Genomic DNA, 55,937 nt, shown 5'->3' with positions numbered 1-55,937 from the left:
CTCACTCGTGCAGGTCCACCGACGAGCAGGCGGTCCGCGGGTCAGACGGTGAGCAGGCCGTTGGGCTGCTCGGTGAGGCGGCCACGGTGCAGGGCCAGCTTCAGCGCCGCCTCGAGGGCCGGCGTGATCGCCGGCGTCCGGCGCTTGTAGCCGAAGATCGCCGCCGTCTGGGTGAGCAGCTCGTCGGCCATCATCCCGGCGCTCGCCCGGCACAGCGCCGCCATCGCGTTGCCGATCTCCTCCGGCGCGACGTGGTCGATCGGCCGGTCGGTGCTCGCCGTCTGCCGGCGGAACCCGGTGAAGGTGTCGGGGGAGACGCCCTCGGGCCACAGGTAGTCGCCCACCACCGCGGACGGCGGCAGCAGCGACAGCAGCGTGTTCTTCCGGCTCTCCGACGCCCGGTTGAGCCCGAACGCGTTCACCGTCAGCTTCGCCAGCCGGTCGACGTGGATCGGGCCTTCCGCCTTGATCCCCGCGGTGAGCACCCGCCGCACCGGACGGGCCGCCTTGGACGCCGGCAGCTCGTCGAGCACCGTCTTCTCCCCGGCCGGCTTGGGCAGCCACGGCACGAACGGCGACTCGCCGTCCATCGCCGTCGGCCCCGACGGCTTGGCCACGGGTGCGGCCTTCGGCGCGGGGCGCGCCGGCGCGGCGGGCACGGCGACCGACGCCGTCACCGACGACCGGAGCGCGGCGACGCCCTTGAAGGACTCCTGCGCCGCGGTCGGCAGCTGGATCGGCTCGGCGACCGGGGTCGAGGGGATCGCGTCGACGGCCTCGACCAGGCGGTCCAGGACGGCGTCGCGGGAGGCCAGCCAGGTCGGCAGCCACACCCGCTCCACGAGCGGCCAGCGCAGCATGTCGCCGAGCACCTCGGTCGGCAGCCCGTCGCGGTCGCCGACGGTGCCCCGCCGCGCCCACGCCTGCCCGTCCAGGAGCACAGCCATCAGGGGCGTCTCCGGGTCGGCGGCCCGGGCGACGGCGAGGTCGACCCGGAACTCCGACAGGCCGACGTCGGTCCGCACCACGAGTCCGCGGTCGCGCAACGCCGTCGCGATCTCCTCGCGGTGCCGGTCGACCACGACCGCGGACCGGGCGTCGCGGGGCAGCACGTCGGTGCCCTGGGCGGCCATGTCGAGGTAGGCCCGCAGGTGCTTGATGCCGACCGACGACGTCTCCTCGGCCCGCAGCTGCTCCGGGTCGAACGAGGAGAACACGACCACCTGGCGCCGGGCGCGGGTCACCGCGACGTTCAGCCGGCGCTCGCCGCCCACCCGGTTCAGCGGCCCGAAGTTCAGCGGCAGGTCGCCGTTGGCGTTGGGCGAGAAGCCGGTGGAGAAGAAGACGACGTCGCGCTCGTCGCCCTGCACGTTCTCCAGGTTCTTCACGAACAGGCCCTCGCCGTCGGTGCGGTCCAGCGCCTGGGCGAGCCGCTCGTCGTCGGCGTCGCGCAGCAGGGCCTCGATGTAGGCGCGCTGCTGGGCGTTGAAGGTGACCACGCCGATGGAGGGCACCGCGTCGAGGCCGTCCCACTTGGGCACCGCGTCGAAGCGCCGGCGGATCTCGGCGACGATCGCCTTGGCCTCGATCGGGTTGGTGCGCAGCAGCCGCCCGGCACCCGAGCGGTGGAAGGTCCCGGGCACCCGCACCAGCGAGACGCCGCGGCCGTCGGGCTCCGAGGAGGGCCGCCCGTGGGTCGGCGCCGGGAACGACGACAGCCGGTTGCCGTAGTACTGGGCGTTGGAGAACGCGATCAGCGACTCGTCCTGGCTGCGGTAGTGCCACGACAGCCACTGCCGGGGCACCCGCGCCTGCACGCACTCGGAGAGGATCGACTCCTCGTCCTCCACGGCGGTCTCGGCCAGGTCGGCGGCGTCGTCGGACACCGACGACGGCTCGGCGAACGACGTCGGCGGCATCTGCTTGGAGTCGCCGACCACCACCGCGGCGCGGGCCCGGCCCAGCGCACCGACGGCGTCGGCCACCCGGATCTGCGACGCCTCGTCGAACACGACCAGATCGAACAGGCCGGAGACGGCGGGGAAGAACCGGGCCACCGAGTCCGGCGACACCAGCACGCACGGCATGACCTGCGTGATCAGCTCGCCGTACTGCGCCAGCAGCTGCCGTACGCCGAGGCCGCGGCGCTGCTTGGCCAGCTCCCGCTGCAGGGCGCCCACCTGGCCGGAGCCCGAGGCCGCGTCGAACGGCCGGGCGGAGAGGACCTTCGACGGCAGCGCGGTCGTGAGGTGCTCGCGCACCGACCGGGAGGCGCGGGTGAACCGGCGGATCGCCTTCTCGTGCGCCCCGGCGTCGAACATGTCGAGCCCGGTCGCGTCCAGCCGCTCGGCGACCGAGGCCGTCGCGAGCCCCCGGTCGAGGGCCCGCACGGCGTCGTCGGCCCGGATCGCGCCGGTGAGCAGCAGGGTGCGGGCATCGAACAGCCCGGCGAACCGCAGCGGCTCGAGGGTGTCGAGGAAGGTGACCCAGCGGCGCAGCGACATCAGGTTGTCGACCCCGCGCTCGGGCCGGGTCATCGACCAGCGGAAGACGAAGCCGTCGTCGCCGGCCCATGCGGCGAGCTGGTCGGAGCTGGTGTGACAGACCGCGACCAGGTGCGTGAGGGCATCGCGCAGGCGGGCCACCGACTCGGCCGCCGCGGTACCGGTGGGCAGGCCGGCGACGATCAGCTTGCGCAGCTGCACGTGGAAGGGCGTCGAGCCGTCGACGGCCGCACCGGCCCGCCGCAGCCACTGCACCTGCCGCGCGAGCAGGTCGCCGTCCAGGAACGGGTTCCAGCCCTCCGGGACCGATAGCCCGGAGATGGAGTCGGCGCGGGTGGCGATCGCCTGCACCGCCGTCTGCACCCGCCAGAGGTTCTCGACGACGGACGGGACGTCCTTCGGCCGCACCGTCGCCTCGGGTCGCAGGTAGGGCGCGAGGTGGTCGCGGACGGCGGTCAGCCGGCGCCGGCGTCCCCACCAGGACGACGCCGCCGCGGTCTGCGCGGCCACGTAGATCTCGGCCAGCGGCAGCCGCAGCACCTCGGGCGTGCAGACGTCGAGGCCCGGGTGGCGGAACGCGGTGAACGCCGCGAGTTCGCCGAGGACGGCCGAGGTGGCCGCCGTCCAGAAGGCCCCGAAGGTCTCGTCGATGACGTCGAGGCCGATCTCCGGGCCGCTGAGGAGATGCGCCAGGTCGTCGAGGTCGGCGGCGGTCCGGGCCCGGCGGAGCACGCCCGCGAGCTCGGGGACCGCCTGCGCCTCGCGGACCGCGGCGTCGACCGCTGCCGCGGCGGCCTGGGTGGCCGGGAGGTCGATGTCGGGGGAGTCGACGAAGGCCCACGGGTGGCGCGGCGACGGCCGGGTGAGGTCGGCGATGTCCGGGAGCAGGGCCAGCTCGACGCGCACCGACCGCAGCACCTCGGCCGGGGCGTTGGCCACGAACGGCATGGGCACCGGCAGCGGCGCGACCTCGGTCCCGGCCGTCAGCTGCGAGGTGCGTGCGGAGTACAGCGAGAGGCCGACGGCGTTGGCCTCGTGAAGCCGGTCGGCGTAGCGGGCCAGCGTCCGGCGGGCCGAGCGCAGGGACTCGCCGTCGGCGGCCATGCCCTGCTCGTCGACGGCGACCGCGTGCTCCAGCGCCAGCCGGATCTGCGCCCGCACCATCGAGGCGCGCGAGCCCTTGTCGTGCAGGTCGAGGGCGAACATGCCCATGCCGACGGAGTCCAGCCGGCGGGCGACGACGTCCAGCGCGGCCCGCTTCTCGGCCACGAAGAGCACCCGCTTGCCCTCGGCGACGGCGCGGGTGAGCAGGTTGGTGATGGTCTGCGACTTGCCGGTCCCGGGTGGGCCCTCGAGGACGAACGTGCGGCCGGCGGTGGCCTCGGCGATGGCGCGCAGCTGCGAGGCGTCGGCCGGCGCGGGGAGCTCGGCGGCCAGCCCGTCGAGGTCGACGTAGGGGGCGGTGTCGCGGGCCGGGTCCTCGAACGCCTCGGTGGGCTGGTGCACCAGGTGGTGGACCAGCGGGTTCTCGGCGAAGTCCGCCCAGTGCTCGTCGAGGTCCTTCCACAGCCGGAACTTCGCAAACTGCAGGATCGCGAGGTCCGCGGTCGGCTCGACCCGGTAGGGCAGCCCGTGCCCGACGAGGGCCGAGCGCATGGACTCGAAGGCCCCGTCGAGGTCGAGGGTGCCGTCGACGGCCTCGGTGAGCGTCGGAACGGTGAGGCCGTGCAGCTGGCGGAGCTTCTCCAGCAGGCAGTAGTTGGGGGTGCTGGAGCCCGACTCGTCGAGGCTCAGCCGGTAAGAACCGGTGCGGCCCATCGGGGCGAGGACGACGGGGATGAGGACGAGCGGGCTGCGCAGCGGCCGGCCGTCGAGCTCCCACACCAGGCTGCCCAGCGCCAGGTAGAGGTTGTTGGCGCCGGTCTCCTCCAGCACCGTCTTCGCCTTGTAGGCGACGTTGCGGAGCCTGGGCAGGTAGTTGCCGCTGGTGACGTCGGCGTGCACCTCGCGCCGCTCCACCAGCTGCTCGGTGAGCTGGTCGGGGGGTAGGCCCTTGGCCGAGGTGATCCCGCGCTCGGTCTGCACGGCGGCGAGCTGGTCGCCCGGCAGCAGGGTGATCGGCGTCCCGTCGTGGACGAAGTTCTCCAGTGCCCCGAGCGCCGGCCCGGGGACGGTGAGCGCCAGCCCGGAGCGCTCGGTGAAGTTGATCAGCCGGTTGCGCAGGCTGAGGTCGAGCAGCGCGTTCTTCCACTGCTGCACCCGCGCCGGCGCCTCCGGCCTGCTGCTGGGCGCAGGCGTCGGCGGCACGGGCTTCGCGGGCGCGCTGTGCTCGGCCGGGCGGTACTCGACGACCTGCAGGACGCCGTCCTCGTCCCGCGCTCGGGCCGGCAGCGGGAAGATGCCGTCCTTGCGGGCCCGGTGGACGTCGGTGACGCCGAGGATCCGGTCGAGCTCGCCGGACAGCCAGCCGGAGTAGGCGGAGGCGTGCAGGTCGGCGCCCGGCTCGCCCATGCTGGTCAGCAGCGTGGTGTCGACGAGGCCGATCAGCCCGAGGTCGACGAGGTTCACCAGCGGAGCGGCGTCGGTGGTCGCGGCGCTCTCGGCGCTGCGCTCCTCGCGCCAGTAGCCGAGGAACGCCCCGCTGCCCCCCGCCCGCGACCCGGTCGCCTCCGAGCCGTCGGCGAGCCACAGCAGCGGGCGGACGCCGGCCTGCTCCAGGGCGGCCGCCATGACGACGGCGGTGTCGAGCGGCGTGCCCACCCGCCAGGTGAGGACGTCGCCCGGCGAGCGCACCTGCTGGCCGAGGTCGGACCAGCTGACCGGCGGCTCGCTGTAGCGGATGCCGCGACGCTGGAGCACGTCGGCGACGGCGGCGACGATCTCGTCGACCCGCTCGGGGCCGTCGGCATAGCCCTGGATCGAGCCGCGCCCGGTCCTCTCCTCCAGGACGCCGGCCGCCTCGGCCACCACAGCGGTGATCGCCGGGTGGTTCGGCAGCACGTGGGCGGCGAGCATCTCCAGCGACAGCGGCAGCGGAGTGGCCAGCCACTGCTGGGCGGCGAGCACCTGGACGACGCGGCTGCTCTCGCCGAGCACCTGCCGCTCACCGTCGGCGCCGTCGACCAGCACCTCGACGTCGATGACGCCGGGCCGCTGCTCCTCGACCTGCAGCATCGCGGCGGCGTCCATCACCAGACCGAGGTCGGTCAGGACCGTCGTCCGGCCCTCGTCGAGGTCGGCCAGCAGTTCGACGGTCTGCGCGATCGGGCCCTCGGCGTCACGGATGCCGAGCCGCACCGTGGCCGCGCGGACCGGGCCGCCGAGGTTGGTCAGCGCCAGCCGCGACACGACCGGCACGCGGTTGTGGGCCAGCGCGTAGCTGAGGACGGGGGTGGACGTGATCTCGATGGAGACCGCCGCCCGCGGGGCGACGGCGTCGCCCACCTGGATGTCGGCAGTGCTCTCCATGTCACCTGTCTACCGGAGCGGACCGATCGGTCACTCCATGCTCCCCGACGGGCGGGACTCGTGTGGCGGGTGGGTCGCTTCGTTGCCCGGGATCACAGGACGCAACCCCGTCGGCGGTGCCGGGTCCGGCGATCGCGCCGATCGTGCGCGACCGCCGACGGCGGCATGGGTGCGGGTCCTGACGGCCGAACCGGGTCCGCGCTGACGAGTGGACGCGGGACACCCGCGACGGCTGTGACGGCTGCGACGTGTCGATGCCCAGCCGTCACCTGTGCGTGCCGACCAGGCCCGATGCTGCCGATGGATTCGGCGAGTCGCGAGGACGGAGGGTGGCATGTTCGGGGTCCCGATCGAGGTGCTGGTCGGTGCGTCGGTGATCGGCGGGCTGGTGCTGCTGGTCGCCCTGTTCCTGATCGAGCGGGCGTCCAGCCGCCGCGCGGCCCGGCGACGCCAGGCCACCGCGCAGGCGAGCCCCGCGCGCGGCCGGACCGCGCCCGCCATCCCGACGCCCCGCCGGCCGGTCGACGTCGTCGAGCCCGAGGGGCCGATCCCGTTCGCCGAGCCCGGCATGCGCGGCCGCCTCTTCCAGTACGGCGGGGACGGTCCCGGCTTCCCGGTCGACGCGCCCTTCGCCGTCGTCGCCGTCGAGACCACCGGTCTCTCGCCCGCGAAGGGCGACCGCATCGTCGAGATCGCGGTCGTCCGCGTCGACGCCTCCGGCCGGGTCGAGAGCGAGTACGACACCGTGCTCCACCCCGGTCGTGACGCCGGGCCGGCGTTCGTGCACGGCATCTCCATGAGCGACGTGCTGGACGCGCCGCGGTTCCAGGACGTCGCCGACGACGTGCTGGCACTCCTGGACGGCGCCGTCGTCGTCGCGCACAACGCCGCCTTCGTCGAGCGCTTCCTGGCCGCCGAGCTGGCGCTGATGGGCGTGACGCTCCCGCTCAACCCGGCGCTCTGCTCGCTGTGGCTCGCCCGTCGCACCGTGCGCGCGCCGAACCAACGGCTGGACACGCTGGCCCGGGTCGTGGGGATGCCGGTCGCCGGCACGGCCACCGCCCTGTCCGACGCCCGCACCCTGGCGGCGCTGCTGCCGCGGCTGCTGGCGCTGCACGGCGAGCCGCCGCGCTACCTGACCGGGATGCGCGCGATGCCCCAGCTCGACGCCGCGGTCGAGCCGAGGACCCGGATCGGTGAGCCGCGTCCGAGCAGCGGGGGCTGGCTCGCGTCGATGGTGGCCTCCCTGCCGCGGGCCGTCGTGGACGCACCGAACGCCGACTCGCAGCGCTACGTCGACGCCCTCACCTCGGCGCTCGCCGACGGCCGGATCCTCGGCGGGGAGGGTCAGCTGCTGGCCCGCCTCGCGGCCACCGCCGGCATCGGTCCGGAGCAGGTCCTCGCGCTGCACCGGCGGGTGCTCGGGCACCTCCGGGCCTGCGCCATGGAGAACCCCATCCTCACGACGGCCGAGCTGCGGCAGCTGCGGACCGTTGCCGGCGGTCTCGGCCTGCCCGACTTCTTCGACGAGCTGCGGCCCACCTCACCCCAGGACCTCATGGTGTCGCGGCTGCGCTAGGACCTCGGCCGAAGCCGTTCCGCAACGCCGGCGGTCGTGCGACCATCGGGCATGACCACGGCACGTCATCTCCGGGTCTCCGACGCCGAGCGGCAGGCAGCCGCGGCGCGGATCGGCTCCGCGTGGGCCGAGGGTCGGCTGGACGACGCGGAGTACGACCGGCGCCTCGAGCAGGCGTTCGCCGCGGTGACCTATGCCGACCTCGACCAGCTGTTCACCGACCTGCCCGGCCCGCGCCCCGTCGCCCCGCCGCCGCGGTACGGGCCGCCGGCGCCCGCCTTCCGGCCCATGCCCGGGACGCCCGTGTGGGCGCGGAACTGGTGCACGCCCGGCCGGGTCGGCCAGGTGCGCGGCACCGGGCTGCAGATGCTGCTCTTCGTCGTCACCTTCGGGATCTGGGGCTACGTCTACTTCTTCCAGACGCACGACGAGATGAAGCGGCACACCGGGAACGGCATCGGTGGGGTGGTCGCGCTGCTGGTGGCCCTCGTCCTCTGGATGGCCTCGCCGTTCCTGCTCAGCCACGAGGTGGGCCAGCTCCACGAGCGCGCCGGCCGGCGGCGGCCGGTGAGCGCGCTGACCGGGCTGTGGTTCTTCCCGGGGATCCTCCTGCTGGTCGGGCCGATCATCTGGTTCGCGCTGACCAACCGGGCGCTCAACGACCACTGGCGGAGCCTCGGCGCCCGCTGACGGCGACTTGCCTCCGCGGCCGTTCCGCGTGAGGTTGCAGGGATGAGCGACCCGCTGCGCCACGAGTCCGGACTGATCGTCGAGACCCGCGGGCACGTCCGCGTGCTCACCCTCGACCGGCCCGAGCGCCGCAACGCGCTCTCCACGCCCCTGCAGGCCGACCTGATCGAGGAGCTGCTGGCCTGCGCGGAGGCACCGGACGTGCGGGCGGTCGTCCTCACCGGCAACGGTCCGGCCTTCTGCGCCGGCTTCGACCTCAAGGAGATCCGCGAGCGCGACCAGCGCGGGGAGCGCTTCCGGCCGCCGATGAGCCGGTCCACCCGCTCGCTGTTCGAGGTGGTCACCGAGACCCCGGTGCCGATCGTCGCGGCGCTGCAGGGCGCGGCGGTCGCCGGCGGCTTCGAGCTGGCGCTGGCCTGCGACCTCCGCGTCGCCGCGCCCGGCATCAAGCTGGGCCTGCCGGAGGCCACCATCGGCATGGGCGCCAACTTCGGCTCGGTCGTCCTGCCCAAGCGCATCCCCATGGGCATCGCCATGGAGGTGCTGCTGACCGGGGAGTACGTGACCAGCGAGGACGCCGAGCGGTGGGGGCTGGTCAACCGGCTCACCGACGACGTCCTGCCGACGGCGCTGCGGCTGGCCGAGCGGATCGCCGCGAACGCCCCGATCAGCGTGCGCCGGATGAAGGAGACGGCCGTGAAGGGCCTGGAGCTGCCGCTGTGGCAGGCGCTGCGGCTCGACGTCGGCCCGAACCCCTACCTCAGCGAGGACCGGAAGGAGGGCATCGCCGCCTACCTGGAGAAGCGCCCGCCGCGCTGGACCGGCCGCTGACTCACGGGCCGAGGAACCACAGGAACTGGGTGTCCTCGCGCGGGGAGTCGCACTCGCCGAAGGCCAGCGCCCCCGACGCCGCCGGCAGGAGCGCCCGGACGTCGAGGCGGTGGTAGCAGCCGAGGCCTTCCGGCAGGAGCGCCTCGCCGGTGGTGAGGTCCACCGCGCGCACCCCCACCGGCGAGGGCAGCAGTGCCCACACCTGGGCCGGCTCCACGAGCAGCGCGTAGCCGTAGACGCGGTCCTCCAGCTGGGCGAGGAGCGGGCCGGCACCCCCGCCGTCGGGCACCGCCAGCAGCCACGAGCCGTCCTCGACCGCCACCAGCAGGAACACCGTGCCGTCGGCGGCCCCGGCGATCGACTGCGTCTCCGCGCCCTCCGACGAGCCGGTCACCCGCGCCGCACCGCCCACCGGCTCCAGGTCGCCGTCGTATCGCAGCAGGGTCGGTATCCGGTCCTGGGGCACCTGCGTGGGGGAGGCGTCGAACACCAGCGTCACGCCCCCGTCCGGCCGGGGGAGGAGGCCGGCGAGCTGGTCAGCCAGGGGATAGGCGGAGCTGGCGGCGACGTCGTCGGCCAGGTCCCGCTCCGCCACCACACGGCCGGTCGCGACGTCCACCGCCAGCAGCGCCTCACGGACACCGGCGTCCGTCGCGACGCTCAGGACGACGTGCAGCCGCCCGGACGCCGGGTGCAGCGCCGAGCGGCCGATCGAGAAGTGCAGGTCGTCCCGGGCGGGGAGCAGCACCGTCGTCCGCACCGCGCCCGTCGCCGGGTCGACGACCCGGAGCCCGTACCCGTCGTCGCCGAGGTTCCCCACGACGAGCACGGAGCCGTCCCCGGACAGGTGCACGTCCCACACGTCCTCGACGCGCGGCAGGGCCACGGATCCCGCGATCGCATCGCCCCGCACCGTCACCAGGGTCTGGGGGAGCGCCCGGTCCGCCGGGGTCAGCAGGGCGAACGCGCCGCCGTCGGGAGTGGCGACGGCGGCGACGACGCGGGCGAAGACGCCCGGGGTCGCCGCCGTCAGGTCGATCGCGGCCCGCACCGTGGTCAGCGGGCCGGTGCTCGGCGGACCACTGGCCGGCGGGCCGGGGTAGGCGGGCAGGTCGGTGGAGGGGTCGATCGGGCGGGCCGGTCCCAGGTCGGCCGCGGACGGCGTCGGCTCAGGGGTCTGCTCGTCCTCGCCGACGGGGCAGCCGCTCAGGGCGAGGACGACGCAGCCCGCGGCCAGTGCGGCGGGCAGCCGACGCCAGCGGGTCATCCCCGAGGTGTAGCACTCCGCGCGCAGGAAGGGGCTCCTGAGCGGCCGACGGCGGAGGAGCATGGCTCACCGCCGCGGGGGACGCCGAGAGGACTGCCGATGACCACGCCTCAGAAACAGCCGCCCTCGCCACCGCCCGCGGACGCCGGGCAGCCCGCCGAGAGCGCGCCGTACGGCTTCGCTCCGCCGCCGCCCGGCTACCCGCCGCCGGGATACGGGCCGCCGCCGGGATACGGGCCGCCCCCGGGGTACGGGAGCTACGCGGAGCCGATGCCGTCGGTGCCCGGCTATGCCCGGTACGGCTCGCCGCAGGGACCCATCGGGCAGCTCCGTCCCACCGGGATGATCATGCTGCTGTTCTTCGTGACGCTCGGGATCTGGGGCTTCGTCTACTACTTCCAGACCCACGAGGAGATGAAGCGGCACACCGGGGAGGGTCTGGGTGGTGTCCTCGCGCTGGTCATCTCGATCTTCTTCGGGCTGGTCTCCCCGTTCCTGCTGAGCCACGAGGTCGGCCAGCTGTACGAGCGGCGCGGCCAGGAGAGGCCGGTCAGCGCCCTCACCGGCCTCTGGTTCTTCCCCGGGATCCTCATCCTCGTCGGCCCGTTCATCTGGTTCGTCCAGACCAACAACGCCCTCAACGCGTACTGGCAGAGCGTGGGGCAGACCCGCACCACCCTCGTCTGATCTGCTGGGCCCGTGCCGAGGACGAGTGCGGGGATCCTGCTGTACCGGCTGCGGCCGGCCGGACCGGAGGTCCTGCTCGGCCACATGGGCGGACCGTTCTGGGCGAACAAGGACGACGGCGGCTGGTCGATCCCCAAGGGTGAGCACGGGACCGACGAGGAGCCGCTCGCCGTCGCCCGGCGCGAGTTCGCCGAGGAGCTCGGCTCACCGGTCCCGGCGCAGGACCTCGTCGCCCTCGGCGAGCTGCGGGTGACCAGCGGCAAGGTGCTCGCCGTGTGGGCGGGGGAGGGCGACCTCGACGCCGCGGCCGCCGTCAGCAACACGTTCGAGCTGGAGTGGCCACCGCGCTCGGGTCGGGTGCAGGAGTTCCCGGAGATCGACCGGGCCGCCTGGTTCGGGCTGCACGAGGCGCGCACGAAGCTGGTGAAGGGGCAGGTGCCGTTCCTCGACCGGCTGCTGGAACGGTGTCTCCCGGCCAGGTGACGGTTCCATGACGTGTCGTCCCACGGCGCAGGAACCGTCCAGAACCGGCGTCCGGACCTGAGAAGGTCCGTCCGAACGCGCCCGTGGGGGACGTCGGACTTCGAGGGGGCAACCTATGACGTGCACGAACTGCAGCGCCGTCGAGCAGCGTGGCCGGTACTGCGTCGGCTGCGGGAAGCTCCTCCCGCCGTCCAGCCTGCCGGCCCGTCGCGTCCGGCTCGCCCCGCGGCACCTGGCCGACGACGACACCCAGCCGGTCCTCCGGTTCCGCGTGAGCCCGCGTCTCTCGGCGGAGAACGGCGCCCCGGCCGTCGTCTGACCCCGCGCGCCGGCGGCTCCCCGAGCGGGGGAGCCGCCGGCGACGCTCAGCGGGTGCCGGTCAGCTCCGGCGTCCGCACCGGCACCGGGTCGCCGTCGCCCTCCCGGATGCCGTACCGGGCGTAAAGCCGGCCCAGCGGGCCCGGCGCCCACCAGTTCGCGCGGCCCAGCAGCCGCATCGTCGCCGGCACCAGCAGGATCCGGACGACGGTCGCGTCGATGACGATCGCGATCAGCATCGCGACGCCGATCATCTTGATGAAGGTGATCCCCGACAGCGAGAACGCGCCGATCACCACGAGCAGCAGCAGCGCCGCGCTGGTGATGATCCCGCCGGTCCGCTGCAGGCCGGTCGCCACCGCCGTCGTGTTGTCGCCGGTGAGGTCGTACTGCTCGCGGATCCGTGACATCAGGAACACCTCGTAGTCCATCGAGAGCCCGAAGACGATGGCCAGCACGAGGATCGGCTGGGTCGCCTCCACGGACCCGGTGGGTGTGAAGCCGAGGAACCCGGACAGGTTGCCGTCCTGGAAGATCCAGACCAGCGCCCCGAACGAGGCGCCGAGCGACAGCACGTTCATCACCACCGCCTTGACCGGCAGCACCAGCGAGCCGAAGGCCAGGAACAGCAGCACGAACGTCGTCGCCACCACGAACAGCGCCATCCACGGCAGCAGCGAGGACAGGCTGTCGAGCAGGTCGGCCAGCACCGCCGTCTGACCACCGACCAGCACCTCGCCGCCGTCGGGGGCCGGCACCGCCCGGATCTCGCCCACCAGGTCGCGGGCCTCGGTCGAGAGGGGGTCGCCGTCGTAGGCGACGTCCACGCGGGCGGTGTCGCCGGCCGCGCCGGCCACCGTCGCCCCACCGACCCCCGGGACCGCTGCCACGTCGTCCACGTAGGCCTGCAGGGCTGCGCCGCCGGCCTGGGAGTCGACCGCGTCGGGGAGCGTGACGATCGCGTCGATCGGCCCCCGCTCGCTCGGCGGGAAGTCCGCCTTCAGCGTCTCCGAGACCACCCGGCTCTCGGTGCCCGCCGGCAGCGCCCGCTCGTCGATGCCGCCGAACTCCACCCGCAGGAACGGCAGGGCGAGCGTCACGAGCACCGCGGTGACGACGACGGTGTAGATCACCGGGCGGCGCATGACGCTGTGCGCTATCCGCGCCCACACGCCGTGCTCGTCGTCGACCGGCCGGGCTGCTGGGCGGCGGAACACGCGCCGCAGCCACGGCCGCACCGACAGCGCGTCGACCTTCGGCCCGAGCATGGCCAGCAGCGCCGGCAGCAGGGTCAGCGCCGCCAGCATGGCGATGAGCACGGCGCTCATGCCGCCGAAGCCCATCGATCGCAGGAACACCTGCGGGAAGATCAGCAGGCCGGCCAGCGAGATGGCGACCGTGACGCCGGAGACGGCGACCGTGCGACCCGCGGTGGCCATCGTGCGGGCCAGCGCCGTCTCGGTGTCGGGCTGCCGGCGGATCTCCTCGCGGAACCGGCTCACCATGAACAGGCCGTAGTCGATGGCCAGCCCGAGGCCGGTGATCGTGACGACGTTGACGGCGAAGATCGAGACGTCGGTGAACTCGGAGAACCCGCGCAGCGCGGCGAAGGAGCCGAGGATCGCGGTGATGCCGATGGCGAGCGGCAGCCCGGCCGCGGCGAAGCTGCCGAAGATGATCACCAGCAGCACCGCCAGGATCGGGAGGGAGATCATCTCGGCGCGCGCGATGTCGCTGCTGACGCGGTCGTTGATGTCGCGGTTGATCGTCGTCCCGCCGCCGATCTGCGTCTCCAGCCCCTGCTCGTCCAGCTGCTGGCCGGCGAGCTCGGCCTCGATCGTCTCCAGGCCCTCGGTCCGCTGGTCCTCGTCGCCGGCCAGGGTGAGCAGGGCGTAGGTGGCGGTGCGGTCGTCGCTGACCAGCTGGGAGGAGCCGGTGCCGAAGAAGGTCGCCGACTCCTCGAGCACGTCGTCCGGCAGTCCGGCCAGGCTGTCCGCCACGGCCGCGGCGTAGTCCGGGTCGTCGACGGTCAGCCGGTCGCTGGAGTAGAGGACGACGACGTCGCCGCCGGCGCGACCGAGTTCGCGCTCGGCGACCTCGCCGGCCAGCGAGCTCTCGCTGTCGGGGTCCTCGAAGCCGCCCCCGGTCATGGCGCCGAACACGCCGGTGCCCCAGACGCCCGCGAAGGCGACGAACGCGAGAGCGAGTGCGACCACCCAGCGACGACGGCGGTACATCACCCGGCCGAGGGCCTCGAACATGGCGTCTCCGGTGCTAGCGTCGGATCACTGGTGAACACTGTTAGCGAACGGCGCTCACTCTGCTAACGGTGTTCACGGCTGTCAAGAGGAATCGCGAGGAACGATGAGCGAACTGCCGGCCGAGCCGCTGAGCCGCCGCGACCGCGCGCGCGCCGACACGGTGTCGGAGATCAAGCGGACGGCGCGGAAGGTGCTGGTCGAGCGCGGGGTCGACGGACTGGCCCTGCGCGCGGTCGCCCGCGAGATGGGCATGACGGCGCCCGGGCTGTACCGCTACTTCGACAGTCGCGAGGACCTCGTCGAGCACGTCGTCGCGGATCTGTACGACGAGCTGAGCGACGTCCTGGAGGCTGTGCGCGACGCGGCCGAGCCCGCGACACCCGGCGTCCAGCTGATGACGGTGGCGCGGGCCTTCCGGCAGTGGGCGACCACGCACCACCCGGAGTTCGGCCTGCTCTTCGGCAGTGCGGCCGAGGGCATCATCCCGGCCGAGGACCTGCACGGCCCCGGTGAGCACCTGCCGCAGGTCGCCAGCCGTCGGTTCGGCGGCGTCTTCGCGGAGCTGGTGGCCCGGATCTACCTCGAGCAGGGCTTCCCGGTGCCCGACGAGGACGAGCTGGAGCCGGCGCTGCGGACCCAGTTGACCGAGTGGTGCGCGAAGCTGCCGGTCGCCCTGCCGCTGGGCGTCATGCACGTCTTCCTGTCCTGCTGGATCAGGCTCTACGGACTGGTCTGCATGGAGGTGTTCGGGCACCTGCGATTCGCCCTGGACGACGCCGGGCCGATGTTCGAGGCCGAGCTGCGCGCGCTGGGGGCCCTCCTCGGCGTCGCGGGGGAGTACCGCCCGCCCGCCGCCTGACACGGGGATGCGGGTCAGCGTTCCGGCAGGCGATATGCGTTCTTGCCCCGGCGAGCGGCGGCCGGTTGGTTGCAGGTGTGACGACGGTAACGGCCTCGCTGGACGAGGCGGCTCGCAGGTTGGCGGTCGCGGCTGAGACAGGGGTGCCCTGCGCTCCCGTGCGCGACCTGCTCGGGGAGGTCGACGTCACCGGCGCCTACGGGGTCCAGGAGCGGCTGATCGCGGAGCGGGTGGCCCGTGGCGCCCGCGCGGTCGGCCGCAAGATCGGGCTCACGTCCGCCGCCGTGCAGGCCCAATTGGGCGTGGACCAGCCGGACTTCGGCACCCTCCTCGACAGCATGCTGGTGCAGCCGGGCACGCCGGTCCCGGCCGGTCGGCTGCTGCAGCCGCGGATCGAGGCGGAGATCGCCTTCGTGCTGAGCGGCGACCTCGACATCGCCCACCCGACCCTGGATGAGGTTGCCGCCGCGATCGGCGGAGCGCACGCGGCGCTCGAGATCGTGGACAGCCGGATCGCCGGGTGGGACATCCGGATCACCGACACCGTCGCGGACAACGCCTCCAGTGGATTGTTCGTCCTGGGGGAATCCGCGGTGGGATTGGACCAGCTGCGGCCGGTCGAGTCGGTGATGGAGATGACCCGCGACGGCGTCGTCGTCTCCACTGGCACGGGAGCGGCCTGCCTCGGCGACCCCCTGCTCGCCGTGCAGTGGCTCGCCCGCACCGCCGCTGCGCTGGGCCGGCCGCTGCGGGCTGGGGAGATCGTGCTGAGCGGTGCCCTGGGGCCGATGGTTCCCGTGACGCCCGGCGAGGCCTACACCGCGCGGATCAGCGGGCTCGGCGAGGTCCACGCGTCGTTCGCGGAGGGCCGACCGTGACCGGCACGGGTGCCGCCGTCGCCATCATCGGTTCCGGAAACATCGGGACCGACCTCCTGATCAAGGTCCAGCAGCTGTCGCAGGTGCTGCGGCCGGCCGTCATGGTGGGCATCGACCCGGACAGCGACGGCCTGGCCCGCGCCCGCGGGTTGGGAGTGGCCACCACGTCCGACGGCGTCGACGGACTGCTGGCGATGCCGGAGTTCGCCGACGTCGCCCTGGTCTACGACGCGACGTCCGCAGCCGCCCACGTCGTCACCGACGAGCGGCTGCGCGGCACCGGCGTGCGGGTCGTGGACCTGACACCCGCGGCCATCGGCCCGTTCGTCGTCCCCGCGGTGAACCTCGCCGAGCTCACCGACGCCCGCAACGTGAACATGGTGACCTGCGGGGGGCAGGCCACCATCCCGGTCGTCGCCGCTGTCTCGCGGGTGACCGCGGTCCGCTACGCGGAGATCGTCGCGTCGATCGCCTCCCGCTCGGCGGGTCCGGGCACCCGCGCGAACATCGACGAGTTCACCGAGACGACCGCACACGCCATCGAACAGGTGGGCGGCGCCGAGCGCGGCAAGGCGATCATCGTGCTCAATCCCGCCGAGCCACCCATGATCATGCGCGACACCGTGGCCTTGCTGGCAGACGCGGCCGACCGGCGGACCGTCGCCGACTCCATCGAGGCGATGGTCGCCGACGTGGCGGAGTACGTGCCGGGCTACCGGCTCAAGCAGGACGTGCAGTTCCAGTCGGTGCCACCGGGGGACAGGCGTCGGCGACTCGTGGGGGGCGACGCCGCGACCGGCGACCTCGTGCACGTGACGGTCTTCCTCGAGGTGGAGGGTGCAGCCCACTACCTGCCCTCGTACGCCGGCAACCTGGACATCATGACCTCGGCGGCCCTGCGGGTCGGCGAGGCACTGGTGCAGCCTGCGGTCGCGGCGGGGGCCCTCGGATGACCGCCGTCTACGTGCAGGACGTGACGCTGCGCGACGGGATGCACGCGGTGTCCCACGGCCTGACCACCGGTCAGGCGCGGACCATAGCCGCCGCCCTCGACGCCGCCGGTGTGGCTGCGATCGAGGTCGCGCACGGCGACGGGCTGGCGGGCGGCAGCCTGACCTACGGTCCCGGGGCGCACACGGACGCGGAGTGGATCGCGGCGGTCGCGGAGGTGGTCACCCGCGCGAAGCTCACCACCCTGCTGCTGCCGGGCATCGGCACGCTCGCCGATCTGCGCGCCGCGGTCGACCTCGGGGTGACGTCGGTCCGCGTGGCCACGCACTGCACCGAGGCCGACATCGTCGTGCAGCACATCGGCACCGCACGCGAACTCGGGCTCGACGTCGCGGGCTTCCTGATGATGAGCCACATGGCCGAACCGGACGTGCTCGCCCGGAACGCCGCCGTCATGGAGGACGCCGGGGCGCAGTGCGTCTACGTCACCGACTCCGGTGGCCGGCTGACGATGACGGATGTCCGCGACCGGGTCCGTGCCTACCGGGACGTCCTCGATCCCTCGACTGCCATCGGCATCCATGCCCACCACAACCTCGGGCTCGGCGTCGCGAACTCCGTCGCCGCCGTGGAGGAGGGCGTCCTCCGGGTGGACGCGTCGCTGGCCGGGCTGGGCGCCGGCGCCGGCAACTGCCCGCTCGAGGCATTCATCGCCGTCGCCGACCTCACCGGGTGGGACCACGGCTGTGACCTCTTCGCGCTCATGGACGCCGCGGACGACGTCGTGCGGCCGCTGATGACCCGACCCGTGCGCGTCGACCGCGAGACCCTCTCCCTGGGCTACGCCGGCGTCTACTCGAGCTTCCTGCTGCACGCCGAGCGCATCGCCGCGGAGCACGCCCTGGAACCGCGGCAGCTCCTGGTCGAGGCCGGTCGCCGCGCCATGGTCGGTGGGCAGGAGGACCTGCTCGTCGACATCGCCCTGGACCTGGTCGCCGCTCGCGGCTGACCGGCCGCCGACCTCCGGCGGCCGCGAGAAAAGAAACGCGTTCCGCATCGCGGACCGTTCGTTGTGCGCGCCGCCACACCCCGAAGACAGTGTCCGCAACCAGGCGAGACAGCCGAAATGGAGCAGTTGTGCAGCCTTCTGGAAACGATCGACCGACCGGGCGCTTCCTGGTCGGTACCGACATCGGTGGCACGTTCACCGACCTGGTCCTGCTCGAGGAGGGCGTGCAGCCGCGGCTGTTCAAGTCGCCGACGACGCCGCACGACCGCTCGGAGGGCATCCTCGACGCGCTGGCGCTCGCCGCTGACGCGGTGGGACTGCCCCTACCCGACTTCTGCGCCGAGATCGGCTACTTCGCCCACGGGACGACGGCCGCGACCAACGCCCTGATCGAGCGCCGGGGTGCCCCCACGGCTCTCCTCACCACCGCCGGGTTCGCCGACACCCTGCTGGTCCAGCGCAGCATGACCTCGTGGGTCGGCATGGGCGCGGCCACGGGTCACTACAGCCGGCGCCGCAACCCCGAGCCGATCGTGCCCCGCGAGCTGGTCGCGGTCGCCGACGAGCGGGTGGACTCCTCCGGCCGGATCGTCGTGCAGTTGGACGAGGCCGAGGTGCGGTCGCTGCTGCGCCGCCTGAAAGCCACCGGGGTGACGGCGCTGGCCGTCTCGTTCCTGTGGTCCTTCCTCCGGCCGGAGCACGAGCGGATGGTCGCCGACCTGGTGGCGGAGGAATGGCCCGAGGTCTACCTGACCCTCTCCCACGAGATCGCGCCGGTCATCGGCGAGTACGAGCGGACCGCCACCACGGTCATCAACTCCTACCTCGGCCCCGTCATCCGCGACTACATCGCCCGGCTGGAATCACGCCTGCAGGAGGGCGGCTTCCGGGGCGACATCTCGATCATGGACTCCGGCGGCGGTGTCATGCGGGCCGCCGACGCGGCCCGCCGCTCGGCCTCGCTCCTCACCTCGGGCCCGGCCGGTGGCGTGCTCGCCTCGGCGGAACTGGCCGGCCGGCTCGGCTTCCCGAACGTCATCACCAGCGACATGGGCGGCACCAGCTTCGACGTCGGCCTGGTGGTCGACGGCGAACCCCTCGTCGAGCACACCGCCGAGCTCGGCAACTACCACCTGTCGCTGCCACGCATCAAGGTCACCGCCATCGGCGCGGGCGGGGGCTCGATCGCCTCCGTCGACGAGGTGGGGGCGCTCGTCGTCGGCCCGCGCAGCGCGGGCTCCCTCCCCGGCCCGGCCTGCTACGGCCGGGGGGGCAACCAGCCCACCGTGACCGATGCCGACGTCGTCCTCGGGATCATCGACCCCGAGTACTTCCTCGACGGGCGGATGCCGCTGGACCGGGCCCTCGCGGAGAAGGCCATCCTCGAGCACGTCGCCGGCCCGCTCGGCATGACGGTGCTCGAGGCGGCCGCCGGGATCCGCCAGGTCGCGGACAACCAGATGGCCGACCTGCTGCGCAAGGTGACGGTCGAGCAGGGCCGCGACCCCCGCGACTTCGTCGTGTTCGCCTACGGCGGTGCCGGGCCGACCCACGCCAGCGCCTACACGGCGGCTGCGGGGATCGGGACGCTGGTGGTCCCGCCGACGTCGACGGTGCACTCGGCCTTCGGTGCGGTGACCTCCGACCGGTTCCGTGCCGTGCAGACCACCGACGTGCAGCGGACGCAACCGGGCCTCAGCGACCCGGCCTCGGGCATCGACACCGAACGCCTGGAGCGGTCCCTGGACGAGCTGGTGGCCCGGTGCCACGCAGACCTCGACCACGACCCGCGCGCACAGTTCGTCCGCTCGGTGCACCTGAAGTTCCGCAAGCAGACCCACGAGCTGCCGGTCGTCCTGCCCGACGGGCCGGTGACCGGTGAGGTGATGCGGGCCGCCGTGGTCGATTTCCTCACCACCTACGAGCGCATCTACGGGACGGGCACCGCGATGCCGGCGGCCGGGCTGGAGATGCACACCCTGCGGGTGGAGGGGCGGGTGCCCGCCCGCGGCTTCTCCGCCCCCGAGCCCGACGAGGGCGACGGCGACTGGTCGGCCGCCCGCACCGGTAGCCGCGACGTGTACTTCCCCGAGTCCGGATCCGTGCCGACGCCCGTCCTGCGCGGGGAGCTGGTGGGTCCCGGCAGCGAGGTCACCGGCCCCGCCGTCCTCGAGTTCGCCGGCACCACGGTCGTCATCGGCCCCGGCCAGCACCTGCGGGTCGACCCGTTCCGCAACCTCCTCATCGACTGCAAGGGGATCTCGTGAGCACCGACGTCCGGGCCGACTCGGCCGCCTCCCAGCCCGTCCCCTCGGCGGCCGGGGGCCGATCGGGCGTGGACCCGGTCACCTTCGAGGTCATCCGACACCGCCTGCTGGCCATCACCGACGAGCAGGGGGCCACGCTCGCCGCGATCTCAGGCTCGCCGCACGTCGTGAACGCGAACGACTTCAACGTGGGGCTCTACCTGCCCGACGGCAGTGTCGCGGCCATGGGGCGAACCATCCTGCTGCACTCGGCGTCGATGGCCCTGATCACCCGGCACGTCATCGCCGACTGCGAGGCCGATCCCGGCATCAATGCCGGCGACATGTTCGTCGTGAACAACCCGTGGAAGGGCTCTATCCACGCGCAGGACGTCGGCGTGGTCGCGCCGATCTTCTTCGAGGGGGAGCTCCTCGCCTGGACCGGCGCCATGTGCCACATGCCCGACGTGGGCGGCTCCCGGCCGGGCAGCTTCTGCAGCGATGCCACCGAGTCCTTCCAGGAGGGGCTGCAGCTCACGCCCACCAAGCTGGTGGACGGCGGCACCGTCCGGAGCGACGTCTGGAACCTGATCCTGGCGCACACCCGGGCGCCGGCGGCCTTCGACCTGGATCTCCGCGGTCTCGTGGGCGCCAACAACACCGCCGTCCGTGCCATGACGCAGCTGGCCGAGCGGTACGGCGCCGACGTCGTCCGCGAGGTCATGGCGGGGCTCATCGACCTCTCCGACCGTCGGCTGCGGCAGCGGCTGCGCACCCTGCCGGACGCCACCGTGCGCAGCACCGCCTACCTGGACAACGACGGCGGGCTGGGCAAGCTCTACGAGGTCGATCTCGTCCTCACCAAGACCGGGGACACCCTGCAGTTCGACTACTCGGGCTCCTCGCCCCAGGCCCCGGGCTACATCAACTGCACGTCGTCCGGGCTCATGGCCGGCATCAACGCGGCGCTCCTGCCGACCCTGGCCTTCGACGCCCCGTGGAACGAAGGGCTGTTCCGGCCGGTCGAGGTCGTCTGCCCCGAGGGCCTGATCTGCAACGCCAAGCGCCCGGCCGCCGTGAGCGGAGGAGCCCTGGAAGCGGGCTGGCTGGTGGAGATGGCGGCCATCGAGGCCTTGTCCAAGCTCATCGCCTGCTCCGACGACCTCATGGGGGAGGCCCAGGCGACCCCCGCCGGCGGGCCCGACCAGTTCGTGCTGTCGGGGGTGAACGCACACGGTGACCCCTTCACCCACGTGATCCTCGACTGCCTCGCCACCGGCGGAGGGGCGTACGCCGCACGTGACGGGCTGTGGACGCAGGGGCAGCACAACATCGAGCGGCAGCGAATCTCCAACGCGGAGTCCATGGAGCTCGAGACCCCCCTGCTGTACCTGTGGCGCGGTCTCGTGCCCGACTCCGGCGGCGCCGGCCGCAGGCGCGGCGGGCAGAGCATGGGCTCGCTGTACCTGGTGCACGGCGGGGACGACCTGCGCGCCACCTGCAACGGGCACGGCTGGGAGGTGCCCAACTCGACGGGCCTCTTCGGCGGCTACCCCGGGACCCAGAACATCCGCGAGGTGGTCACCGGCAGTGACGTCTGGGACCACTTCGCCCAGGGTCGCATCCCGGCGGACACCGACGAGATCGGTGGTGAGCGACCGCTGATGCGCGGCCGGCAGGGCATGTTCGGCATGGCCTCGGGGGACGTCATCAAGACGATCCACCAGTCCGGTGGCGGCTGGGGCGACCCGCTCACGAGGCCCGTCGACGAGCTGGCGCTGGACCTGCGGCACGGGGCTGTCAGCCCGGACGCCGCGGCGCGGCTGTACGGCGCCGTGGTGGCGGCCGACGGGACCGTGGACGACGCGGCCACGGCGGCGCGGCGGGCCGAACTCCTGGAGGAGCGGAAGGCATGGCCGGTGCAGTCGCCGCCGGTCGACGTGCCGGCGGACGCCATCCGGGTCGGCCCGCTCGGCGACGCCCTGGATCTCGTCGAGGCGCCGTCGGGCGAGCGGTTCGTGCGCTGCCGCTGCGGGCTGGGGCTGGCCCGGGCCGAGGACGCCTGGCGCACGCACGCCGGCCTGCACGTGGGCCGCGACGTGCACGACATCAGCAAGGGGGAGCGGTTGACGCCAGAGCTCGAGCTGCGCCGATACGCCTGCCCGGGGTGCGGTGTCCTGCTGTCCACCGATGTCGCCCGTACGGGCAGCCCCGTGCGCGACGACGTCCGTCTAGCTCCCGAGAAGGTGCTCGCATGAGCGGCGTGGCCTGGGCCGGTGCGACGTCGCACGTCGGGGCGATCCTGCGCAACCCGCACGCGGCGCCGGAACGGTCCGACGGGCTCAACGCCGGGTGGGACGCGATGGCTGCCGAGATCCGCGCCGCACGTCTCGACGCGCTCGTCGTGGTGGCGACCGACCACTACGAGACCTTCCGGCTGGAGCACTACCCGACGTTCTGCGTCGGTGTCGCGGACGAGTACGAGGGCTGGGGGGAGTTCGGCAATCCCGCCGGCGTGGTGAGCGGCAGCCCGGCGATCTCGGCCGGGCTCCTGGACGGCCTGGTCTCGGGAGGGTTCGACGTCTCCCGTAGCCACGAGATGCCGCTGGACCACAGCTTCATGGTCCCGCTGCTGCGGCTGGGCCTGGGCGATCTGCCGATCGTCCCGCTCTTCGTCAACTGCAACACCCCGCCGTTGCCGTCCCTCGCGCGCTGCGTCGCGCTCGGGACCGCGCTCGGCCGGGCGGCCGCCGCGCTGCCGGGAGGTCCGCGCCTGGGGGTACTCGGGACCGGCGGGGTGTCGCACTGGGTGGGGCTGCCCCGGTTCGGGGAGGTCAACGAGGAGTGGGACGGCCACTTCCTCGACCTGATGGCGACCGGGCGGGTGGAGGAGGTGCTCGGTTGGAGCGACGACGAAATCCTGGCTGACGCAGGCAACGGCGCGCTGGAGATCCGCACCTGGCTCGTCGCCCAGGGAGCGGCCGGGGCGGCCGGAGGCCGGCTGCTGGGCTACGCCCCGATGCCGGAGTGGGCGATCGGGATCGGGATCATGAGCATGGCGACGCCGTGAACCTGCTCGCACTCACGAAACTGGCCTGGGACCTCGAGCACGAGCCGGGCCTCCTCGACCGGTACCGCGCAGACGCCGGCCCGGTACTGGCCGGCTACCGCCTCGACGACGCCGCACGGCAGGCGGTCCTCGACCGGGATGCCCACGCCCTGCTGGCGGGCGGCCTCAACCCGGTCGCGCTCCGGAACCTCTTGGTGCTGCTCGGCATCCCGCACGCGGACCTGTACCGCGGCGATCACCGGTCCGCGTGACGGAGCGCGTTCCGGGTGGCGGAATGAGCGTTGATCACGGTCGCGCGTGCGAGTGTGCTGCCGGACACAGCGGACCTGGACGGCCGTCCGGTCCGCGCCGGAGGAACAAGGGAGCTTCTCGTGGAGTGCACCACTGCCGCCCCGTCGGCGTGCGCGGTCGCCCGATGAGCATCGTGGACGCCGCGGACCCGAGGGAGGAGTCCGACGTCGCCGACCGGCGGGGCGTCCGGTCCGTCACCAGGGCCCTGGACATCCTGACCGCCTTCAGCGCCCGGCACCCGCGCCTGCAGCTGCGCGAACTGGCCGACATCGTCGGCCTGCCCAAGCCGAGCACGCACCGGATCGCGGTGTCCCTCGTCGAGCGCGGATTCCTCCGTCAGGAGAGCGACGGGGCGTACTCGCTGGGGGGCCGGCTGCTGGAGCTCGGCGGCCTGGTGTCGACCAGTTCGGCGCTCTCGCAGCTCACGCGCGATGCGGTCGCCGCCCTGGCCGAGCTCACCGAGGAGACGATCCTCGTGGCCGAGGTGGACTGGGTGGACCGCACCCTGCTGGTGATTCGCAAGCGGCCCGCCACCCACCCGCTCGCGGTCACGTCGCCGGTCGGGAAGCGGACGCACATCGGCAACGGGTGCATCGGCAAGGCCGTCCTCGGTGCACTCGAACCTTCGGAAGCCGACCAGATCGTGCCGCAGCTGAAGCTGGTGCCCCGCGCCGCGCGCAGCATCGTCGACCACGACGAGTTCCGGCGGGAGGTCGCGTCCGTGGCGCGGCGCGGGTTCGCGACCGACACGCACGAGTTCACCGACGGTGTCGCCGGCGCCGCGGTGGCGGTCGGGGCCGGCGGCCGGCCGCTCGGAGCCCTGGCGATCGTCGCCCCGGCCACCCGGGCCCCCCGCGCCCAGCTGGAGCGACTCGGCAGGTTGATCCGACGAACGCTCGACGACACGAACCGCGCCTACGCGGCCGACCGCTCCTGACCCGACGGAGGACAGCCATGCCCGTTCAGCTCGTTCCGCACGACTCCGGTGTCCGCGCCGGGTGGGTGCACTTCCCCAGCGGGGAGGACCTCGTCCGGGGCTACCTCGCGTTGCCGGCGCAGGCCGGTGACCTGCCGCTCGTGATCACCGCCCACGAGAACCTGGGTGTCACCGTGCATCGCCAGGAGGTCACCCGGCGGCTGGCCGCGGAGGGCTTCGCGAGCCTCACCGTCGACATGTTCAGCCGGGTGGGCGGGATGCCGCCGCAGAACTTCGTCGATGCCGACGACCGACGCAGCAAGGCGTTCCTCGCGGCACGTGACGAGGTGGTGGTCCCCGACCTGCAGGCAGGGCTGGAGTTCGCCGCCGAGTTGCCCGAGGTGGACGGTGCGCGCGTCGGGGCCCTGGGCTTCTGCCTCGGCGGCGGCAGCGTCCTCGCCTGGGCCGCGCAGACGGACGACCTGGCGGCCGTGGTGTCGCTGTACGGGATCCCCGTCCTGCCCCCGGAGTACTCGCCCACCGGCAGCGAGCGTTCGCGGCTGCCCCTCCTCGCGCAGCTGCGGGCGCCCGTCCAGTTCCACTTCGGCGGAGCCGATGAGGCCATCCCGGCCGACCAGATCGACGCGCTGGAGGCGGCGCTGCCGTCGAGCGCCACTCCTGCGGAACTGTTCCGCTACGAGGGGGCGGGGCACGCGTACCACGACGACACCCACCCCAACCACCACGCCGAGGCGGCGGACCTGACGTGGAAGCGGACGGTGGGCTTTCTGCGGGAGCACCTGGCGTGAGCCTGTGGACCGACGCCCTGGGGAGCGAGATCCGGTTCGTGGACGTCGGTGGCGTCCGGACCCGGATCCTGCGGACGGGCAGTTCGGGGCCGCTGCTCCTCCTGCTGCACGGCCGGGGTGGTCACCTGGAGACCTGGACCCGCAACCACGCGGGCTGGGCCGACGGGCGGCAGGTGGTGGCCGCCGACCTGCTGGGCCACGGGCTCACGGAGCGGGCCGGCAGCCGGTACGACGTCGGGGAGCTGCTCGAGCACACCGAGCACCTCGTGGACGCCCTGCTCGCCGAGACCGGCGAGAGCGACCTGGACGTCGTCGGCCAGTCCCTCGGCGGCTGGGTGGCCGCGTGGCTCACCCGCCGCCGTCCGGGCACGGTGCGCCGCCTCGTGCTGGTCGAGCCGGCGGGGTTGCAGAGCGAGGCCGAGCGGCTGGCGGACCCGAGGGTGGCAGCCGCCTACGAACGCGGCGGACGGGCGTTCACCGCCGTCACGGCCGACAACGTCCGCCTGCGCCTGCGCCAGCTCCTGCAGGACCCGGCCGCCGTGGACGAGGAGATGGTCGAGCTGCGCCGACGCCTGTACGAGCCGCCGGGGGCCGCGGACGTGCACAGCGCGGTCCGGGCCGCGGACAACGGGAGCTGGCTGCTGACCCCCGACTGGTGGCGCGCCCACCGGACGCCCACCTTGTTCGTCCGCGGCGAGCACGGCCACCTGCCGGGTGCCGTCCTCGACCGGCTGGCGGCGTCGTTGCCCGACGCCCGGGTCGTGACCGTCCCCGGCGCCAAGCAGTGGCCGCACTACGAGAACCCCCTCGACGTCACCGCGGCGGTCGAGTACTTCCTTCAGGAGGACCTGCCATGACTTTCTGGACCGACACGTTGGGTGCCGAGCTCCGATTCCACGACGCCGGCGGTTGGCGTACCCGGTCCCTGGAGGCGGGGGACTCCGGTGATCACGTCATCTGCATCGGTGGGCTGACCGGTCACGTCGAGGGGTTCGTGCGCAACGTCGTCCCGCTGGCCGAGCGCGGCCTCCGGGTGCACGCGATCGACACGCTGGGGCACGGCTGGACGGCCAAACCGGAGGACGTGACGTACCACGCGCCCGTGTTCACCGAGCACCTGTTGCGCTTCATGGACGCGATCGGTGCCGAGCGGGCGCACATCGTCGGGCAGTCCCTGGGCGGCTGGATCGGCCTCTACACCGCGCTGAAGCACCCCGACCGGATCGGCCGCATCGCGCACGTGACGGGAGCCGGAATCCTGCTGGACGACGAGGCGCGCAAGGAGGAGAGCCAGGCCGTCCACGCGAAGGTGCAGGACGTCACCCGCAAGGCGGTCGAGGCGCCCACCCGCGAGAGCGTCCGTACACGGCTCGAGTGGCTGATGGCCGACCCCGCGTCGGTCACCGACGAGCTGGTCGAGGCGCGCTACCGCATCTACACGCTGCCCGACAGCCGACGGGTGATGCCCAAGCTCGTCGCCGAGCAGCCCAGCCCGGAGAACCGGGCGTACCTGCTCACCGAGGCCGACCTGGCCGCCATCCCGCACGAGACGCTCGTGCTGTGGAGCGACAAGAACCCGACGACGCCTGCCGAGGTCGGCCGCCGGGCCAGCGAGATCCTGCCCAATGGCCACTTCGAGCTCATCACCGGCGCCGGGCACTGGCTCATGTTCGAGCAGCCGGAGGAGTTCAACCGGATCGTGGGTGACTTCCTGACCGGGAGCGCCCGGTGACGCGTGCCGACCCCCGGGAGGCCGTCGCGGTCGGCTGCCGGATCCTCGCCGCGCACGGCCATGCGGACATGGTGTGGGGGCATCTCTCCGTGCGGGACGACGCCGGTCGCGGGCTCTGGCTCAAGCGGGCCGGTGTCGGCTTCGACGAGCTGGTACCCGACGACGTCCACCTCCTCTCCTGGGACGGGGAGCTCCTCGAGGGCGACGGTCCGGTCCACCTCGAGCACCACATCCACACCGAGGTGATGCGGGCCCGAGCCGACGTCGGCGCCGTCGTGCACAGCCATCCCGAATCCGCCGTGACCCTCGCGGCGACCGGGCTGCCGCTGCAGCCGCTGGGTCACGAGGGCACCTTCTTCACCCCGCCGGACGTGCCCCGCTACACCGAGACCGGTGACCTCATCCGGACCGGCGAACTGGGGCGATCGGTCGCCGCTGCGCTGGGGGAGCGGAACGCGCTCACCTGGTCAACCACGGCATCGTCGTCGCCGAGAGCGACGTCCGCAGGGCGGTCTTCGGCGCCGTGCTGATGGAGAAGGCCTGCCGCATGCAGCTGGTCGCGGCGGCTGCCGTCGGCGCCGGCGCCCTTCGCGCCTCCTCCGACGAGGAGGCCGAGGAGAAGCGGGGGCGCGTCTACGGTGACCGCCAGCTCGGTCTCGGCTGGGACTACCTCGTGCGGTCCCTGTCCTGATGGCGCCCGGTCCCGCGGCCGTGTTCCCGCCCAACGCGTTCCGCATGGCGGATCGGTGATTGTCGTCATAGTGCCCGACCAAGACAGTTGTCCGCGTCACAGCGGCGCCGCGAACGCCGGACCGGCCGAGAAGGTCGGGTGCCGGACGAATCCGCCGCAGTCCGTATCAGCCCGAACGTCAACGTGGAGTGGAAGAAGGTGGCTAGCGACATGGTGATCGGTCGTCGTCCGACGCAGGCCCGGTCCAGGAAGGGGCTGCTGGCCCTCTTCCTCGCAGTGAGCATGAGCGCCGTCGCCGCGTGCGGAGGTGGAGACTCCGGCGACTCCGAGGGGGAGGCGCAGACCGCGCCGCACACCGGCGTCGTCCGGATCTCGGAGACGGGCTCCAGCGAGGACCTCGCGCTGTGGGTCGCGCAGGACGAAGGCATCTTCGAGGCCAACGGGCTCGAGGTCGAGCTGCAGAACATCGCCGCGGGGCTGGCGCCGGTCGCACTGACCAACGGGGAGGTGCAGCTGGGCACCCAGACCGCTCCCGACTTCCTCCAGGCCGTCTCCTCGGAGTTGGACCTGACTGCCGTGGCCGGGATGTCGTACAACACGCCGGAGAACCCGCGGTTGTTCGTCGTCGCGTCGAAGGCCAGCGGGATCACCTCCATCGACGGGCTGGCCGGCGCGCGCATCGGCACGCCGAGCCGAGGTGGCTCCTTCGAGATCAGCACGACGGCGCTCATGGAGGAGGACGGCATCGACACCGGGGACGTCGAGTGGGTCGAGGTGCCCTTCCCGCAGATGATCGAGGCGCTGAACTCCGGACTCGTCGACGCCGTCGCCACGTCCATCAACCTCGTCGGACCCGCCCGCGCCGCCGGTCACCAGCCGGTGGTCGACCTCAGCGAGTTCGGTGACGACGTCCTCATCACCTTCCTGTCGGGCACGACGGCGTGGGTGGAGGCCAACGGCGACATCGTCGAGAAGCTCCGCACCTCCCTCGAGCAGGCGGCAGAGTTCGTGACCGCGAACCCGGAGCGCACCGTCGAGATCATCGCGGCGCACACGGGCCTGGACCCGGCGATCGCCCAGCGCACCCCGCCGACGAACCTCAGCGCCGCGATCAGCGAGGACCAGCTGCAGCTCTGGATCGACGCCATGAGCGCGCAAGGTCTGATCGAGGACGACGTCCAGCCCGGCGTCCTGCTGCAGCCGTGAGCGCCGCTGTCGGATCCCGATCGGCGTCCGCTCCCGCGGACGGGCGACCGGGGACCGGAGCACCGGGGGCGACGGCCCCTGGTGCCCGGGGCGCCATCGAGGTCACCGGCCTGACGTACGCCTACCCCGGCGCGGCCGGAGGTCGGCCGGTGATCGAGGACCTCAGCTTCTCGGTCCGTCCGGGTGAGTTCGTCTGCGTCGTGGGCCCCTCCGGCTGTGGCAAGACGACCCTGCTGCGGCTGCTGGCCGGGCTGCTCCGGCCCGACGCCGGCGAGATCAGGGTCGACGGGACGGTGGTGAACGGGCCTCCGGAGGATCTGGGTTTCGTGTTCCAGGACCACGCCCGGGCGCTGCTCCCGTGGCGGACGGCGGCCAAGAACGTCGAGTTCGGGCTGGAGGCGGCCGGCGTCCCGCGTCGGCTGCGCGGACCGATGGTCCAGGACGTGCTGCGTCGGGTGCACCTGCCCGATGTCGAGCGGCTGTACCCGGGCCAGATGTCGGGCGGGATGCAGCAACGGCTGCAGATCGCCCGGGCGCTGGTGGCCCGGCCGTCAATCCTGCTCATGGACGAGCCGTTCGCTGCCCTGGACGCGCTGACCCGCTTCGCCCTGGAGGACGGCCTGCTGGAGGTGTGGCACGAGCTGGCCCCGACCGTCCTGTTCGTGACCCACGATCTCGACGAGGCGATCTACCTGGCCGATCGGGTGGTGGTGCTGCGACGCAATCCGGCGAACGTCGTCCGAGAGGTGCCGGTGGCGCTGGAGCGGCCTCGGGACCAGGGGCGCTCCCGGGCCCAGGACGAGTTCGTGCGGCTGCGCTTCGAGCTGTTCGAGACGATCCGGTCGCTGTGATGGCGAGGGGCACGACGTGAGGTCACGGGTCAGGGCCGTCGTCCTGGGCCTCGGCGGCGTCGCGGTCCTGGTGCTCGGCTGGGCGCTGGCCGCGGCGTCGGGCAGCGTGGCCGGCGTCCCGGCGCCAGCCGACGTCGCGACGGCTCTCGGTGGCGAGCTCACCTCCGACCGGCTCTGGTCGGCGACCGCCCACACCCTACTGATCACGCTCGTCGCCACGGCGATCGCCGCGGTGCTGGGAGTGGTGATCGGGGCCGTCGTCGGGATGTCGCCCACGATGGGGCGGCTGCTGGGCTCGTCCATCAACAGCCTGCGGTTCATCCCGCCGGTGGCGTTGATCCCCGTGGTCCTGCTGGTCATGGGGTTCGGTGCGGGCAGCGAGGTGACGGTGGCCGTCTTCGCCGCCGTCTGGCCGGTGCTGCTCAACGTGGCGGCCGCGTCGGAGTCCCTGCGGACCCGCTACGACGACCTGACCCGGATCGCGCGGCTGAGCCCGCTGGCGAGGCTGACGAAGATCTTCGTGCCGGGCGCGATACCCGCCACGGTCGTCGGTCTGCGGGTCGGTGCCGCGCTGGCGCTGATCCTGGTCATCGCCGTCGAGATGCTCGCTGTGCCCGCCGGCCTCGGTCACGAGGTCCGGTTCGCGGGTGACGCGCTGCAACTGCCGTCGATGTACGCCTACATCGTCTGGATCGGTCTCCTGGGGGTCGTCGTGAACACCCTGATCAACCTCGCCCAGCGCGCCCTCCCGCAACGCGGCGCGCTGCCGGCGGCATCCCGATGACGAGGGTGCTGCGGATCGGCCAGGCGCTCGCCGTCCCGCTGGCGCTGCTGGGCCTGTGGGAGCTCGCAGCACAAGCCGGCTGGGTCAACCCGGTGTTCGTGCCCGCGCCCAGCCGGATCGCCGAGGCCGGCTACGACATGCTGCAGGACGGGGGGCTGCTGGAGGCGACGGGGGAGACCACGGTCCGCGCCCTCCTCGGACTGCTGCTGGCCATCGTGGTCGCGGTCCCGGTGGGCATGCTCATCGGTGCCTCGCGCATCGCCGACGAGGTCACGCGGCCCAGCCTGGAGTTCTTCCGCGCGATGCCCACGGTCACGGTCATCCCAGCGCTCATGATCCTGGTGGGTATCGGCCACACGCTCGCTCTCGTGGCCATCATGTTCGCCGCCGTGTGGCCGATCCTGCTCGGCGCCGTGCACGGGGTGCGAGGCATCGAGCGGACGCTCGTCGACGTGGCGCGCGTGCACCGGCTCGGGCCCGTGGCGGCGACCCTCAAGGTTCGGCTGCCCGCCGCGCTGCCCGGCATCGTCACCGGCGTGCGCATCAGCCTGGCGATCGCGCTCGTGGTCGCCCTGGTGGCGGAGATGATGACGGGCAACGGAGGACTCGGCTCGCTGGTGATCGAGGCGCGAAGCCGATACCGCTCCGCGGACGTCTTCGGGATCGTCGTGGTCATGGGCGTCGTCGGTCTGCTGCTGAACTCCGGCATGGTCTGGCTGGAGAAGCGGGCGGGGCTGGCGCGCATCGGCTGAGGCGCCGACGGACGGGGGCTCGTGACGAGCCTCACTGCTAGCAATGCGCTTGCTGTAGTTAGCACCCGCCATCGGTGGGGCATGAAGGAGTCATGACCGACAACAACAAGATCGTCAACCAGCTTCGCGCCCTCGTCCTCCTCACGAAGACCGAGGAGCAGGTCGCGCGTACCCGTATCTCGCAGGCCCGGACCGACGCCGTCCGCCGCGAGCTCACGCAGAACGCCGACAACGCCGCAGCTCGCACGATCGAGATCACCGAGGCCCTGCGGTCGCTCGGTGGCGTGCCGGACGTCGTCACCCCCGCGCTCGGCCGCCTCGGCGCCGTCCTCAAGGCCACCTTCGAGCAGGCCGCCCCCCTCGAGGAGGCCCTGCTGACCGACCTGTCGCTCGAGCACCAGCTGCTCGACCGCGCCACCTACGTGAAGGTCCTCGCCGAGTCGGCCGAGGAGACCAAGGTGCGCAAGCTCGCCGAGAAGCTCATCACCGCCCACCAGGCGACCGTCGAGTGGCTGACCGTCGTCCTGGCGGAGGAGGCCCTCGGTGGCCCCGCCGCCCTCGTCGCCACCCCTGTGCAGAAGGTTGCCGGCGGCGTGGCCCGCGCGGTCAACGCGCCGGTCCGCTTCTGGGCCAACACGGTGAACAACGCCGTCGACACCGTCAAGAACGCCGGCGAGGAGACCTCCGACCGGTTCTCCGCCGTCACCGACCGCGCCGTCGCCCTGACCGACGCCGTCAAGGAGACCCTGACCGCCGGTCGCAGCGCCTCGCTGCGCAAGGCCGAGCAGGTCGCCAAGCGCGAGGGCAACAAGGACGTGGCCGAGGCCGCCAAGGCCGCCCGCGAGGAGCTCGGCGACGTCGCCGCCTCCGAGCTGCCGATCAAGAACTTCGACAACCTCTCGGTCGGTGACGCCGTGAAGGCCATCAAGGGCCTCAAGGAGCCGCACGACATCCGCGTGATCGTCGCCTACGAGGAGGCGCACAAGGCCCGCGCCAACGTCGTCAGCGCCGCGCAGACCCAGCTCGCCGCCCTGGCCAAGGAGGCCGTGGGCGTCTCCAGCTGATCCCCACGCAGCATCGGCAGGGCCCGCACCCCACTGGGTGCGGGCCCTGCCGCGTGTGCGGCCGGGTCCACTCCGTAGCGCCCCGCTGGGGTACCGCGGGGTATCGAGGGTCACGCGGGGCGGGAGTTTGGCGCGCCGAGCCGAGCGGGGAAGTCTCTGGGCATGAGCATCACCCCCGAGACCCTGGAAGCGGAGTTCTCGCTCCCCACGGCCGCGACCCGCCTGGACTTCCTCAGCCGCCGCGACAGCGGCGACACCGCGCTCAACACCGTCCACGACGCGGACGAGGACGACTGGAGCTCCCTCAAGACCATCGACACCTCGCTGGACACCTACGAGGCGCTCGAGCTCCTGGCGCTGGGCGAAGTGGTCTCGCGCAAGGCCCACGACAGCCAGCTCATCGGCATCCGCGCCGCCCTCCGCGGCGGCGCCGACTGGGAACAGATCGGTACCGCGCTGGGCACCTCGCCCGACACCGCCTACGACTCCTTCCAGGAGGCGGTCTCCCGCCAGCTGGACGCCGACGCCGCAGCGGCGGCGCGCGAACTGGCCGGCACGCGGCCCGCTCGCTAGCGGACCTCGACGCCCTTCCAGAACGCCACCCGGCCGGTGATCTCCTGGGCCGCGTCCTTCGGCGTCGGGTAGTACCAGGCAGCGTCGGCGTTGACCTGGCCGTCGACCTCGAGGTCGAAGTAGGACGCGGTGCCCTTCCAGGGGCAGACGCTGTGGGTCTCCGAGGGGCGGAGCACGTCCGCGCGCACGGCGTCCCGCGGGAAGTAGGCGTTGCCCTCGACGGTCACGATGTCGTCGGACTCCGCGATGACGGTCCCGTTCCAGCTGGCAGTGGTCATGCCCTGATCATCCTCCGGGCGCGCGGCCGGAGGGAGATCACCAGCGCAGGGGGTACATCTCCCGTGACTGGGCGGTCCGGCAGGCCCGGCAGTGCCCCCAGCTCACGATGTTCAGCGGACTGGTGGCAGCTCCGCACTCGGGGCACTCCACGGACTCCTGCCCGTTCGCGCGTGCCTCGCTGATCTCCTTGGACCGTTCCTCGTGGATCGTCTGGTCGCCCCGGCAGGGGCAGCCCAGATGGGCTTCAGCGCATCGTCCGGGCCGCATGGCGACGGGGTGCCTCCCAGGTAGCAGAGATTCGGTCTCCCCTGACGCTACTCAGGTGCGCCAGCCCCCCGCGTCCCCCGCACGGGTCTGTGTCCCGCCCGGGCGCCTCAGGGGTGCAGCAGCGCGAACGTCGCGACGGCGTGCACGAGGCTCTTCCCGTCCTGCTCGACGTCGGCCTCGCACACCGTCAGGTGCTCGCCGCGGGTCCGCACCCGAGCCGTGACGCTCAGGTCGCCGGGCGTGCCGGGCCGGAGGTAGGTGACGGTGAGCTGGCTCGTCGCCGGCACGTCGTCCTCCGTCGTGGACCGGACCGCTGCCCCCATGGCGGTGTCGACGAGGGTGGCCAGGACGCCGCCGTGCAGGGTGCCCGCCTGGTTGAGGTGCTCGTCCAGCGCGGTGAAGGCGAGCCGGGCCGAGCCGTCGTCGGCGACCTCCGCCCGCGCACCCATCCGTTCCGCGAAACCGCCCGTGCCGTGTCCTGCCCCGTCGTCCGCCATGCGCCTCCACTACCCGCGTCGCCGTCGGCCACGCGGGAGGGGCCGGTGGGGCCGCCGGGACCTCCGGAACGCATCGTTACCGTGCGGCCGCCCTGTGTTCGCCCTGGTCGGGCAGTCGTCGGTGATGATCTGCGGCGATCGCACCACTCCCAGCAGACGTTCAGGAGCACGCATGAGTCACCCCTACGACCCCAACGCGCCGGCCGGCCAGCCCGGTACCCCCGACGGCGCATGGGCGCCGCCGCAGGGTGGGGCGCCGCCGCAGGGTGGGGCGCCGGGCGCTCCGCAGCAGCAGCCGACGAAGAGCGGCGCCAAGAAGTGGCTGCCGATCGGTGGCGCAGTGGTCGCGGCCGGTGTGATCGGCATCGGCTCGCTGACCGGCTGGTTCGGCGCCGGGGCCTCCGAGGTCGGTGACTGCATCCAGACGCAGGGCACCACCGACTACGAGGTCGTCGACTGCGGCGCGGACGAGGCGCAGTACAAGATCGTCGGCATCGACGACCAGGAGATGACCTACTCGGAGTTCGAGGCGGCTCCCGCCGAGGACTTCTGCGCCGACTTCTTCGAGGAGACCGAGTACGTCCTCTGGGAGGGCACCACCGAGACCGAGCCCGGCACCATCTACTGCGCCGCGTCGGTCTGACGCCTGCTCCACGCTCGCCCGAGTGCCCCGCCGGTCCGCCGGCGGGGCACTCGTGCGTCCGGCACGAGGCGCCGACCCCGGCGTGCGACGGTGTCTGAAAAGATTTTTCGACGACGTGTCGATTCCCGCGGTGGTCGTTCGACGTGTCAGTAGAGCGGGGTCCACGCCGGACACGACGACCGGCCCTCGCTCACCGGCAGAGGAGAGCAGCGATGCGTTTCATGGTGATCGTCAAGGCGACCGAGGACAGCGAGAAGGGCACGATGCCGAGCACCGACATGCTCGAGGCGATGGGCGCCTACAACGAGGAGCTCGTGAAGGCCGGCGTCATGCTCGACGGCGACGGCCTGCGGCCGAGCAAGCACGGCGCCCGGGTGCAGTTCGACTCCGACGGCAACGCCACGGTCGTCGACGGCCCCTTCGCCGAGACCAAGGAGCTGGTCTCGGGCTACTGGGTCTTCGAGGTCTCCTCCCGCGAGGAGGCCATCGAGTGGGCCCGCAAGGCGCCGTTCCGCGGCGGCGAGCTGGAGATCCGCCCGTTCTCGACCGCCGAGGACTTCGGTGAGGCGTTCACCGAGGAGCTCCAGGCCAAGGAGAACGCGCTCCGCGAGACCACGGCCCAGCGCGCCGAGTGACCACGCCTCCAGCGCCGACGGCGTCGACCGCGGACCTGCACCGCGTCGTCGACGCCGTCTGGCGCATGGAGTCGGCCCGCATCGTGGGTGCCCTCGCCCGCGTCACCGGCGACGTCGGCCTGGCCGAGGAGCTGGCCCAGGACGCGCTCGTCGCGGCGCTCGAGCAGTGGCCGGAGACCGGTGTCCCGGCGAAGCCCGGCGCGTGGTTGATGGCCATCGCCAAGCACCGGGCGATCGACACCTTCCGCAGGTCGCAGAACCTGCAGCGCAAGACCGAGGAGCTGGGCCGGGACCTCGTCGACCGGGAGGCCGTCGAGGAGGACTGGGCCGCCGCACTCGACGAGGTCGTCGAGGACGACGTCCTGCGGCTGGTGTTCATCTCCTGCCACCCGGTGCTCTCCCGCGAGGCGCGGGTGGCGCTGACGCTGCGGCTGGTCGGTGGTCTGACCACCGACGAGATCGCCCGCGCGTTCCTGGTGCCCGAGAAGACGCTGGCGCAGCGGATCGTGCGGGCCAAGCGCACGCTCACCGCCGTGCGCGTGCCGTTCGAGATGCCGGCGGGCGAGGAGTTCACCGCCCGCATCGCCTCCGTGCTGGAGGTGCTCTACCTCGTCTTCAACGAGGGCTACTCGGCCACGGCGGGGGAGGACCTCATCCGTCCGTCGCTCTGCCAGGAGGCCATGCGGCTCGGCCGCATCCTCGCCGGGCTGGTCCCGGGCGAGCCCGAGGTGCACGGGCTGGTCGCGCTGATGGAGATCCAGGCGTCCCGGCTCGCCTCGCGGGTCGGTCCCGACGGCCAGGCGGTCACCCTGACCGACCAGGACCGCACGACCTGGGACCGCGTGCTCATCAGCCGCGGGCTCGCCGCCCTGCAGCGGGCCGAGGACGCCGGCGCCGCCCTGGGCCCGTACGCGCTGCAGGCGTCGATCGCCGCCTGCCACGCACGGGCGGCGAGCGTCGAGGACACCGACTGGGCACGTATCGCCGCGCTCTACGAGGCGCTCGCGGAGCTCACCCGCTCGCCGGTCGTCGAGCTGAACCGGGCCGTGGCGGTGTCCCGTGCGTACGGGGCGGGTGCCGGTCTCCAGCTGGTCGACGCCCTGGCCGGTGAGTCGGCGCTACAGGGGTACCACCTGCTGCCCACGGTGCGGGGCGACCTGCTCGAGCAGCTGGGACGGCGGGACGAGGCGCGGGCGGAGTTCGAGCGGGCCGCGACCCTCACCCGCAACGAGCGGGAGCGGGCGTTGCTGCTCGACCGCGCGGCCGCCTGCGGTCCCCGGCTCGGCGCCTGACCCGGCTCGCTCAGTCCGGCTGCGCGTTCTCCTCCAGCTGGGCCAGCAGCCGGCGCAGCTCGGCGACGTCGGCGTCGGCCAGCCCGGCGCGCAGCCGGCCGTCGAAGGAGGCAGCGGCGCGGCGAAGGCGCAGGAACAGCTGCTGCCCGGGTTCCGTCACGGTGACGCGCTGGACCCGGCGGTTGGCGTCCTCGCGTTCCCGGGTCACGAGCCCGGCCCGCTCCATCGCGTCGAGGTGGTGGGTGAGGGTCGGTTGCCGCACGCCGATCGCGGCGGCGAGCTCCGCCTGGGTGCGGTGGTCGCCGCCGGTGAGTGCGCGCAGCACCTGCCAGACGGGGGTGGAGCCGCCCGCGGCGACCAGGACGTCGTCGAACGACCGGCTCAACTGCTTGGCCACGCGGCCGATGAGGAGGCCGAGGGATTCCTCCGGAGCGGTCATCCGGCAACCTTAGACGTCTAACCGTTAGGCGTCTCATCATCCGCCCGGCCACCGGTGTCAACCTTCCGGGACCCCCACGGCGTGCAAGGGGGCAGACGGGGAGAGGAGTGCGGTGGCCACCGAGGACGAGACGGGTTTCCGCGACTTCGTGGTCCGGCAGCGCGCCGCCCTCCTGCGGACGGCGTACCTGCTGACGGGGGACGATGGTCATGCCGAGGACCTGGTGCAGACGGCGCTGCTGAAGACCTACCGGCACTGGGACCGCGTGGCCGGGCGGGGTGATCCGACGGCGTACGTCCGGCGGGTGCTCGTCACGACCGCCACCAGCTGGCGGCGGCGCCTCCTCTCGACGGAGCAGGTGATGGACGCCCTGCCCGAGCAGCCGCACCACGACCGCTACCCGGAGAGGAGCACCGTCGTGATCGAGGCCCTGCGGGCGCTGCCGCCACGGATGCGCGCCGTGGTGGTCCTGCGCTACTACGAGGACCAGAGCGAGGCGCAGACCGCGGAGCTGCTCGGCTGCTCCGTCGGCACCGTGAAGACCCAGGCGTCCCGGGCGATGGGCCGGCTGCGCGAGGCCTTGGCCGCCGACCCCGCCCTGCGCCCGACCGGAGGTGTGTCGTGAACGAGGACGAGCTGCGGGATCTGCTGCACGGCGCCGCCGGACGCGGGGGCACGGCGCTGCTGGACCACGACGCCGCGGTGGACGCCGTCGTGCGGACGGCCGCGGTGCATCGACGGCGGCGCTCCGTCTTCCTCGTGGCTGCGGCCTGCCTTGCGCTGATCGCCGTCGTCCTTCCCGCGGTCTGGCCGTCGGGACGCGCGGCCCCGGACGTGGACGTCGCCCAGGCCCAGGCCGCCGTCCTCGACTGGCCCACGCGGGGCTCGCTGGCCGACGACCCGTCGGCCCTCGACGCGGTGCGCCGTCTGGCCTGGACGACGCCCAGCGCGGCGCCCGCGGTCGAGGATCGGCAGGTCGCCTTCCTCGGTGACGTGGAGGGGAGCCGACGCGCGCTCGTCCTCGGGCGGGGCCCCGTCGACGACCAGGTGGCAGGCCAGTGGTTCACCGGCCCGGTGGGTGCCGACCCCGCGGCGCTGGTGGCGGACGGGCCCGCTGAACGGCTCGACGACGCCGCCTCCTCGGCGCACGTCCCCGCGCCGGGCGACGTGCTCCTCGTCCTCGTGACTCCGGGCGACGGCGTCGAGCTGTCACCCCGGGTGGAGGTCGGCGCCGACGGCTCGGTGCGCCGCGACTTCACCCCCCTGACCGTCACCGACGGCGTCGCGCTGACGTCCGTCGGACGGCCCACGGTCCACGGCAGCTCCGGCCTCTACCGGGTGGTCCGCGACGGCGGCGTCGTGGAGAGCCGGCCGGTGCCGGTGAGCTTCGCGACCGAGTTCGTATGGAGCCCGCCCGTGCTCACCCCGCTGGACCCCGACAGCGAGCCGCCGGTGCCCGAGGCCGTGGACCTGGCGCTCGAGGGCGTCCTCGCGCAGACCGGGCTGACGAGGGAGCAGGTGCAGCTCGACCTCCTGTTCTCCGGCGCCCTCCCGCAGGACGCGGGGGACGGGACCGTCGACGGCGTCGTCCTCGCGGTCACGCTGCCCGACGGGGCGGTCGTCGTCAGCCTGAGCTGGGCCGACATGCAGACCTCGGGTTCCGGCAGTGCCGGCTCCTGCGGCATGCAGGCGCACCCGGCCGGGACCGACCTGGCGACCGTGGCCGTCGCCGCCGAGTGCCGGCTGCAGGGTCCGGACGGCGGCGGGGAGCCGCTCCTCGTCCTGTACGGGCCGGGGACGCTCGACAGGCTCGAGGTCAGCGACCGGAACGGCACGGTGGCCGTGGAGATCGGGGAGGTCGGCGGGTTCGTGACTGCCCGCCCGGCGCCCGTGGACGGCGTGCTGCGGTCGTTCATCGCCGGTCAGCAATTCACCGAGCAGGCCGTCATCGGCGTCCGGCAGGACGAGATCGTGACCCTGGGCGGACGGGGGGCCGACTGACCGGAGCTCAGGGCAGGCGCCGGAGGAGGGCCCGGGCGGCGTCGACGGCCGCCGGGTCGATCGGCGGCTGGGCCGCCGCCGCGCGGAGCCAGGCCGACAGCGCCGGCGCGACGGCGGGGGAGAGGGCGGCGATCCACTCGGCCGTCCGGGCCCGCGCCTCGGCGACGTGCTCGGTGCCGCCGTCCTCGGCGTGGGCGACGACCTCCGGCCGACTGGCCAGGAGGCCCCCGCTGCCCCAGTCGCCGCCGGTGGTGCGGGCGGCGAGCGTCTCGAGCCGGTCGGCCGCCGCGCGCAGCAGGGTGGTGGGGTCCACGGCCGACATCCTGCCGGTCGGTTGTGGAGGGACAGCACGGGTAGGGCGCTCGCATGGACACGCCCACGCCCGAGCTGCAGACCATGTCGCTGGGTCTCTACGACGTCGTCCAGTTCGCGCTGCTCGGCGCCGGGTTCGCGCTGTTCGCGTACTTCGTCTACGCGTGGAACAGCAAGGACGAGGTGTCGGTCCGGTACCGGCCGTCGGCGCTGGCCGGGTTGTGCCTGGCCGGGGTCGCGGCGCTGGCCTACGCGCTGCTCTACCAGGACTGGGACAGCGGCTTCTCGCTCCAGGGCGAGGTGTACGTCCCGAACGAGGAGGCCCGGACCTCCGAGGCGACGCGGTACATCGACTGGTCGGTCACGGTCCCGCTGCTCACCGTGGAGCTGCTGGCAGTCTGCTCGGTGGCGGGTGCCGCGGCCCGCGCGCTGCGCTTCCGGACGATGGCCGCGGCGTTCCTCATGATCGTCACCGGCTACCTGGGGTCGCAGGTCCTGTCGGAGGGCCGCGACCGGACCGCGCTGGTGGTGTGGGGGCTCATCAGCACCGTCTTCTTCGTCTACCTGTACGTCGCCCTGATCGGCGCGGTGCGGAGGTCGCTGCCCACGATGGGTGCCGAGGCGGGAGCCAGCCTCCGGAACGCGGCCACGGTCCTGCTGGCCAGTTTCGGGGTCTATCCGCTGGTCTACGCCGTCCCGGTGTTCGCCGACGTCACCCCCGCCTGGTTCACGTCCATGCAGGTGGCGTACTCCGCGGCCGACGTCGTCGCCAAGGTCGGGTTCGGCGTCCTGGTGCACAAGGTGGCGAAGCTGCGCACCGCTGAGGACGTGGCCGCGGGGACCGACACCCACCACGAGCCCGTCTGGTCGAGCCACGTGCACAAGAGCGACGGCGTGCTGCCCGAGCTCCGCGGGGTGGCGCGCCCCGACGGGCACCGCGCGTGAGGCGTCAGGCCGGCTCCCGCCGCATCGGCACGTGCGGGATCCCGTCCTCGACGTAGCCCGGGCCGCTGAGCCGGAAGCCGAACCGCTCGTACCAGCCCTGCAGGTGGGCCTGCGCGCCGAGCGTGACGGGAAAGCCCTCGCAGAGCGCGATGCCCTCGTGCACCAGCCGGGCGGCGAGACCCTGGCCCCGAAAGCCGGCGGCGGTCGCCACCCGGCCGATCGCCCGCGTCGCACCGTCGTCCAGGACCCGGATGGTGGCGGCCACCTGGCCGTCGGACTCCAGCCACAGGTGCACGGTGGCCGGCTCGGTGTCGCGGCCGTCGAGCTCCGGGTACGGGCACTCCTGCTCGACCACGAAGACGTCCACGCGCAACCGGCACAGGGCGTACACCTCGAACGGAGTCAGCTCGGCGAACGGAGCCCGGCGGAGGGTGAACGGGTCGGCGGTGCTGGCGCTCATGCGGCAGTTGTAGCCGGTTGCTGCGGGGTGCCCGGAGTCGGGCACCCCGCAGGGCACGGTGGCCCACCCGCTGACGGGTCGCCCGGGGTCAGAGCCCCAAGGCGACCTTCGCCTGGTCGACCAGCTGGTAGTGCCCGACCGCCCAGAAGGCGACGCCGGCGGCAGCCAGCCCGCCCGCGGTGATGGCGGCGGAGGACACGGGGTGCTGCTTCGCGTGCCGCCAGGCGTCCTGCGCCTTGCGCTTGAAGACCGCGAAGAAGCGCGCGGCCCACTGGAACTCGCTGGACCAGATCCACAGACCCACGAGCACCGGTGGGATGGTGAGCGGGCCCGGCAGCGCGGTCAGCGCGATGCCGAGGAGCATGAAGAGCAGGCCCAGGACGAAGACGCCGATCCGCCAGGACAGCAGCAGCCCCGGATTGGCGTGCATCCGCTCCCGCAAGGAGCCCGGCTTCACCGGGCGCGGCTGACCGAGTCCGTCGGTGCAGTCGGGGCACCGGGTCGCCCCGGGGGAGTCCGACCGCGGATGGCCGACCGTCTGCGTCACGCGGTCCCAGTGCTCGATCGTCGGACGGTGATCAGGACGCCGACACGCCGCGGGCGACCTCGCTGGGCCGCTGCTGCTCGCCCGCGTAGGAGCTGATGGCCACGAGGGTGCCGGTCAGGGCCGGGATGACCCACTGCAGGGTGTCCAGCTGCTGCTGGGCGGCGGCCACGTCGGGGGCCAGGGCCTTGGTGCGGCGGCTCGGCTTCGTGCCACGCTTCGACGGCGGGTTCTCGGCCGACGAAACCCGCTGACCGAGCACCCGGCTGTAGGCCGTGGCCCCGAGCGCGGCGGCGGTGATCAGCGTCTTCAGGGTCGACATGCCGGCGACACCCTGCTGGGCGGCGACGCGGTCCTTGTTGGCGCGCAGCTGGCCGACGCTGCCGATGAGGTGGGCGCCGATGGCGGCCGCGTTCACCGGGGTCCAGCGGTCCCAGCCGGCGTTCGCGACGCGGCCGGTGGCGGCATCGGTGCCGGCCTCGGCGGCGGCGGCGTTCAGCGCGACGGCGTTGGCGAGCGTGCCGCCGAACCAGGCGGACAGGCCCAGGTCGTGCAGGGAACGGGAGAGGGTGTTGCGGGCCATGACGGAACTCCTCGGACGGGGTGGGGGACCCGTCCTCCCTACCCGCCGGCTCTCACCGCCACGCCCGTTGTGTGCAATCGAAGGCGGGGACTCACGTTCCGTAGCGCAACGCCGCCCGCTCCCGGGCCTTGGCGGCCTCCACCTCCCGGTCCTTGGGCGGCGCGGTGGTGACCAGCGCGTCGAGCAGTCGGGCGGACGCCTCGGCCACCTCTGCCACGGCGCGGTCGAACGCCTCGGCGTTGGCGCGCGACGGCTTCGTCGTCCCGCTGATCTTGCGGACGTACTGGAGCGCCGCCGCCTCGACCTCGTCGTGGGTCGCCGGCGGCTCGAAGTTGGACAGTGGGCGGATGTTCCGGCACATACCTGCAGCGTAGGAGCGCGGAGCCGTCGTGCCCAGCGTCCGTCAGGCGGTGAAGCCGACGCGGTCGACCTTGCGGTGGTAGCGCTCGCCGACCTTGCCGCCGATCATCGCGCCGAGCAGCGTGACGACCAGGATCGCGACCAGCGTGACGATCCCGGCGGTGGTGGCGGTGCCCTCGTCGATCGGGATGCGCGGCAGGTTCAGGTCCTGCAGCACGTTGTACTGGGCGCCGAGGATCGCGCCGAGCGCGGCGAGGACCAGGACCGCGACGAGGCCGATCAGCCAGACCGCGACACCCTGCCGGGCACCGTCGAACCGGGCCATCCGCCCGGCGACGTAGCCACCGGCGAGGTAGGCGAGGAACAGCACGGCGAGGACGGCGATGCCGCCACCGAGGCCGAGGGTCTCCGCCTGCTCGGCCGCCTCGTCGGCACTGTCGATGCCCTGGGCCAGGCCCAGGGCCACTCCGGCGGCGGACAGGAGGGCGATGAGCAGCACCGCCAGCCCGTTCGCCGACAGCCAGCCGAAGAACGCGGCACCCCCCTTGACCCCGCCGAAGGCCGCTCGCTGCGCGGCCACCGCGGCGCGCGGGTCGTGCCCGGTCGGCGCCGTGTCGGCGCGGGGGATCTGCTGGGTGGCGTCGTGCTGGGAGCCGTCGTGCCTCGTGGGTCCGGTTGCGGTCATGATGGGACTCCTTCGTGCCGGTCGAGCTGCGTGGATCCCCCTGCCGGAGGCCCGGATGACCCGTGCCGCGGAGCCCAAACGGGCACGTGGGACAGATAGCCCGGTCGGGCGACGCCGACCACCCGGACGGAGGACGTCGTGACGGTCCTGCTGGTCGACGCGGCGAACGTCGTCGGCTCCCGTCCCGACGGGTGGTGGCGGGACCGCCCGGGCGCGACCGGGCGCCTCCTGTCCCGCCTGGCCGCGCTGCCCGGCCGCACGCTGCCCGCGCCTGACGGCTCCCTCGTGCGGTGCGAACGCGTGGTCGCCGTGGTCGAGGGGCAGGCGCGGGACGTCCCCGCACCGGAGGGCGTCGAGGTGGAGCGCGCCGCCCGCAGCGGGGACGACGCGCTGTCCGACTGCGCCGCGCACCTGGTGGAGGCGGGCGTGCCGCTGCTCGTGGTCACGGCGGACCGCGGCCTGCGCGCCCGGCTGCCATCCGGGACGCAGGTGGCCGGGCCGGGCTGGCTGCTGGCGGCGCTCGACGAGACGGGTTGTGCACCACCCGCATGACCGCTGGTCAACCGGGTAGCGGGTCCTCGTGCCGACACCTACCGCTCCCGACGATCCGCAGCGCGTCCTCATCACCGGAGCCTCCAGCGGGATCGGTCGCGCGACCGCGGTGGAGCTGGCCGGTCGCGGGGCGTCCCTGGTGCTCGTCGCCCGCGGCCGCGAATCGCTCGAGGAGGCCGCCGCCGAGGCGCTGGCGGCCGGTGCCGCGGCAGCGCTGGTGCGCCCCGCCGATGTGACCGACGGCGACGCGCTGCAGGCCGCGGTCGACGACGCCGTCGCCGAGTTCGGTGGCCTGGACGCCGTCGTCCACGCCGCCCAGGTGATGGCCTACGGCCGCATCGAGGACGTGCCGAAGGACGTGTACGAGCAGGTCGTCGACGTGTCGCTGCACGGCACGGCGAACGTGGCCCGCGCGGTCCTCCCGCTGTTCCGGAAGCAGGGCGCGGGGCACCTCGTCGTCGTCAACTCGCTGCTCGGCAACATCGCCGCGCCCTTGATGGGCAGCTACGTCACCGCCAAGTGGGGTCAGCTCGGGCTCATCCGGGTGCTCCAGCAGGAGACGCGCGACGAGCCGGGCATCTCGGTCTCCGCCGTACAGCCCGGAGGAGTGGACACCCCCATCTACTTCCAGGGCGCGACGGTGACCGGCAGCACCGGCCGGCCGCCGCCGCCCGTCTACTCGCCGCAGCGGGTCGCCCGCGCCGTGCTGTCCACGCTGGACCGGCCACGACGGGTGGTGCAGGCCGGGCTTCTCAACCCGCTGATCACCGCCGGCTTCCGCCTGGTTCCCGGGGTCTTCGACTACCTCGTCGGCCCCTTGTTCAAGGTCATGGCGGTGGCCAACGACCAGGTGGCGCCGACCGAGGGGAACGTCTTCGAGTCCAAGCCGGCGGGCAACGCCACCGAGGGGCGCTGGCGCAGCATCTGACCGGCGGCGACGCCTACAGCGGCGTGACGTAGGCGCCGCTGATCCCGCCGTCGACGAGGAACTCCGACGCCGTGATGAACGACGAGTCGTCCGACGCCAGGAAGGCGACGGCGGCGGCGATCTCGTGCGGCTCGGCGAACCGGCCGACCGGGATGTGGACGAGGCGCCGCGCGGCCCGCTCGGGGTCCTTGGCGAAGAGCTCCTGGAGCAGCGGGGTGTTGACCGGCCCGGGGGAGAGGGCGTTGACGCGGATGCCCTCGCGCGCGAACTGGACGCCGAGCTCGCGCGACATCGCCAGCACGCCGCCCTTCGACGCCGTGTAGGAGATCTGCGACGTCGCCGCGCCCATGCGGGCCACGAAGGACGCGGTGTTGATGATCGAGCCGCGGCCGCGGGCCTGCATGTGCGGGATCGCGGCCTTGCAGCAGAGGTAGACCGAGGTCAGGTTCACCTCCTGCACGCGGCGCCAGGCGTCCAGCCCGGTGGTGAGGATCGAGTCGTCGTCCGGAGGCGAGATGCCTGCGTTGTTGAAGGCGATGTCCAGCCCGCCGAACGTGTCGACCGCGGCGGCGAACAGCGCGTCCACCTGCTCGGGCGAGGTCACGTCGACCTGCACGAACAGCCCGCCGACCTCGTCCGCGGCCGCCTTGCCGCTCTCGGGGTCGACGTCGCCGACGACGACGCGCGCACCCTCCGACGCGAACCGGCGGGCGGTCGCCAGCCCGATGCCGCTCGCCCCGCCGGTCACCACCGCCACCCGGTCGACCAGCCGCCGAACGGTCGCTTCTGCCACTGCATCACCTCTCGCTCCCGCGGAACGCTCCGCTCCTCGCTCGCTGGCGCTCGCTGCGATGCTCACGTCCCTGTCCACTCGCTCACTCCTCCGTCGCGATGAACACGTTCTTCTCGTCGGTGAACGAGTGCAGCGCGTCCGGCCCGAGCTCCCGGCCGAGGCCGGACTGCTTGAAGCCGCCGAACGGCGTGGAGTAGCGCACCGACGAGTTGCTGTTGACCGAGAGGTTCCCGGCCTCGATCCCGCGGGAGACGCGCAGGGCCCGTCCCAGGTCGCGGGTCCAGATGGAGCCGGACAGGCCGTACTCGCCCTCGTTGGCGATCCGCACGGCGTCGTCCTCGTCCTCGAAGGGGACGACGGCGACGACGGGTCCGAAGATCTCCTCGGTCACCGCGGGCGCCTGCGGGTCGACGGGCGCGAGCACCGTCGGCGGGAACCAGAAGCCGGGACCGTCCGGAGCGGTGCCGCGGAACGCCACCGGCGCGTCGTCGGGCACGTAGGCGGCGACCCGGTCCCACTGGCCGCGGCTGATCAGCGGGCCCATCTGCGCGGTGTCCAGCGACGGGTCCTCGACGCGGAACCCGGTGACCGCCGGCTCGAGCAGCTCCAGGAAGCGGTCGTAGGCCGAGCGCTGCACCAGGATGCGGGACCGGGCGCAGCAGTCCTGGCCGGCGTTGTCGAAGACGGCGCCCGGCGCGCTCGCGGCGGCCTTCTCCAGGTCGGCGTCGGCGAAGACGACGTTCGCGCTCTTGCCGCCGAGCTCGAGGGTCACCCGCTTCACCCGGTCGGCGCAGCCGCCCATCACGCCCTTGCCGACGGCGGTGGAGCCGGTGAAGACGATCTTGCGCACGTCCGGGTGGTCGACCAGCCGCTGCCCGACGACCGAGCCCTTGCCGGGCAGGACGGTGAACACGTCCTCGGGCAGTCCCGCCTCGAGTGCGAGCTCGGCCAGCCGCAGCGCGGTGAGCGGGGTCAGCTCGGCCGGCTTGAGGACGACGGTGTTCCCCGCCGCCAGCGCCGGGGCGAACGCCCAGCCGGCGATCGGCATCGGGAAGTTCCACGGCACGATCACGCCGACGACGCCGAGCGGCTCGTGGAAGGTGATGTCGACCCCGCCGGCCACCGGGATCTGCCGGCCGAACAGCCGCTCGGGTGCCGCGCTGTAGTAGGTCAGGACGTCGCGGACGTTGCCGGCCTCCCAGCGGGCGTTGCCGATGGTGTGGCCGGAGTTGCGCACCTCCAGCCGGGCGAGCTCCTCGACGTGCGCATCGACGACCTCGGCGAACCGGCGCAGCATCGCGCCGCGGTCGGCCGGGGCGACGTGCCGCCACGACTCGAAGGCTTTCCGCGCCCGGGCCACCGCCGCGTCGGTCTCCTCGACACCTGCCAGGGAGACGGTGGAGACGACCTCCTCGGTAGCCGGGTTGACGACGTCGAAGGACGTACTGCTCACAGTGCCTCCCGTTCGCTCCCGCGGGACGCTCCGCTCGTCGCTCGCTGGCGCTCGCTGCGATGCTCACGCCCCTGTCCGCTCACAGGCGCTCGAACCCCCGGAACCTCTCCCAGTCGGTGACCGCCCGCCCGAAGGCCGCCACCTCGACGGCGGCCATGTTGGCGTAGTGGTCGACCACGTCGTCGCCGAATGTACGGCGGGCGAAATCGCTCCCGCGCCACAGGCCCAGCGCCTCGGCCAGGCTCGTCGGGATGTGCTCGGCGTCGGGGTCCACGTAGGCGTTGCCCTCGAACGCGGGCTCCAGTTCCAGCTGCTCCTCGATGCCCGCCAGACCGGCGGCGATCACGGCCGCCGTCGCGAGGTAGGGGTTCACGTCGCCGCCCGGGATCCGGTTCTCCAGCCGGAGCGAGGCGCCGTGGCCGACCAGCCGGAAGGCGCAGGTGCGGTTGTCCCGGCCCCAGCGCAGCGCCGTCGGGGCGAAGGAGCCCTCGACGAACCGCTTGTAGGAGTTGATGTTCGGCGCCAGCAGCAGGGTGAGCTCGCGCATGTACCGGAGCTGGCCGGCGACGAAGGAGCGCCCGAGCGCGGACATCCCGTCGCCGTCGGCCATCACCAGGCCGCCGTCGGTGCCGCGGAAGCTGCAGTGGATGTGGCACGAGTTGCCCTCGCGGGCGTCGAACTTCGCCATGAAGGTCAGCGCCATGCCCTCCTGCGCGGCGATCTCCTTGGCGCCGTTCTTGTAGATCACGTGGCCGTCGCAGGTCCGGGTCGCCTCGTCGTAGAGGAAGGCGATCTCGTGCTGGCCGGGGTTGCACTCGCCCTTCGCCGACTCGACGACGAGCCCGGCGCCGGTCATGTCGTTGCGGATGCGCCGCAGCAGCGGCTCGATCCGAGCGGTGCCCAGGACGGAGTAGTCGACGTTGTACTGGTTGGCCGGCGTCAGGCCCCGGTAGCCGGCGTCCCAGGCCTGCTCGTAGGTGTTCCGGAAGACCAGGAACTCGAGCTCCGTGCCGACGAAGGCGGCCATCCCGGCCTCGGCGAGGCGCTCGGTCTGGCGGGCGAGCACCTGGCGCGGCGAGGCGACGACCGGGCTGCCGTCCTCCCAGCGGAGGTCGGCCAGCACCATCGCCGTGCCGGGGTTCCAGGGCACCGGGCGCAGCGTGGACAGGTCCGGCTGCATCACGAAGTCGCCGTAGCCGGTCGACCACGACGACATCGCGTAGCCCTCGACGGTGTTCATGTCGACGTCGACGGCGAGCAGGTAGTTGCACCCCTCGGTGGCGTGCTCGAGGACGACGTCCAGGAAGTACCGGGCGTGCAGCCGCTTGCCCTGCAGCCGGCCCTGCATGTCGGTGAACGCGACCAGGACGGTGTCGACGTCGCCGCGGTCGACCAGGTGCCGGAGGTCCTCGACGGACAGGACGGGGGAGTTCATGCAGACCTACTTCCGTCCGGTGGCCCCCGGTGCGCGGGCCAGAGGCCGGACAGTAGGCGCCCGCCGTCGCGCCCCACAAGCCGCGGACCGTCGACGTGACCTGCCCGTTTCCGTTCGGACACGGTCCCGCATCGGCCGGCGCGGAGGTGCTCCTCCCTCTTGACCTGTGGCGGGATGAGGTCGCACCCTGACCGGCCACCGAGTCAGCCGTTCCGGTCCCCAGGGAGACGCGCATGTCCGCACCCCAGCCCCGTGGCGCCTCGGGCGTCACCTACACCCATGCCGCGGAGGGCTACTTCGACAAGCGGGGGCTGACCCGGACGGCGGGCTTCTGGGGGCTGTGGGGGCTCGGGGTCGCGGCGGTCATCTCCGGTGACTTCTCCGGGTGGAACTTCGGCATCAGCGGGGCCGGCTGGGGCGGCTTCCTCATCGCCACGGCGATCGTCACGCTGATGTACGTCACCATGATCGCCAGCATCGGCGAGATGTCGGCGGCCATGCCGCACACCGGCGGCGCGTACTCGTTCGCCCGGTCGGCGATGGGCCCGTGGGGCGGGTTCGTCACCGGCCTGGCCGAGACCATCGAGTACGTCGCGACGACGGCGGTGATCGTCTACTTCTCCGCCTCGTACGCCGACAGCATCACCGACGAGCTGTTCGGGCTGTCCATGCCGAGCTGGGTGTGGTGGCTGATCCTGTACGCGGTCTTCCTGCTGCTGAACATCGCCGGCGCCGAGGTCTCGTTCCGCTTCGCCGTCGTCGTCGCGGTGCTCTCGCTGGCCGTCATCGTGCTGTTCGCCGTCATGGCGCTGTTCTCGGACGCGCTGGACTTCGGCAAGCTCCTCGACATCGAGCCGAGCGCCGGCAACAGCGACTTCCTGCCGTTCGGCTGGTGGGAGGTCGTGCTGGCGATGCCGTTCGCCATGTGGCTCTACCTCGGCATCGAGGAGCTGCCGCTGGCCGCCGAGGAGTCGCACATGCCGGCCCGCGACATCCCCCGTGCGGGCATGTGGGGCCTGGGCACGCTGATCGTGAGCGGCGGCCTGGTCCTGCTCCTGAACCCGGCCGTGGTCGGCTCCTCCGCGATCGGGGAGTCGGGCGAGCCGCTGCTCGACGGCTTCCGGGCGATCCTGCCCAACAGCGACGTCGCGGCGATCCTGTCGCTGTTCGCGTTGATCGGCCTGTTCGCCTCGCTGCAGGGGATCATGTACGCCTACGGGCGCAACATCTACTCGCTGAGCCGGGCGGGCTACTACCCGAAGGCGCTGTCGCTGACCGGCGCCCGCAAGACCCCCTGGATCGCGCTCGTGGTCGGTGCGGTCATCGGGATCATCGCGCTGATCCTGGTGGACACCGGCGGCGACACGGCCGGCGCGATCGTGCTGAACATCGCCGTCTGGGGCGCCGTCATCGCCTACCTGCTGCAGATGGTCGCCTTCGTGATGCTGCGCCGGAAGTTCCCGAACGCCGCCCGGCCCTACCGGAGCCCGTTCGGCATCGGGGGCGCCGTGTTCGCCGGCGCGATCGCGGCGCTGATCTTCGTCGGCGTCATGCTCAACGAGGACTACCGGGAGGCGATCATCGCCATCGCGGCCATCTACGTCGTCGCGCTCGTCGTCTTCGCAGCCTTCGGCCGGCACCGCCTGGTGCTCTCGCCGGAGGAGGAGTACGCGATGAGCGGCGGGTTGCACGGCGACCCGCAGGCCGAGGGCTACGGCGCCATCGACGTCGACGACATCGACCCGGAGGCGCGGTCGCGCACGAGCTGAGTCAGCAGGCGGCCACGTGCGCCGCGAACAGGCGGTGGTCGGTGCCTTCCTCGGGGTGCCACTGCACCCCGAGGCAGAACCGGCGCCCGGCCGCCTCGACGCCTTCGACGACGCCGTCCTCGGCCCACGCGGTCGGCGTCAGCCCCGGTGCGATGCGGTCGATGGCCTGGTGGTGGTGACAGGCCACGGGCGCCGTCGGTCCCAGCAGCCGGTGCAGTCGCGTACCGGGTTCGGTGCGCACCTCCCGCTGCTCGTACAGCCCCGGTCCGGGGTCGTGCGTCCCGGCACCCTCGACGTCGGGCAGGTGCTGCAGGAGGTCGCCGCCGAGGGCCACGTTGAGCAGCTGCATACCCCGGCAGATGGCCAGCAGGGGCAGGTCGCGGTCCAGCGCCGCCTCGAGGGCGACCAGCTCGGACTCGTCCCGTTCCGGCCGGACGACGGCCGTGTGCGGCCCGGCGGGCTGCCCGTAGCGTGCCGGGTCGACATCGGCGCCGCCGGCGACGACCAGTCCGTCGAGCCGGGCCACGACCTCGGCGCTGACCGCACCCGTCGGCAGGAGCACCGGCTCGCCGCCGGCCTGCGCGACGGCGTCGGCGTAGGAGGCCGGCAGCAGCACCGCGGGCACGTGCCAGGTTCCCCACTGCGCGAGCTCGCGGTAGGTGCTGATGCCGATCAACGGGCGCATGCGGCCAGTCTGCCCGCGAACGACCGGTGGCCGGGGGCGCAGGGTCCCTGTGCTCCCGGCCACCGGCGACGGTTCTCAGGTGCCGCGCGGTTCCTCGGGGTCGCGAGCCCGCCCGGTGCCGTCGCCGACGTGCCGCTCGACGGAGACGGCCGAGGTGAGCCCGTGGTGGGCGTGTGACGCCTCGATCTCGTGCGCGGCCTCGTCCAGCACGCTGGGGACGACCTTGCGGGGGAGGAACCGGCGGACCAGCGGCCAGAGCACGATCAGCGCGACGATGGCGTAGACGACGGTGCTCAACGGCGTGACCAGGCCGCTGACCTCACCGTTGCTGATCTGCAGCGCCTGGCGGAGCTTCTCCTCGGCGAACGGGCCGAGGATCACCCCGATGATCGCCGGCAGGACCGGCAGCCCGTACCGGCGCATCATGAAACCGAGCGCACCGATGGCCAGGAGCAGGAACAGGTCGAACGTGTTGGCGTTGGCCGCGTAGGCGCCGAGGCTGGAGAAGAACAGGATCCCGGCGTAGAGGTACGAGCGGGGGATCCTCAGCAGCTTCGCCCAGAGCGGCGCGAGGGGCAGGTTGAGCGCCAGCAGCACGGTGTTGCCGATGAAGAGGCTGGCGATCAAACCCCAGACGAGCTCCGGCTCGGTGTCGAACAGTCGCGGACCGGGCTCGATCCCGTAGCTCTGGATCGCGGCCAGCATGACCGCGGCGGTGGCGGTCGTCGGGATGCCCAGGGTGAGCATCGGTACGAGGCCACCCGCGGCCGAGGCGTTGTTGGTGGCCTCGGGTCCAGCCACGCCCTCGATGGCGCCCTTGCCGAACTCCTCCGGATGCTTGGACAGCCGCTTCTCGGTGACGTAGGAGAGGAAGGTCGGGATCTCCGCACCGCCGGCCGGGATCGCCCCGAACGGGAACCCGATGAACGTGCCGCGCAGCCAGGGCTTCCAGGACCGGCTGAAGTCGCTGCGGCTCATCCGCGGGCTGCCGACCGGGATGACGTCGATCGGTCTGCGGCGCAGGTGGGCCGCCGTCCAGAGGGCCTCGCCGACGGCGAACAGCCCGACGGCGACGACGACGACGTCGATGCCGTCGGCGAGCTCGGCGATCCCGAAGGTCAGCCGCTGCTGGCCGGAGGTCCGGTCGATGCCGATGAGACCGATCGTGAGACCCAGCCCGAGCGCGGCCAGCCCACGGACGCGGGAGCTGCCGAGGACCGACGTCACCGCGATGAAGGCCAGCACCATGATGGCGAAGAAGTCCGCGGGCGAGACCTCCACCGCCAGGTCGGCGACCGAGGGGGCCAGGAGCGCGAGGAGCAGGGTGGCGATGGTGCCGGCGACGAACGAGCCGATGGCCGCGGTGGCCAGCGCCTGCGCGGCCCGGCCGCTGCGGGCCATCTTGTTGCCCTCGATCGCCGTGACCACCGACGCGCTCTCACCGGGGGTGTTGAGCAGGATCGAGGTGGTCGAGCCGCCGTACATCCCGCCGTAGTAGATGCCGGCGAACATGATCAGCGCGCTGGTGACGTCCAGCCCCCGGGTGAGCGGCAGCAGCAGGGCGACCGTCATGGCCGGGCCGATGCCGGGCAGCACGCCGATCGCGGTGCCGAGGAGCACACCGATGAAGGCGTACAGCAGGTTCTGCGGGGTCAGCGCGGTGCCGAAGCCCTCGACCAGGGAGGTCAGCGCGTCCATCAGAGGATGCCCTTCAGGATGCCGACCGGGAGGATCACGTCGAGGCCGAAGGCGAACAGGTACCAGGAGCCGAACGACAGGACGAGGGCGATGACCGCGTCCCGGACGTAGTGCCGGCTGCCGAGCGCGAAGGCCGAGCCCCAGAACAGGATCGCGCCGGAGAAGGGCCAGCCGAGCGGCTCGATCAGCAGGGCGTTGGCGACGAACGCCGCCGCCAGCATCAGCACGGTGCGCCAGTCGCTGCTGCCCGTGAGCTCGACGTCCTCGCCGCCCTCCGGCTCGCCGCGACCACCCCGGAAGACGTCCACGGCGAGGAAGCAGGCGACGACGACGAGCAGGCCGCCCACGACGATCGGGATGGTGGCGGGGCCGACGGGTCCGCGGGCGATCCGGCTCTCCGGCAGGAGCAGCGCCTGGACGATGACGAGGATGCCGAGGGCCCCGAGGAACAGGGCCACTCCGTACTCGGAGCGGCCCTGCTCCCGGACGCCGCCGGGGGCGGCAGAACTCATGCCAGGCCCAGCTCGCTCATCACGGACTCGACCCGGGCGCTCTCCTCGTCGAGGAAGGCGCTGAAGTCGTCGCCGGTCATGAAGGCGTCGACCCAGCCCTGGTCCTCGAGCGTCGTGGTCCACGCGTCGCTGTCGTGCATCGCGGTGACCGCGTCGACCCACTTCTGGGTGTCCTCGTCGGAGATGCCGGGGGGCGCCACGATGCCGCGCCAGTTGGCGAACACCAGGTCGATGCCCTCGTCGGTCAGGGTCGGGGCGTCGAGGCCCTCGACGGCCTCCTCGCTGGTGACGGCGAGGACGCGGACGTCACCCGACGCCGCCGCCTCGGTGACCTCGCCGACGCCGGTGGCGGCGAAGGCGACGTCGCCGCCGAGGATGCCCGCCAGGAGCTCACCGCCGCCGTCGTACGCGACGTAGTTCACCGACGCCGGCTCCACGCCGACCTCCTGCGCGAGCAGCATCGGGGTCAGGTGGTCGGGTCCGCCCGGGTTGGAGGCGCCGCCGACCGGGGTGTTGCCCGGGTCGGCCTTCCACGCGGTGACGAGGTCGTCGATCGACTCGTAGGGCGAGTCGCCGGGGACGACGATCGCCTCGGCCTCCTCGATCAGCTTCGCGACCGGGGTCGTCTGGTCGAGGGTGGCCTCGGACTGGTTGCTGAACTGCGCGCCGACGACGCCGAGGCCCATCTGCATGAGGAGGTCGGCGTTGCCGTCCTCGTTCACCAGCCGCTGGAGGCCGACGGTGCCACCGGCACCCTCGAGGTTGAAGACCTCGATGCCCGTGGCCAGGTCCTGCTCCTCCATGACGCGGGCGGCCTCGCGGGCGGTGGTGTCGTACCCGCTGCCCGGCGAGTTCGGGACCATGAACCGGAGCCCGCTGATCGGACCGTCGTCGCCGCCTCCCGACGCCGAGCCGCCTTCGGCAGTGGTGCCGCAGCCGGTCAGCACGAGCCCAGCGGCAACGGCGCCGAGGGTGAGCTTCCGCAGGGAAGCAGTGCGCATCTTGTCCTCCTGTGTGTCCGGTGGGTCACCACCGCGTGAAGGCAAGATGGCAAGGGCCGCAGGGGGTGTCACCCTTGCGTGCGCAATGAGCTTTGTGGTCCTTGTGTCCACGGTCACAGCGGAGTGCGATCCGGGCACGATCGCGACCGAGCGCCCCCCGCACCCGACGTCAGGAGAAAGCCCGTGAACCGGCGGCTCTCGCTCGCCGGCCAGCTGCTGGCCCTGCAGGTGGTCATCATCTGCGTGGTCCTGGTGGGCGTGTCGGCGGTGACCGTGGCCCAGTCGACGCAGCGGGCCCAGGACACCGAGGGCCGGCGCGCACTGGCCGTCGCCGAGACGCTGGCGAACGCGCGGATCTTCCGCGAGGCCGTGGACGAGGGAGGCATCGCCTACGTCCGGGTGGCAGCCGAGAGCACCCGCAGCGTCTCGGGGTCTGCGTCGGTCGTGGTCGCGCTGCAGGACCGGACCGTGATCGCCAGCGAGGACCCCGGTCAGCTGGGGGAGCGCGTCGCCGTGGGCGACAGCACCGTCCTCGACGGCCGGGCATGGGTGGGGGAGCGGGAGTTCGCGGGCAGCCCGGCCGCGGTCGCGATGGTGCCGGTTCTGACCGGACCGCGTCGTGATCCCGGCGGCTTCGTCGTGGTCACCCGCCTGTACCCCTCGGTCCTGGACGGGCTGGCGGAGGCCGCCCCGAACCTCCTGACCTACCTCGGGCTGGCCAGCGGGATCGGCATCGTCGGCTCGCTGCTCGTCGCGCGACGGGTCAAGCGGCAGACCCTGGGCCTCGAACCGGCCGAGATCACCGGGCTCGTCGAGCACCGCGACGCGATGCTGCACGGCATCCGCGAGGGCGTCGTCGGCCTGGACCTGCGCGGTCGCGTGACGCTGATCAACGACGAGGCGATCCGGCTGCTGCACATCCCGGGGGACGCGCTCGGACGCACGCTCGCCGACCTGGGGGTGGGGGAGGAGATGCTCGACGCCTTCCTCTCCGGGGAGGTGGAGCGCGACCGCGCCGTCGCCAGTGCGGGCCGGGTGCTCGTCGTCAACCGGCTGCCGATCACGAGCAGGGGCCGGCCCATCGGGTCCGTGACGACGTTGCGCGACCGCACCGAGCTCCTCGAGCTGCGCAGGGAGCTCGATCTCACCCGGCACGTGACCGACACGCTCCGGGCGCAGGCGCACGAGTTCAGCAACCGGCTGCACACCATCGCCGGGCTGATCGAGATCGGGGAGTCGGAGGAAGCGGTCCGGTTCGTGCACCGCGTGAGCTCCAGCCGGTCGGAGTTCAGTGCCGACGTCACCGCCGCGGTGCGCGATCCGTCGATCGCCGCCCTCCTCATCGCCAAGGCGAGCCAGGCAGCCGAGCTCGGCGTGGACCTCCGGGTGGCTCCGGACTCGTCCCTGCCCGTGCTGTCCGACGAGCTCAGCGGGGACGTCGCGACGGTGGTGGGCAACCTCGTCGACAACGCGCTGGACGCCGCGTCGGTGGCGGCGCAGCGCTGGGTCGAGGTGTCGCTGGGGCTGGTGGACGGCGAGGTGGAGGTGGTGGTGCGCGATTCGGGGCCCGGGGTGCCGGCCGGGATGGAACGCGAGGTCTTCCGGCGGGGCGTGTCCACCAAGGACGCGTCGTCGGGCACGAGCGGCTCGGAGGAGCGCGGCATCGGTCTCTCCCTGGTCCACCTGCTGTGCAGCCGGCGCGGGGGTGAGGTGACGGCCTCGTCCGCGGGTGGGTCGACCTTCACTGCCCGGCTTCCTGCCGATCCGGAGCTGGTGGCCCCGTGATCCGCGTGCTCATCGTCGACGACGACTTCATGGTGGCGAAGGTGCACGCGGCGTTCGTCGCGGCACTGGACGGCTTCGAGGTGGTCGGGACGGCGTCGACCGGGGCGCAGGCGCTCGACGAGATCGGGCGGCTCGGTCCCGACCTGGTCCTGCTGGACGTCTACCTGCCCGACATGACCGGGCTGGAGGTGCTCCGGCGGCTGCGCGCGACCGGCTCACCGGTCGACGTCGTCGTCATCAGCGCGGCCCGGGACGTCGAGAGCATCCGCAGCGCTCTGCACGGCGGGGTCCTGCACTACCTCGTGAAGCCCTTCGACCGGCGCACCTTCGAGGACCGGCTGCGCGGCTACGCGGCCCTCCGCGGCGAGCTGGCCGCACTCGACGTCACCGGCCAGGGCGACGTGGACCGGGTCTTCGGCGGCACGCGCGGCGGTGCCGCCGCGGCGGTGGTGACGCCGAAGGGCATCGCGCCGGAGACCCTCGAGCTGGTCCGCCGGGCTCTCGGCGCCGCGGCCGGCGACGGGCTCTCCGCGTCCGAGTGCAGCGAGCGCACCGGGCTCGCGCGGGTGAGCGCGCGGCGCTACCTCGAGCAGCTGGTCGCCCAGCAGGAGGCG

The 55,937-nt window shown here is 73.0% G+C and carries 56 protein-coding genes (1 of these 56 only partly in view); 37 read left to right on the top strand and 19 right to left on the bottom strand.

Annotation, left to right across the window (positions count from 1 at the left end; all coding sequences use genetic code 11):
- Positions 1-41: 41 nt before the first annotated feature.
- Positions 42-5,972 carry an anti-phage protein ProA gene (gene proA / locus CRP30_RS11275; protein WP_097183985.1) on the bottom strand — a complete coding sequence of 1,977 codons (5,931 nt, stop codon included), beginning with the start codon at positions 5,970-5,972 and terminating at the stop codon, positions 42-44.
- Between the two features lie 334 nt (positions 5,973-6,306).
- Here proA and CRP30_RS11270 point away from each other — a divergent pair, with 334 nt between their 5' ends.
- From CRP30_RS11270 to CRP30_RS11260, 3 genes are read left to right on the top strand one after another with little or no spacing between them, the layout of a single operon-like run.
- Positions 6,307-7,551, top strand: coding sequence for an exonuclease domain-containing protein (locus tag CRP30_RS11270; RefSeq protein WP_097183984.1), 1,245 nt, complete (start codon positions 6,307-6,309; stop codon positions 7,549-7,551).
- 51 nt (positions 7,552-7,602) lie between these two features.
- The gene (locus tag CRP30_RS11265) at positions 7,603-8,241 is read left to right on the top strand and encodes a DUF1707 SHOCT-like domain-containing protein (protein ID WP_097183983.1); all 639 of its coding nucleotides are present in this window, start codon (positions 7,603-7,605) and stop codon (positions 8,239-8,241) included.
- A 42-nt stretch (positions 8,242-8,283) separates the two neighbouring features.
- Positions 8,284-9,072, top strand: a complete 789-nt coding sequence (locus tag CRP30_RS11260) for an enoyl-CoA hydratase/isomerase family protein (RefSeq protein WP_097183982.1) — start codon at positions 8,284-8,286, stop codon at positions 9,070-9,072.
- Position 9,073: 1 nt separating this feature from the next.
- On the opposite strand, the gene CRP30_RS11255 is transcribed toward CRP30_RS11260, so the two are convergent.
- Positions 9,074-10,339 carry a hypothetical protein gene (locus CRP30_RS11255; RefSeq protein WP_097183981.1) on the bottom strand — a complete coding sequence of 422 codons (1,266 nt, stop codon included), beginning with the start codon at positions 10,337-10,339 and terminating at the stop codon, positions 9,074-9,076.
- A 99-nt stretch (positions 10,340-10,438) separates the two neighbouring features.
- Here CRP30_RS11255 and CRP30_RS11250 point away from each other — a divergent pair, with 99 nt between their 5' ends.
- From CRP30_RS11250 to CRP30_RS11240, 3 genes are all read left to right on the top strand, one after another.
- Positions 10,439-11,026 carry a DUF4234 domain-containing protein gene (locus CRP30_RS11250; protein WP_097183980.1) on the top strand — a complete coding sequence of 196 codons (588 nt, stop codon included), beginning with the start codon at positions 10,439-10,441 and terminating at the stop codon, positions 11,024-11,026.
- Between the two features lie 12 nt (positions 11,027-11,038).
- A complete protein-coding gene (locus tag CRP30_RS11245; protein ID WP_097183979.1) occupies positions 11,039-11,509 on the top strand; it encodes an NUDIX hydrolase in 471 nt (156 codons plus the stop codon).
- 115 nt (positions 11,510-11,624) lie between these two features.
- On the top strand, positions 11,625-11,828 hold the full coding sequence (locus CRP30_RS11240) for a hypothetical protein (protein ID WP_097183978.1): 204 nt from the start codon (positions 11,625-11,627) through the stop codon (positions 11,826-11,828).
- A 46-nt stretch (positions 11,829-11,874) separates the two neighbouring features.
- Here CRP30_RS11240 and CRP30_RS11235 read toward each other — a convergent pair whose 3' ends face one another.
- Complete coding sequence (locus CRP30_RS11235) at positions 11,875-14,088, bottom strand: MMPL family transporter (RefSeq protein ID WP_097183977.1); 2,214 nt, start codon at positions 14,086-14,088, stop codon at positions 11,875-11,877.
- Between the two features lie 103 nt (positions 14,089-14,191).
- Between CRP30_RS11235 and CRP30_RS11230 the strand changes: the two genes are divergently transcribed.
- The 20 genes from CRP30_RS11230 to CRP30_RS11140 all read left to right on the top strand — a co-directional run bounded on the left by CRP30_RS11230 (position 14,192) and on the right by CRP30_RS11140 (position 32,770).
- Entirely contained in the window at positions 14,192-14,947 is a 756-nt protein-coding gene (locus CRP30_RS11230) for a TetR/AcrR family transcriptional regulator (protein ID WP_097183976.1), read from the top strand.
- A 158-nt stretch (positions 14,948-15,105) separates the two neighbouring features.
- On the top strand, positions 15,106-15,825 hold the full coding sequence (locus tag CRP30_RS11225) for a 2-keto-4-pentenoate hydratase (RefSeq protein WP_235003326.1): 720 nt from the start codon (positions 15,106-15,108) through the stop codon (positions 15,823-15,825).
- The gene (locus CRP30_RS11220) at positions 15,822-16,778 is read left to right on the top strand and encodes an acetaldehyde dehydrogenase (acetylating) (protein WP_097183975.1); all 957 of its coding nucleotides are present in this window, start codon (positions 15,822-15,824) and stop codon (positions 16,776-16,778) included. The genes CRP30_RS11225 and CRP30_RS11220 overlap by 4 nt, the downstream gene beginning before the upstream one ends.
- A complete protein-coding gene (dmpG, locus tag CRP30_RS11215; protein ID WP_097183974.1) occupies positions 16,775-17,785 on the top strand; it encodes a 4-hydroxy-2-oxovalerate aldolase in 1,011 nt (336 codons plus the stop codon). The genes CRP30_RS11220 and dmpG overlap by 4 nt, the downstream gene beginning before the upstream one ends.
- A 128-nt stretch (positions 17,786-17,913) precedes the next feature.
- Positions 17,914-20,052: a hydantoinase/oxoprolinase family protein gene (locus tag CRP30_RS11210; protein WP_097183973.1), complete on the top strand. Its 2,139-nt coding sequence runs from the start codon at positions 17,914-17,916 to the stop codon at positions 20,050-20,052.
- The gene (locus CRP30_RS11205; RefSeq protein WP_097183972.1) at positions 20,049-22,289 is read left to right on the top strand and encodes a hydantoinase B/oxoprolinase family protein; all 2,241 of its coding nucleotides are present in this window, start codon (positions 20,049-20,051) and stop codon (positions 22,287-22,289) included. Before CRP30_RS11210 ends, CRP30_RS11205 begins: the two co-directional genes overlap by 4 nt.
- The gene (locus CRP30_RS11200; RefSeq protein ID WP_097183971.1) at positions 22,286-23,101 is read left to right on the top strand and encodes a DODA-type extradiol aromatic ring-opening family dioxygenase; all 816 of its coding nucleotides are present in this window, start codon (positions 22,286-22,288) and stop codon (positions 23,099-23,101) included. Before CRP30_RS11205 ends, CRP30_RS11200 begins: the two co-directional genes overlap by 4 nt.
- A complete protein-coding gene (locus CRP30_RS11195) occupies positions 23,098-23,352 on the top strand; it encodes a hypothetical protein (protein ID WP_097183970.1) in 255 nt (84 codons plus the stop codon). The genes CRP30_RS11200 and CRP30_RS11195 overlap by 4 nt, the downstream gene beginning before the upstream one ends.
- A 164-nt stretch (positions 23,353-23,516) precedes the next feature.
- On the top strand, positions 23,517-24,329 hold the full coding sequence (locus tag CRP30_RS11190) for an IclR family transcriptional regulator (protein ID WP_097184138.1): 813 nt from the start codon (positions 23,517-23,519) through the stop codon (positions 24,327-24,329).
- 17 nt (positions 24,330-24,346) lie between these two features.
- Positions 24,347-25,117 carry a dienelactone hydrolase family protein gene (locus CRP30_RS11185; protein ID WP_097183969.1) on the top strand — a complete coding sequence of 257 codons (771 nt, stop codon included), beginning with the start codon at positions 24,347-24,349 and terminating at the stop codon, positions 25,115-25,117.
- Complete coding sequence (locus CRP30_RS11180) at positions 25,114-25,974, top strand: alpha/beta fold hydrolase (RefSeq protein WP_159961683.1); 861 nt, start codon at positions 25,114-25,116, stop codon at positions 25,972-25,974. The genes CRP30_RS11185 and CRP30_RS11180 overlap by 4 nt, the downstream gene beginning before the upstream one ends.
- Complete coding sequence (locus CRP30_RS11175; protein ID WP_097183967.1) at positions 25,971-26,849, top strand: alpha/beta fold hydrolase; 879 nt, start codon at positions 25,971-25,973, stop codon at positions 26,847-26,849. Before CRP30_RS11180 ends, CRP30_RS11175 begins: the two co-directional genes overlap by 4 nt.
- Entirely contained in the window at positions 26,846-27,379 is a 534-nt protein-coding gene (locus tag CRP30_RS11170; protein WP_200814664.1) for a class II aldolase/adducin family protein, read from the top strand. The genes CRP30_RS11175 and CRP30_RS11170 overlap by 4 nt, the downstream gene beginning before the upstream one ends.
- A complete protein-coding gene (locus CRP30_RS23350) occupies positions 27,274-27,540 on the top strand; it encodes a class II aldolase/adducin family protein (RefSeq protein WP_369406763.1) in 267 nt (88 codons plus the stop codon). Before CRP30_RS11170 ends, CRP30_RS23350 begins: the two co-directional genes overlap by 106 nt.
- Before the next feature lie 138 nt (positions 27,541-27,678).
- The gene (locus CRP30_RS11165) at positions 27,679-28,746 is read left to right on the top strand and encodes an ABC transporter substrate-binding protein (RefSeq protein WP_143278443.1); all 1,068 of its coding nucleotides are present in this window, start codon (positions 27,679-27,681) and stop codon (positions 28,744-28,746) included.
- A 149-nt stretch (positions 28,747-28,895) separates the two neighbouring features.
- Positions 28,896-29,597 (top strand): ABC transporter ATP-binding protein, encoded by a 702-nt coding sequence (locus CRP30_RS11160; protein WP_200814662.1) that lies wholly within the window; start codon positions 28,896-28,898, stop codon positions 29,595-29,597.
- A gap of 16 nt (positions 29,598-29,613) precedes the next feature.
- Positions 29,614-30,381: an ABC transporter permease gene (locus tag CRP30_RS11155; RefSeq protein WP_097183965.1), complete on the top strand. Its 768-nt coding sequence runs from the start codon at positions 29,614-29,616 to the stop codon at positions 30,379-30,381.
- Positions 30,378-31,133 carry an ABC transporter permease gene (locus tag CRP30_RS11150; protein ID WP_097183964.1) on the top strand — a complete coding sequence of 252 codons (756 nt, stop codon included), beginning with the start codon at positions 30,378-30,380 and terminating at the stop codon, positions 31,131-31,133. The genes CRP30_RS11155 and CRP30_RS11150 overlap by 4 nt, the downstream gene beginning before the upstream one ends.
- 92 nt (positions 31,134-31,225) lie before the next feature.
- Entirely contained in the window at positions 31,226-32,197 is a 972-nt protein-coding gene (locus tag CRP30_RS11145) for a hypothetical protein (protein ID WP_097183963.1), read from the top strand.
- Positions 32,198-32,359: 162 nt separating this feature from the next.
- Positions 32,360-32,770 carry a hypothetical protein gene (locus CRP30_RS11140; RefSeq protein ID WP_097183962.1) on the top strand — a complete coding sequence of 137 codons (411 nt, stop codon included), beginning with the start codon at positions 32,360-32,362 and terminating at the stop codon, positions 32,768-32,770.
- Here CRP30_RS11140 and CRP30_RS11135 read toward each other — a convergent pair.
- Both CRP30_RS11135 and CRP30_RS11130 read right to left on the bottom strand, forming a co-directional pair.
- On the bottom strand, positions 32,767-33,048 hold the full coding sequence (locus CRP30_RS11135) for a DUF427 domain-containing protein (protein ID WP_097183961.1): 282 nt from the start codon (positions 33,046-33,048) through the stop codon (positions 32,767-32,769). The two genes, CRP30_RS11140 and CRP30_RS11135, sit on opposite strands and share 4 nt — an antisense overlap.
- 375 nt (positions 33,049-33,423) lie before the next feature.
- Positions 33,424-33,813, bottom strand: a complete 390-nt coding sequence (locus tag CRP30_RS11130; RefSeq protein WP_097183960.1) for a PaaI family thioesterase — start codon at positions 33,811-33,813, stop codon at positions 33,424-33,426.
- Positions 33,814-33,985: 172 nt separating this feature from the next.
- On the opposite strand from CRP30_RS11130, the gene CRP30_RS11125 reads away from it, so the two are divergent.
- From CRP30_RS11125 to CRP30_RS11115, 3 genes are all read left to right on the top strand, one after another.
- The gene (locus CRP30_RS11125; RefSeq protein WP_097183959.1) at positions 33,986-34,456 is read left to right on the top strand and encodes an LppU/SCO3897 family protein; all 471 of its coding nucleotides are present in this window, start codon (positions 33,986-33,988) and stop codon (positions 34,454-34,456) included.
- A 212-nt stretch (positions 34,457-34,668) separates the two neighbouring features.
- Positions 34,669-35,091, top strand: a complete 423-nt coding sequence (locus CRP30_RS11120) for a YciI family protein (protein ID WP_097183958.1) — start codon at positions 34,669-34,671, stop codon at positions 35,089-35,091.
- Positions 35,088-36,383 (top strand): RNA polymerase sigma factor, encoded by a 1,296-nt coding sequence (locus CRP30_RS11115; RefSeq protein WP_235003325.1) that lies wholly within the window; start codon positions 35,088-35,090, stop codon positions 36,381-36,383. The genes CRP30_RS11120 and CRP30_RS11115 overlap by 4 nt, the downstream gene beginning before the upstream one ends.
- A 10-nt stretch (positions 36,384-36,393) precedes the next feature.
- Here the strand turns inward: CRP30_RS11115 and CRP30_RS11110 are convergent, their stop codons facing one another.
- Positions 36,394-36,822 carry a MarR family winged helix-turn-helix transcriptional regulator gene (locus tag CRP30_RS11110; protein WP_097183957.1) on the bottom strand — a complete coding sequence of 143 codons (429 nt, stop codon included), beginning with the start codon at positions 36,820-36,822 and terminating at the stop codon, positions 36,394-36,396.
- Between the two features lie 112 nt (positions 36,823-36,934).
- Between CRP30_RS11110 and CRP30_RS11105 the strand changes: the two genes are divergently transcribed.
- Positions 36,935-37,447, top strand: a complete 513-nt coding sequence (locus CRP30_RS11105) for a SigE family RNA polymerase sigma factor (protein WP_097183956.1) — start codon at positions 36,935-36,937, stop codon at positions 37,445-37,447.
- Positions 37,444-38,823, top strand: coding sequence for a hypothetical protein (locus CRP30_RS11100; protein ID WP_097183955.1), 1,380 nt, complete (start codon positions 37,444-37,446; stop codon positions 38,821-38,823). The genes CRP30_RS11105 and CRP30_RS11100 overlap by 4 nt, the downstream gene beginning before the upstream one ends.
- Before the next feature lie 7 nt (positions 38,824-38,830).
- Here CRP30_RS11100 and CRP30_RS11095 read toward each other — a convergent pair whose 3' ends face one another.
- Positions 38,831-39,136: a hypothetical protein gene (locus CRP30_RS11095; protein ID WP_200814661.1), complete on the bottom strand. Its 306-nt coding sequence runs from the start codon at positions 39,134-39,136 to the stop codon at positions 38,831-38,833.
- A gap of 53 nt (positions 39,137-39,189) precedes the next feature.
- On the opposite strand from CRP30_RS11095, the gene CRP30_RS11090 reads away from it, so the two are divergent.
- A complete protein-coding gene (locus tag CRP30_RS11090) occupies positions 39,190-40,080 on the top strand; it encodes a bacteriorhodopsin (protein ID WP_097183953.1) in 891 nt (296 codons plus the stop codon).
- A 4-nt stretch (positions 40,081-40,084) separates the two neighbouring features.
- Here CRP30_RS11090 and CRP30_RS11085 read toward each other — a convergent pair whose 3' ends face one another.
- The 5 genes from CRP30_RS11085 to CRP30_RS11065 all read right to left on the bottom strand — a co-directional run bounded on the left by CRP30_RS11085 (position 40,085) and on the right by CRP30_RS11065 (position 42,712).
- Positions 40,085-40,540 (bottom strand): GNAT family N-acetyltransferase, encoded by a 456-nt coding sequence (locus CRP30_RS11085; RefSeq protein WP_097184135.1) that lies wholly within the window; start codon positions 40,538-40,540, stop codon positions 40,085-40,087.
- Between the two features lie 88 nt (positions 40,541-40,628).
- On the bottom strand, positions 40,629-41,087 hold the full coding sequence (locus tag CRP30_RS23020) for a PGPGW domain-containing protein (protein WP_097183952.1): 459 nt from the start codon (positions 41,085-41,087) through the stop codon (positions 40,629-40,631).
- 31 nt (positions 41,088-41,118) lie between these two features.
- Positions 41,119-41,667 (bottom strand): hypothetical protein, encoded by a 549-nt coding sequence (locus CRP30_RS11075; protein ID WP_097183951.1) that lies wholly within the window; start codon positions 41,665-41,667, stop codon positions 41,119-41,121.
- 91 nt (positions 41,668-41,758) lie between these two features.
- Complete coding sequence (locus CRP30_RS11070) at positions 41,759-42,028, bottom strand: DUF2277 domain-containing protein (protein WP_097183950.1); 270 nt, start codon at positions 42,026-42,028, stop codon at positions 41,759-41,761.
- A gap of 42 nt (positions 42,029-42,070) precedes the next feature.
- The gene (locus CRP30_RS11065) at positions 42,071-42,712 is read right to left on the bottom strand and encodes a hypothetical protein (RefSeq protein WP_235003324.1); all 642 of its coding nucleotides are present in this window, start codon (positions 42,710-42,712) and stop codon (positions 42,071-42,073) included.
- Between the two features lie 138 nt (positions 42,713-42,850).
- On the opposite strand from CRP30_RS11065, the gene CRP30_RS11060 reads away from it, so the two are divergent.
- Together CRP30_RS11060 and CRP30_RS11055 are read left to right on the top strand one after the other, a co-directional pair.
- Positions 42,851-43,264 (top strand): hypothetical protein, encoded by a 414-nt coding sequence (locus CRP30_RS11060; protein WP_097183949.1) that lies wholly within the window; start codon positions 42,851-42,853, stop codon positions 43,262-43,264.
- A 28-nt stretch (positions 43,265-43,292) separates the two neighbouring features.
- On the top strand, positions 43,293-44,192 hold the full coding sequence (locus CRP30_RS11055) for an SDR family NAD(P)-dependent oxidoreductase (RefSeq protein WP_097183948.1): 900 nt from the start codon (positions 43,293-43,295) through the stop codon (positions 44,190-44,192).
- Positions 44,193-44,205: 13 nt separating this feature from the next.
- Here CRP30_RS11055 and CRP30_RS11050 read toward each other — a convergent pair whose 3' ends face one another.
- The 3 genes from CRP30_RS11050 to CRP30_RS11040 all read right to left on the bottom strand — a co-directional run bounded on the left by CRP30_RS11050 (position 44,206) and on the right by CRP30_RS11040 (position 47,873).
- Entirely contained in the window at positions 44,206-44,985 is a 780-nt protein-coding gene (locus CRP30_RS11050; protein WP_097183947.1) for a 3-oxoacyl-ACP reductase, read from the bottom strand.
- A gap of 82 nt (positions 44,986-45,067) precedes the next feature.
- Entirely contained in the window at positions 45,068-46,438 is a 1,371-nt protein-coding gene (locus CRP30_RS11045; RefSeq protein WP_097183946.1) for an aldehyde dehydrogenase family protein, read from the bottom strand.
- A gap of 79 nt (positions 46,439-46,517) precedes the next feature.
- Positions 46,518-47,873: a glutamine synthetase family protein gene (locus tag CRP30_RS11040; protein ID WP_097183945.1), complete on the bottom strand. Its 1,356-nt coding sequence runs from the start codon at positions 47,871-47,873 to the stop codon at positions 46,518-46,520.
- 233 nt (positions 47,874-48,106) lie between these two features.
- Here CRP30_RS11040 and CRP30_RS11035 point away from each other — a divergent pair, with 233 nt between their 5' ends.
- Entirely contained in the window at positions 48,107-49,642 is a 1,536-nt protein-coding gene (locus CRP30_RS11035) for an amino acid permease (protein ID WP_097183944.1), read from the top strand.
- A 1-nt stretch (position 49,643) separates the two neighbouring features.
- On the opposite strand, the gene CRP30_RS11030 is transcribed toward CRP30_RS11035, so the two are convergent.
- From CRP30_RS11030 to CRP30_RS11015, 4 genes are all read right to left on the bottom strand, one after another.
- A complete protein-coding gene (locus CRP30_RS11030; protein ID WP_097183943.1) occupies positions 49,644-50,327 on the bottom strand; it encodes a gamma-glutamyl-gamma-aminobutyrate hydrolase family protein in 684 nt (227 codons plus the stop codon).
- A 75-nt stretch (positions 50,328-50,402) separates the two neighbouring features.
- Entirely contained in the window at positions 50,403-52,025 is a 1,623-nt protein-coding gene (locus tag CRP30_RS11025; RefSeq protein WP_097183942.1) for a tripartite tricarboxylate transporter permease, read from the bottom strand.
- A complete protein-coding gene (locus tag CRP30_RS11020; protein ID WP_097183941.1) occupies positions 52,025-52,537 on the bottom strand; it encodes a tripartite tricarboxylate transporter TctB family protein in 513 nt (170 codons plus the stop codon). Before CRP30_RS11020 ends, CRP30_RS11025 begins: the two co-directional genes overlap by 1 nt.
- Positions 52,534-53,538 (bottom strand): Bug family tripartite tricarboxylate transporter substrate binding protein, encoded by a 1,005-nt coding sequence (locus CRP30_RS11015; protein WP_097183940.1) that lies wholly within the window; start codon positions 53,536-53,538, stop codon positions 52,534-52,536. Before CRP30_RS11015 ends, CRP30_RS11020 begins: the two co-directional genes overlap by 4 nt.
- A 183-nt stretch (positions 53,539-53,721) precedes the next feature.
- Here CRP30_RS11015 and CRP30_RS11010 point away from each other — a divergent pair, with 183 nt between their 5' ends.
- Together CRP30_RS11010 and CRP30_RS11005 are read left to right on the top strand one after the other, a co-directional pair.
- A complete protein-coding gene (locus CRP30_RS11010; RefSeq protein WP_097183939.1) occupies positions 53,722-55,323 on the top strand; it encodes a sensor histidine kinase in 1,602 nt (533 codons plus the stop codon).
- Positions 55,320-55,937 carry the 5' portion of a response regulator gene (locus CRP30_RS11005; protein WP_097183938.1) on the top strand. Its footprint extends 75 nt past the window's final position, so the window shows 618 of its 693 coding nt (coding positions 1-618); its start codon is at positions 55,320-55,322; the stop codon falls past the right edge of the window. Before CRP30_RS11010 ends, CRP30_RS11005 begins: the two co-directional genes overlap by 4 nt.

Origin of the sequence: Blastococcus haudaquaticus (assembly GCF_900230285.1) — a bacterium.
Lineage (GTDB): Bacteria > Actinomycetota > Actinomycetes > Mycobacteriales > Geodermatophilaceae > Blastococcus_B > Blastococcus_B haudaquaticus.
This window is presented reverse-complemented; position numbering and strand designations above follow the sequence as displayed.

Bases quoted from the DNA above. Each gene is read 5' to 3' on its own strand.
- proA (WP_097183985.1), bottom strand. From the start codon at position 5,972: ATGGAGAGCACTGCCGACATCCAGGTGGGCGACGCCGTCGCCCCGCGG.
- CRP30_RS11270 (WP_097183984.1), top strand. From the start codon at position 6,307: ATGTTCGGGGTCCCGATCGAGGTGCTGGTCGGTGCGTCGGTGATCGGC.
- CRP30_RS11265 (WP_097183983.1), top strand. From the start codon at position 7,603: ATGACCACGGCACGTCATCTCCGGGTCTCCGACGCCGAGCGGCAGGCA.
- CRP30_RS11260 (WP_097183982.1), top strand. From the start codon at position 8,284: ATGAGCGACCCGCTGCGCCACGAGTCCGGACTGATCGTCGAGACCCGC.
- CRP30_RS11255 (WP_097183981.1), bottom strand. From the start codon at position 10,339: ATGACCCGCTGGCGTCGGCTGCCCGCCGCACTGGCCGCGGGCTGCGTC.
- CRP30_RS11250 (WP_097183980.1), top strand. From the start codon at position 10,439: ATGACCACGCCTCAGAAACAGCCGCCCTCGCCACCGCCCGCGGACGCC.
- CRP30_RS11240 (WP_097183978.1), top strand. From the start codon at position 11,625: ATGACGTGCACGAACTGCAGCGCCGTCGAGCAGCGTGGCCGGTACTGC.
- CRP30_RS11235 (WP_097183977.1), bottom strand. From the start codon at position 14,088: ATGTTCGAGGCCCTCGGCCGGGTGATGTACCGCCGTCGTCGCTGGGTG.
- CRP30_RS11230 (WP_097183976.1), top strand. From the start codon at position 14,192: ATGAGCGAACTGCCGGCCGAGCCGCTGAGCCGCCGCGACCGCGCGCGC.
- dmpG (WP_097183974.1), top strand. From the start codon at position 16,775: ATGACCGCCGTCTACGTGCAGGACGTGACGCTGCGCGACGGGATGCAC.
- CRP30_RS11200 (WP_097183971.1), top strand. From the start codon at position 22,286: ATGAGCGGCGTGGCCTGGGCCGGTGCGACGTCGCACGTCGGGGCGATC.
- CRP30_RS11190 (WP_097184138.1), top strand. From the start codon at position 23,517: ATGAGCATCGTGGACGCCGCGGACCCGAGGGAGGAGTCCGACGTCGCC.
- CRP30_RS11185 (WP_097183969.1), top strand. From the start codon at position 24,347: ATGCCCGTTCAGCTCGTTCCGCACGACTCCGGTGTCCGCGCCGGGTGG.
- CRP30_RS11175 (WP_097183967.1), top strand. From the start codon at position 25,971: ATGACTTTCTGGACCGACACGTTGGGTGCCGAGCTCCGATTCCACGAC.
- CRP30_RS11150 (WP_097183964.1), top strand. From the start codon at position 30,378: ATGACGAGGGTGCTGCGGATCGGCCAGGCGCTCGCCGTCCCGCTGGCG.
- CRP30_RS11145 (WP_097183963.1), top strand. From the start codon at position 31,226: ATGACCGACAACAACAAGATCGTCAACCAGCTTCGCGCCCTCGTCCTC.
- CRP30_RS11140 (WP_097183962.1), top strand. From the start codon at position 32,360: ATGAGCATCACCCCCGAGACCCTGGAAGCGGAGTTCTCGCTCCCCACG.
- CRP30_RS11135 (WP_097183961.1), bottom strand. From the start codon at position 33,048: ATGACCACTGCCAGCTGGAACGGGACCGTCATCGCGGAGTCCGACGAC.
- CRP30_RS11130 (WP_097183960.1), bottom strand. From the start codon at position 33,813: ATGGCGGACGACGGGGCAGGACACGGCACGGGCGGTTTCGCGGAACGG.
- CRP30_RS11125 (WP_097183959.1), top strand. From the start codon at position 33,986: ATGAGTCACCCCTACGACCCCAACGCGCCGGCCGGCCAGCCCGGTACC.
- CRP30_RS11120 (WP_097183958.1), top strand. From the start codon at position 34,669: ATGCGTTTCATGGTGATCGTCAAGGCGACCGAGGACAGCGAGAAGGGC.
- CRP30_RS11110 (WP_097183957.1), bottom strand. From the start codon at position 36,822: ATGACCGCTCCGGAGGAATCCCTCGGCCTCCTCATCGGCCGCGTGGCC.
- CRP30_RS11090 (WP_097183953.1), top strand. From the start codon at position 39,190: ATGGACACGCCCACGCCCGAGCTGCAGACCATGTCGCTGGGTCTCTAC.
- CRP30_RS11085 (WP_097184135.1), bottom strand. From the start codon at position 40,540: ATGAGCGCCAGCACCGCCGACCCGTTCACCCTCCGCCGGGCTCCGTTC.
- CRP30_RS11075 (WP_097183951.1), bottom strand. From the start codon at position 41,667: ATGGCCCGCAACACCCTCTCCCGTTCCCTGCACGACCTGGGCCTGTCC.
- CRP30_RS11070 (WP_097183950.1), bottom strand. From the start codon at position 42,028: ATGTGCCGGAACATCCGCCCACTGTCCAACTTCGAGCCGCCGGCGACC.
- CRP30_RS11065 (WP_235003324.1), bottom strand. From the start codon at position 42,712: ATGACCGCAACCGGACCCACGAGGCACGACGGCTCCCAGCACGACGCC.
- CRP30_RS11040 (WP_097183945.1), bottom strand. From the start codon at position 47,873: ATGAACTCCCCCGTCCTGTCCGTCGAGGACCTCCGGCACCTGGTCGAC.
- CRP30_RS11035 (WP_097183944.1), top strand. From the start codon at position 48,107: ATGTCCGCACCCCAGCCCCGTGGCGCCTCGGGCGTCACCTACACCCAT.
- CRP30_RS11030 (WP_097183943.1), bottom strand. From the start codon at position 50,327: ATGCGCCCGTTGATCGGCATCAGCACCTACCGCGAGCTCGCGCAGTGG.
- CRP30_RS11025 (WP_097183942.1), bottom strand. From the start codon at position 52,025: ATGGACGCGCTGACCTCCCTGGTCGAGGGCTTCGGCACCGCGCTGACC.
- CRP30_RS11020 (WP_097183941.1), bottom strand. From the start codon at position 52,537: ATGAGTTCTGCCGCCCCCGGCGGCGTCCGGGAGCAGGGCCGCTCCGAG.
- CRP30_RS11015 (WP_097183940.1), bottom strand. From the start codon at position 53,538: ATGCGCACTGCTTCCCTGCGGAAGCTCACCCTCGGCGCCGTTGCCGCT.